At 68.8% G+C, this 48223-nt stretch carries 42 protein-coding genes, 16 pseudogenes and 1 riboswitch; of the genes and pseudogenes, 31 read left to right on the forward strand and 27 right to left on the reverse strand.

Translation table 11 applies throughout. From position 1 onward, the window contains the following. Positions 1-707 (reverse strand): alpha/beta fold hydrolase (locus tag ABZ016_RS39175; protein ID WP_356921537.1); only part of this gene is annotated, 707 nt, incomplete at its 3' end. A 104-nt stretch (positions 708-811) separates the two neighbouring features. On the opposite strand from ABZ016_RS39175, the gene ABZ016_RS39180 reads away from it, so the two are divergent. Together ABZ016_RS39180 and ABZ016_RS39185 are read left to right on the forward strand one after the other, a co-directional pair. Next, entirely contained in the window at positions 812-1291 is a 480-nt protein-coding gene (locus ABZ016_RS39180) for a CGNR zinc finger domain-containing protein (protein WP_356921538.1), read from the forward strand. A 154-nt stretch (positions 1292-1445) separates the two neighbouring features. Then, positions 1446-2819 carry a site-specific integrase gene (locus tag ABZ016_RS39185; protein WP_356921539.1) on the forward strand — a complete coding sequence of 458 codons (1374 nt, stop codon included), beginning with the start codon at positions 1446-1448 and terminating at the stop codon, positions 2817-2819. A 24-nt stretch (positions 2820-2843) separates the two neighbouring features. Here the strand turns inward: ABZ016_RS39185 and ABZ016_RS39190 are convergent. Both ABZ016_RS39190 and ABZ016_RS39195 read right to left on the reverse strand, forming a co-directional pair. Then, a pseudogene (locus ABZ016_RS39190) lies at positions 2844-2945 on the reverse strand (phosphotyrosine protein phosphatase); the annotation flags it as partial. Between the two features lie 112 nt (positions 2946-3057). Then, positions 3058-3684 carry a LysE family translocator gene (locus ABZ016_RS39195; RefSeq protein ID WP_356921540.1) on the reverse strand — a complete coding sequence of 209 codons (627 nt, stop codon included), beginning with the start codon at positions 3682-3684 and terminating at the stop codon, positions 3058-3060. Positions 3685-4080: 396 nt separating this feature from the next. Between ABZ016_RS39195 and ABZ016_RS39200 the strand changes: the two genes are divergently transcribed. After that, on the forward strand, positions 4081-4914 hold the full coding sequence (locus tag ABZ016_RS39200; RefSeq protein WP_356921541.1) for an NAD(P)-dependent oxidoreductase: 834 nt from the start codon (positions 4081-4083) through the stop codon (positions 4912-4914). Positions 4915-4957: 43 nt separating this feature from the next. After that, positions 4958-5895, forward strand: a pseudogene (gene add / locus ABZ016_RS39205) (adenosine deaminase). Positions 5896-6356: 461 nt separating this feature from the next. Here the strand turns inward: add and ABZ016_RS39210 are convergent. Then, positions 6357-7195 (reverse strand): annotated as a pseudogene (locus ABZ016_RS39210) (bifunctional 5,10-methylenetetrahydrofolate dehydrogenase/5,10-methenyltetrahydrofolate cyclohydrolase). A gap of 49 nt (positions 7196-7244) precedes the next feature. Next, a riboswitch (ZMP/ZTP riboswitch) is annotated at positions 7245-7330 on the reverse strand. Between the two features lie 210 nt (positions 7331-7540). Further along, a pseudogene (locus ABZ016_RS39215) lies at positions 7541-7711 on the reverse strand (transposase); the annotation flags it as partial. Between the two features lie 154 nt (positions 7712-7865). Between ABZ016_RS39215 and ABZ016_RS39220 the strand changes: the two are divergent. The 3 genes and pseudogenes from ABZ016_RS39220 to ABZ016_RS39230 form a co-directional block, all read left to right on the forward strand. After that, positions 7866-8043: pseudogene (locus ABZ016_RS39220) on the forward strand (glyoxalase/bleomycin resistance/dioxygenase family protein); the annotation flags it as partial. A 3-nt stretch (positions 8044-8046) separates the two neighbouring features. Further along, a complete protein-coding gene (locus ABZ016_RS39225) occupies positions 8047-8310 on the forward strand; it encodes a hypothetical protein (RefSeq protein WP_356921542.1) in 264 nt (87 codons plus the stop codon). A 368-nt stretch (positions 8311-8678) separates the two neighbouring features. Beyond that, positions 8679-8870: pseudogene (locus ABZ016_RS39230) on the forward strand (transposase); the annotation flags it as partial. A gap of 28 nt (positions 8871-8898) precedes the next feature. On the opposite strand, the pseudogene ABZ016_RS39235 reads toward ABZ016_RS39230, so the two are convergent. Continuing rightward, positions 8899-9366 (reverse strand): annotated as a pseudogene (locus ABZ016_RS39235) (DUF6233 domain-containing protein); the annotation flags it as partial. Between the two features lie 378 nt (positions 9367-9744). Between ABZ016_RS39235 and ABZ016_RS39240 the strand changes: the two are divergent. Further along, positions 9745-10725, forward strand: a complete 981-nt coding sequence (locus ABZ016_RS39240; protein WP_356921579.1) for a zinc-binding dehydrogenase — start codon at positions 9745-9747, stop codon at positions 10723-10725. Positions 10726-10793: 68 nt separating this feature from the next. After that, entirely contained in the window at positions 10794-11225 is a 432-nt protein-coding gene (locus tag ABZ016_RS39245; protein WP_356921543.1) for a nuclear transport factor 2 family protein, read from the forward strand. A 125-nt stretch (positions 11226-11350) separates the two neighbouring features. Here the strand turns inward: ABZ016_RS39245 and ABZ016_RS39250 are convergent, their stop codons facing one another. Beyond that, positions 11351-12181, reverse strand: a complete 831-nt coding sequence (locus ABZ016_RS39250; protein ID WP_356921544.1) for an AraC family transcriptional regulator — start codon at positions 12179-12181, stop codon at positions 11351-11353. A 229-nt stretch (positions 12182-12410) separates the two neighbouring features. On the opposite strand from ABZ016_RS39250, the gene ABZ016_RS39255 reads away from it, so the two are divergent. From ABZ016_RS39255 to ABZ016_RS39265, 3 genes and pseudogenes are all read left to right on the forward strand, one after another. Beyond that, entirely contained in the window at positions 12411-12818 is a 408-nt protein-coding gene (locus tag ABZ016_RS39255) for an MmcQ/YjbR family DNA-binding protein (RefSeq protein WP_356921545.1), read from the forward strand. An 82-nt stretch (positions 12819-12900) separates the two neighbouring features. Continuing rightward, positions 12901-12945 (forward strand): annotated as a pseudogene (locus ABZ016_RS39260) (hypothetical protein); the annotation flags it as partial. A gap of 1425 nt (positions 12946-14370) precedes the next feature. After that, a protein-coding gene (locus tag ABZ016_RS39265; protein WP_356921580.1) for an IS5 family transposase occupies positions 14371-15170 on the forward strand; the annotation gives its coding sequence in 2 pieces (ribosomal slippage) (positions 14371-14706 and positions 14709-15170; 798 coding nt in all). 95 nt (positions 15171-15265) lie between these two features. Here the strand turns inward: ABZ016_RS39265 and ABZ016_RS39270 are convergent. The 8 genes and pseudogenes from ABZ016_RS39270 to ABZ016_RS39305 form a co-directional block, all read right to left on the reverse strand. Continuing rightward, complete coding sequence (locus ABZ016_RS39270; RefSeq protein WP_356921546.1) at positions 15266-16210, reverse strand: hypothetical protein; 945 nt, start codon at positions 16208-16210, stop codon at positions 15266-15268. A 173-nt stretch (positions 16211-16383) separates the two neighbouring features. After that, on the reverse strand, positions 16384-16860 hold the full coding sequence (locus tag ABZ016_RS39275; protein WP_356921547.1) for a DUF2000 domain-containing protein: 477 nt from the start codon (positions 16858-16860) through the stop codon (positions 16384-16386). A gap of 308 nt (positions 16861-17168) precedes the next feature. Beyond that, the gene (locus ABZ016_RS39280) at positions 17169-18524 is read right to left on the reverse strand and encodes a pentapeptide repeat-containing protein (RefSeq protein ID WP_356921548.1); all 1356 of its coding nucleotides are present in this window, start codon (positions 18522-18524) and stop codon (positions 17169-17171) included. Between the two features lie 250 nt (positions 18525-18774). Further along, positions 18775-19119, reverse strand: coding sequence for a hypothetical protein (locus tag ABZ016_RS39285; RefSeq protein ID WP_356921549.1), 345 nt, complete (start codon positions 19117-19119; stop codon positions 18775-18777). Between the two features lie 64 nt (positions 19120-19183). Further along, complete coding sequence (locus tag ABZ016_RS39290; protein WP_356921550.1) at positions 19184-19801, reverse strand: HAD-IA family hydrolase; 618 nt, start codon at positions 19799-19801, stop codon at positions 19184-19186. A 194-nt stretch (positions 19802-19995) separates the two neighbouring features. After that, entirely contained in the window at positions 19996-21648 is a 1653-nt protein-coding gene (abc-f, locus tag ABZ016_RS39295) for a ribosomal protection-like ABC-F family protein (RefSeq protein WP_356921551.1), read from the reverse strand. Between the two features lie 178 nt (positions 21649-21826). Further along, positions 21827-22009 (reverse strand): annotated as a pseudogene (locus ABZ016_RS39300) (TetR/AcrR family transcriptional regulator); the annotation flags it as partial. 295 nt (positions 22010-22304) lie between these two features. After that, positions 22305-22862, reverse strand: coding sequence for a TetR family transcriptional regulator (locus tag ABZ016_RS39305; RefSeq protein WP_356921552.1), 558 nt, complete (start codon positions 22860-22862; stop codon positions 22305-22307). Between the two features lie 51 nt (positions 22863-22913). Here ABZ016_RS39305 and ABZ016_RS39310 point away from each other — a divergent pair, with 51 nt between their 5' ends. Both ABZ016_RS39310 and ABZ016_RS39315 read left to right on the forward strand, forming a co-directional pair. Then, positions 22914-23993 carry an FAD-dependent monooxygenase gene (locus tag ABZ016_RS39310; RefSeq protein WP_356921553.1) on the forward strand — a complete coding sequence of 360 codons (1080 nt, stop codon included), beginning with the start codon at positions 22914-22916 and terminating at the stop codon, positions 23991-23993. Between the two features lie 446 nt (positions 23994-24439). Further along, positions 24440-24589, forward strand: a pseudogene (locus ABZ016_RS39315) (short-chain dehydrogenase); the annotation flags it as partial. An 821-nt stretch (positions 24590-25410) separates the two neighbouring features. On the opposite strand, the gene ABZ016_RS39320 reads toward ABZ016_RS39315, so the two are convergent. From ABZ016_RS39320 to ABZ016_RS39335, 4 genes and pseudogenes are all read right to left on the reverse strand, one after another. Continuing rightward, a complete protein-coding gene (locus ABZ016_RS39320) occupies positions 25411-25647 on the reverse strand; it encodes a hypothetical protein (protein WP_356921554.1) in 237 nt (78 codons plus the stop codon). A 531-nt stretch (positions 25648-26178) separates the two neighbouring features. Then, the gene (locus ABZ016_RS39325; RefSeq protein WP_356921555.1) at positions 26179-26577 is read right to left on the reverse strand and encodes a type IV toxin-antitoxin system AbiEi family antitoxin domain-containing protein; all 399 of its coding nucleotides are present in this window, start codon (positions 26575-26577) and stop codon (positions 26179-26181) included. Then, positions 26574-27429, reverse strand: a pseudogene (locus tag ABZ016_RS39330) (IS5 family transposase). The gene ABZ016_RS39325 and the pseudogene ABZ016_RS39330 overlap by 4 nt, the downstream one beginning before the upstream one ends. 161 nt (positions 27430-27590) lie before the next feature. Beyond that, positions 27591-28565 carry an AraC family transcriptional regulator gene (locus ABZ016_RS39335; protein ID WP_356921556.1) on the reverse strand — a complete coding sequence of 325 codons (975 nt, stop codon included), beginning with the start codon at positions 28563-28565 and terminating at the stop codon, positions 27591-27593. A 104-nt stretch (positions 28566-28669) separates the two neighbouring features. Between ABZ016_RS39335 and ABZ016_RS39340 the strand changes: the two genes are divergently transcribed. The 4 genes from ABZ016_RS39340 (at position 28670) to ABZ016_RS39355 (ending at position 31472) form a co-directional block, all read left to right on the forward strand. Beyond that, on the forward strand, positions 28670-29350 hold the full coding sequence (locus ABZ016_RS39340; RefSeq protein WP_356921557.1) for an NAD(P)H oxidoreductase: 681 nt from the start codon (positions 28670-28672) through the stop codon (positions 29348-29350). A 188-nt stretch (positions 29351-29538) separates the two neighbouring features. Further along, entirely contained in the window at positions 29539-30135 is a 597-nt protein-coding gene (locus ABZ016_RS39345) for a maleylpyruvate isomerase N-terminal domain-containing protein (RefSeq protein WP_356921558.1), read from the forward strand. Positions 30136-30173: 38 nt separating this feature from the next. After that, a complete protein-coding gene (locus tag ABZ016_RS39350) occupies positions 30174-30347 on the forward strand; it encodes a hypothetical protein (RefSeq protein WP_356921559.1) in 174 nt (57 codons plus the stop codon). 45 nt (positions 30348-30392) lie between these two features. Continuing rightward, entirely contained in the window at positions 30393-31472 is a 1080-nt protein-coding gene (locus tag ABZ016_RS39355) for a glutamate dehydrogenase (RefSeq protein ID WP_356921560.1), read from the forward strand. 203 nt (positions 31473-31675) lie between these two features. Here the strand turns inward: ABZ016_RS39355 and ABZ016_RS39360 are convergent, their stop codons facing one another. Next, positions 31676-31906, reverse strand: a complete 231-nt coding sequence (locus ABZ016_RS39360) for a hypothetical protein (protein WP_356921562.1) — start codon at positions 31904-31906, stop codon at positions 31676-31678. 67 nt (positions 31907-31973) lie between these two features. Beyond that, positions 31974-32855, reverse strand: coding sequence for an endonuclease domain-containing protein (locus ABZ016_RS39365; protein WP_356921563.1), 882 nt, complete (start codon positions 32853-32855; stop codon positions 31974-31976). A gap of 717 nt (positions 32856-33572) precedes the next feature. Here ABZ016_RS39365 and ABZ016_RS39370 point away from each other — a divergent pair. The 3 genes from ABZ016_RS39370 to ABZ016_RS39380 all read left to right on the forward strand — a co-directional run bounded on the left by ABZ016_RS39370 (position 33573) and on the right by ABZ016_RS39380 (position 36424). Next, complete coding sequence (locus ABZ016_RS39370) at positions 33573-33800, forward strand: hypothetical protein (protein WP_356921564.1); 228 nt, start codon at positions 33573-33575, stop codon at positions 33798-33800. A gap of 551 nt (positions 33801-34351) precedes the next feature. Beyond that, positions 34352-35410 carry an alpha/beta hydrolase gene (locus ABZ016_RS39375; RefSeq protein ID WP_356921565.1) on the forward strand — a complete coding sequence of 353 codons (1059 nt, stop codon included), beginning with the start codon at positions 34352-34354 and terminating at the stop codon, positions 35408-35410. A 108-nt stretch (positions 35411-35518) separates the two neighbouring features. Further along, positions 35519-36424 carry a helix-turn-helix transcriptional regulator gene (locus tag ABZ016_RS39380; RefSeq protein WP_356921566.1) on the forward strand — a complete coding sequence of 302 codons (906 nt, stop codon included), beginning with the start codon at positions 35519-35521 and terminating at the stop codon, positions 36422-36424. A 67-nt stretch (positions 36425-36491) separates the two neighbouring features. On the opposite strand, the gene ABZ016_RS39385 is transcribed toward ABZ016_RS39380, so the two are convergent. After that, a complete protein-coding gene (locus ABZ016_RS39385) occupies positions 36492-36950 on the reverse strand; it encodes a hypothetical protein (protein WP_356921567.1) in 459 nt (152 codons plus the stop codon). Positions 36951-37066: 116 nt separating this feature from the next. On the opposite strand from ABZ016_RS39385, the pseudogene ABZ016_RS39390 reads away from it, so the two are divergent. The 3 genes and pseudogenes from ABZ016_RS39390 to ABZ016_RS39400 all read left to right on the forward strand — a co-directional run. After that, positions 37067-37156 (forward strand): annotated as a pseudogene (locus tag ABZ016_RS39390) (N-acetyltransferase); the annotation flags it as partial. A 72-nt stretch (positions 37157-37228) separates the two neighbouring features. Further along, positions 37229-37564: a metalloregulator ArsR/SmtB family transcription factor gene (locus ABZ016_RS39395; RefSeq protein WP_356921568.1), complete on the forward strand. Its 336-nt coding sequence runs from the start codon at positions 37229-37231 to the stop codon at positions 37562-37564. Beyond that, positions 37555-38274, forward strand: a complete 720-nt coding sequence (locus ABZ016_RS39400; RefSeq protein WP_356921569.1) for a cation transporter — start codon at positions 37555-37557, stop codon at positions 38272-38274. Before ABZ016_RS39395 ends, ABZ016_RS39400 begins: the two co-directional genes overlap by 10 nt. 66 nt (positions 38275-38340) lie before the next feature. On the opposite strand, the pseudogene ABZ016_RS39405 reads toward ABZ016_RS39400, so the two are convergent. Further along, a pseudogene (locus ABZ016_RS39405) lies at positions 38341-39115 on the reverse strand (FAD-dependent oxidoreductase). Next, positions 39022-39941, reverse strand: a pseudogene (locus tag ABZ016_RS39410) (arsenical-resistance protein); the annotation flags it as partial. The pseudogenes ABZ016_RS39405 and ABZ016_RS39410, both read right to left, overlap by 94 nt. Positions 39942-39957: 16 nt before the next feature. Between ABZ016_RS39410 and ABZ016_RS39415 the strand changes: the two are divergent. Both ABZ016_RS39415 and ABZ016_RS39420 read left to right on the forward strand, forming a co-directional pair. Beyond that, positions 39958-40287 (forward strand): annotated as a pseudogene (locus tag ABZ016_RS39415) (transposase); the annotation flags it as partial. After that, complete coding sequence (locus tag ABZ016_RS39420) at positions 40284-40802, forward strand: GNAT family N-acetyltransferase (RefSeq protein ID WP_356921571.1); 519 nt, start codon at positions 40284-40286, stop codon at positions 40800-40802. The pseudogene ABZ016_RS39415 and the gene ABZ016_RS39420, both read left to right, overlap by 4 nt. Positions 40803-42032: 1230 nt before the next feature. Here ABZ016_RS39420 and ABZ016_RS39425 read toward each other — a convergent pair. Together ABZ016_RS39425 and ABZ016_RS39430 are read right to left on the reverse strand one after the other, a co-directional pair. Beyond that, positions 42033-42739: pseudogene (locus ABZ016_RS39425) on the reverse strand (transposase). 87 nt (positions 42740-42826) lie between these two features. Then, the gene (locus ABZ016_RS39430) at positions 42827-44311 is read right to left on the reverse strand and encodes an alpha/beta hydrolase (RefSeq protein WP_356921572.1); all 1485 of its coding nucleotides are present in this window, start codon (positions 44309-44311) and stop codon (positions 42827-42829) included. 333 nt (positions 44312-44644) lie between these two features. On the opposite strand from ABZ016_RS39430, the gene ABZ016_RS39435 reads away from it, so the two are divergent. Together ABZ016_RS39435 and ABZ016_RS39440 are read left to right on the forward strand one after the other, a co-directional pair. Further along, positions 44645-44908 (forward strand): hypothetical protein, encoded by a 264-nt coding sequence (locus ABZ016_RS39435; protein ID WP_356921573.1) that lies wholly within the window; start codon positions 44645-44647, stop codon positions 44906-44908. Further along, entirely contained in the window at positions 44863-45174 is a 312-nt protein-coding gene (locus ABZ016_RS39440) for a hypothetical protein (protein ID WP_356921574.1), read from the forward strand. Before ABZ016_RS39435 ends, ABZ016_RS39440 begins: the two co-directional genes overlap by 46 nt. Positions 45175-45222: 48 nt before the next feature. Here the strand turns inward: ABZ016_RS39440 and ABZ016_RS39445 are convergent, their stop codons facing one another. Continuing rightward, on the reverse strand, positions 45223-45747 hold the full coding sequence (locus ABZ016_RS39445; RefSeq protein WP_356921575.1) for a hypothetical protein: 525 nt from the start codon (positions 45745-45747) through the stop codon (positions 45223-45225). Between the two features lie 588 nt (positions 45748-46335). On the opposite strand from ABZ016_RS39445, the gene ABZ016_RS39450 reads away from it, so the two are divergent. The 3 genes from ABZ016_RS39450 to ABZ016_RS39460 form a co-directional block, all read left to right on the forward strand. Then, entirely contained in the window at positions 46336-46860 is a 525-nt protein-coding gene (locus tag ABZ016_RS39450) for a hypothetical protein (RefSeq protein WP_356921576.1), read from the forward strand. Positions 46861-46944: 84 nt separating this feature from the next. Then, positions 46945-47793 carry a DUF4097 family beta strand repeat-containing protein gene (locus tag ABZ016_RS39455; RefSeq protein ID WP_356921577.1) on the forward strand — a complete coding sequence of 283 codons (849 nt, stop codon included), beginning with the start codon at positions 46945-46947 and terminating at the stop codon, positions 47791-47793. A gap of 77 nt (positions 47794-47870) precedes the next feature. Next, positions 47871-48223, forward strand: a 353-nt coding sequence (locus tag ABZ016_RS39460) for an ATP-binding cassette domain-containing protein (protein ID WP_356921578.1), incomplete at its 3' end; no start/stop codon positions are given.

Genomic DNA, 48223 nt, shown 5'->3' on the forward strand with positions numbered 1-48223 from the left:
CGGCCCCACACGGCGAGCACCGGGACCTCGCTGGTGCGCAGGAACTCGTGCAGCAGCGGGTAGAGCGGGCGGTTGTTCTGGTAGTCGCGGAACAGTGCGAGCTGGACATCGTCGTTGCCCTCGCGGGAGACGAGGGCGAAGTCGTGCTCCCAGGTGTCCGGGCTGACCAGGCTCGGGTCGGGCACGCCGTGCACGTACTGCCAGCGGATGGCGTCCATGCTCAGGGCGGCGCGGACGGCGGGTTCGGTGTCGGGGCCGGGATTCGCCCCGTAGGCCCAGACGTCGGTCCAGAACGACTCGACGAAACCGTCCTCGTAGCCGTTGCCGTTCTGAGTGACCAGGGCGGAGATCCGCTCGGGGTGCTTGAGCGCGAGGCGCCATCCGATGGGGGCGCCGTAGTCCTGGACGTAGAGGGCGTAGCGGTCCAGGCCCAGTTGGTCGAGCAGTGAGGAGGTGAGTTCGGCGAGGGCGTCGAAGGTGTAGGTGAACTCCCCCACCAGAGGGGCGCCGGAGTGGCCGAAGCCGAGGTGGTCCGGCGCGATGACGTGGTACTTGTCGGCCAGTAGCGGGATGAGTTCGCGGAACATGAACGAGCTGGTCGGGTAGCCGTGCAGCAGGACGATCGCGGGGGCGTCGGCGTGGCCGGCTTCGCGGTAGAAGATCTCATGGCCGTCGACGGTGGCGGTCCGGTGGTGCACCGAGGTCATATCTAACCCCTTCAAATCTTTGATCCGGTTAGGTTCCCGTCATGCAAGCACGGGATGAGCTAACCTGTCAAATGGCTCAATCGGGTTAGAGAGGGTGATGTCCGATGGACACGCTGCTGGACCTGCTCAACAGCAGGCCACTGGTCAACGGCGAGGAACAGGACGCGCTCGGCGACCCGGTCGGGGGTAAGCGCTGGGCACGGGAGCACGGCGGCGAAGGCAGCCTCGCGGAACTGGCGCTGCTGCGCGAGGCACGGGACGCCCTACAGAACGTAGTGCGCGGAGAAAGCCCGCCCGCTGCGCTGAGCTCGCTGCTCGAAGGAGTCCACCAGATCCCGGAGTTCACTTCCGACGGTCTTCAGTGGACAGTCAAGACGCCCCCGCACGCCCGGCTGGCTGTCGAGGTGGTCCTCGCCTGGGCCGCCACCGAGAAGCAACTGCCCGGCCGGCTACGGCCCTGCGCCAACGACAAGTGCCAACTGTTCCTGCTCGACCGCAGCCGCGCCAACCGCGCCCGCTGGTGCTCCATGGCTGTCTGCGGCAACCGCGAAAAAGCACGCCGCCACTACGAACGCACCCGCTGACGCCCTCCCCCAGCTGTGCTGCAAAGCCGAAGTGAGACGGTTCTCCAGACACTTAAATGTGTCTCACCTAAGGCTGCCGTAGCTTCGTGAGCAGTGGCCCCGTTAGAGGCGATGTCGGGTTCTTCGGAGCCGTGTTGCGACCTTCGGAGCTGCGGTGGAGTTGTTCTTCACGGACAAGCGCAAGGTCTGGAAAGTCGGCGAGGTAGCTGGCCTTGGGCGTGCCGAACTGTCTGATCTGTTCGAGCGGCGTCGGGTTCCTGCGGGTACACCGATCCTGCTGGATGAGGCGATGCGGCCGGTGGAGCCGGTGTCCTCGTGGTTCCGATCGCTGGCCCTTGATCGCAAGGACCCCAAGACAATGCGGTCGTATGCCAACTCGGTGCTGATGCTGATCAACTTTCTGCTGGCACGTGGGGCTGACCTGCGATCCGCCACAGAGGCGGACATCAAGGAGTTCCGCCTGTGGCGTCAGGAGGAGGCGAAGGAGACGGTTCAGGGGGTGTCCTGGGACCGGGACGCCGCCGCCATCGGCAGTCTCTACTCCTTCCTCAAGGGCATCGGCTTCGTGGACGCCCGGCCCTGGCGGTCGACCGGTCGAGGCCTGTCGCTGAGGAACGGGACACGCCGTGACCTGCAGGTCCGGCACATGGAGCTGGACCAGTACCTCTACTGCCGGGACGTGGGCTTCGGCGGTCTCGCCCCGGACGCGAGCCTGGATGAGAAGTTCCGCGGCTGGCTGCCACACCGCAATCGGGCGGCTTGCGAACTTGCCCTGATGACCGGTATGCGGATTCAGGAGTGGTCCACACTGCTGCTGCCCGAGCTCGGTCTGCTGGCCGGCCGACGTCCACCGACCACGAACGTCGACCTCGCCGAGTGCGCGAAATACAGCAGCCCGCGTTCTGTCTATGTCCCGGCGGACGCGATGGAACTGCTGGACCCCTACCTGCTGATCGAACGGCCGGAGATCGTGGCGACGGCACAGCGCACGCTACGGAGACGGGCCCGCGACCTGTTCGTCGTCCAGCGAATCGAAGCGGACGGGAGGCGGGCCCGCGGAGTGCTCGATGGGCAGACGATCACTCGGGTGATCAAGGGCATGCCTCCCGGGCTGCGGCGCCTGGCGGTGCTGGAGACCGGTGACGGGCTGGAGCCCCTGGCCCTGTTCGTCGGCCCGGGCGGGTTGATGCTCACCCCCTCCGGCTGGGATCGCGTCCGCTGGCGGGCCTGGGACCGGATGAAGACCTGCGCCGACCCCGCGGCGGCCCCGATGCTGCCTTCTCGCTGCTGGGTCTATCAGCAGAGCCCAGCGAGTCAGCGCGATCAGCAGCAGACTGAGGAGATCGCTCTTCTTCGCCGCCGGCTGAAGAAGAACTGTCACGAGCGACAGCGGCTTCAGGATCAGGTTGACGCCGCGGCCACCGTCATCGTGGCCTTGCTCGCCGAGAACAGCGCTCTTCGTGAGCAGGCCACCAACCGATCGGCCGTCGTGGTCCCGCTTACCCGGCCCCCTGTCACCGAGGAGTGAGCCGGGTCGGAAGGTCTCCTGCGGTCAGGCTTTGCTGGGCAGGAGCTCGGTCAGCAGGCCCCGGATCCTGTGCTCGATGTCGTCCCGGATCGGTCGGACGGCGTTGACGCCTTGTCCGGCCGGGTCTTGATCACTTACGGACCAGCGTCCAGGGCGGCTCCGACGTCGTGATCACACCAGCCGCGCCGAGATCATGTCATCGTGACCGACAGCTACAGGGCAGACAAGATGAGCCGGCTCAGCTTGCCGTCGCTGTTCGAACCCCCAAGGCGACCAGCACGGCTCCTGCAAGGCGACTCATCCCACGCCGGAATCGTGGTGTGTCGATTGCCGTGCGCGCGGCAGCGATCACGGATGTCCAGAACAGCAGCCATACCAGCACGACGGCTATATGCGCGATCGCGAGTGTGGCGATCTGTGGCGCGACGGGGCGGCTGGAGGTCAGGAACTGCGGCACCAGGGTGAGATAGACCGACGCAGCCTTCGGGTTGAGGACGTTGGACCAGAGCCCCTGACCGAAACCCCCGAGTCGAGCCCACGGCAGACGCCATCGCCTGCGTGTCGTTGGTTCTACGCCTCGACGTGCTGAACGCCACGTGGTGACGCCCAGCCAGATGAGATAGATGCCACCCAAGAGCTGCACCGTCGTCAGCGCCCGGGCAGACGACATGACAAGGGCAGACAGGCCAACCGCGGCAAACGTCGCGTGGACCAAGAGCCCGCACGCCGAGCCGAGTGCGGCGCGCACACCATCGAACCGCGAACCGGCGATCACCTGCTGCGTGACCAGCGTGAAGCTCGTACCGGGAATCAATGTCAGGGGTGTGATCGCAGCCACGAAGCCGAGTACCAGATGCCACTGCACGTAACGAGCCTACGCAACGGGCATGCGCCAAACCCCCGGTTTCCCCACCCAGTTCGAGGCGAGCCAGATCGGGGGACCAACCATGCGCCGCATCAACAAGGAGATCATTTGCAGGACGCCCCTTAGGCAGGACTGGTGAGTGCCTCGGGGATTTTGGCGAAGGTCTCCTCGGCAAGGCTCACCAGACCGCCCTGGCCGCCCCGGCCGCCCTGTGACGTCCAGTGCCGGGATGCCGTGTGCCAGACGGCCACGAAGATCTCGACGCGGTAGCTTGCTCCGTCACATGCGGTGGTGTTCCGTAGGGGCTACGCGAAGCGGACTTTTGGGCCCGCGTGGGGAGGGGATCGGTACGTGCGCACGGAGGGATGGCGACAAAACCCCGCCGGGGTGGTTGTGGTGACGGGGAGTTCGGGCCGGGTCGGCTCAGCCTTGGCCGCGGCACTCGGCGCGGCCGGCTGGACGGTTTGTGGTGTGGACCGGGTGCCCGGGCGTTGGACGAGTGTCATCGGAGATCTGCGGGAGCGGTCCGTGCGGCTGGCCGCGGTACCGTCGGCCGATGTTCTGGTCCATGCCGCCGCGCTGCACGCCCCGCACGTCGGACGCCTGGCGGATGAAGAGTTCCGCTCGGTGAACGTCGACGCGACCGCGGACCTGCTCGACGACGCTGTCCGCCTCGGCGTTCAGCGGGTCCTCTACATCAGCAGTACGAGTGTCTACGGGCACGCGCTGGTGCCCACCGACGGTGCGGTCTGGGTGGACGAGCGGCTCACACCGCGTCCCCGGGACATCTACGACGAGACCAAACTGGCCGCCGAGGGCCTGGTCGCCGCCTGCGCCGCATCCTCGGTCACGCTACGCATAGCGCGATGCTTTCCGGAGCCGCTGCCGGTGCTGGCCCGCCACCTGCTGCACCGGGCGGTCGACGTGGCCGACGTGGCGGCGGCGGGGCTCCTGGCCGTCTCGCAGCCCACCGTGACCGGTACGTTCAACATCTCCGGGCCGCACCCGTTCCACCGGGACGACTGCTTTGCCCTGCACAGTGCTGCGAGTGCGGTGCTCGCCGACCGGGCACCCGACGTCGTCGCGGCATTTCGAGACCGGGGGTGGCCGGTACCCGATCGCCTGGATCGGGTGTACGACTCGACTGCCGCGGCGAACGCTTTCGGATACCGCCCTGTCCACGGAGTCCGGCAACTCCTGCGCGAAAGCGAGGGCCAAGCGCATGAGTGAGCCGACGGCCGCCCCGCCGGGCGCGCGGCCCGTGACGCCGAAAATGGAACTCCACGTGCACCTGGAGGGCACGGTCGAACCGGCGACGCTGCTCGCCCTGGCACGGCGCAATGGCCTGCGGCTCCCGGCCGAGACGGTCGCGGACCTCCGCAAGATGTACCGTTTCACGACTCTCGACGCGTTCATCAACACCTGGATTCTGACGACGAACTGCCTGCGTACGGCCGAGGACTTCCGGCAGATCACCGTCGAGTACATCGGCCGGGTCGCGGCGCTCGGGGCTGCCTATGTCGAGGCCGTCTTCTCGCCCGCGGAGCGGGCTCAAAGGGGAGTGGACTGGCATGAGCTGTTCGCCGGGTACTGCGAGGGGCGGCGGAGGCCGAGGACCGCTTCGGCGTGACGGTGCGGCTCACCCCCGACCTGTACCGGGGTGTCGAGGTGACGCTGGCCGAGGAATGCGCACGGATCGCGGTTCGGTACGCACAGCGCGGCGTTGTGGGCTTGGGCATCGGCGGGAAGCCGTCGGCGATGCCGCTGGCCGCGTACGACCGGGCGTTGCGAATCGCTGCGGATGGGGGACTTGCGTTCTTGCCGCATGCCGGCGAGAAGGACGACGCGGAGTCGGTGCGCGAGGTCATGCCGTACGGGCCCCGGCACGGGATCGGCGCCTGGCGCGAACCTGACCTGCTGGCCGAGATCATCGAGCGGGACATCGTGCTCGACGTGTGCCCGACATCGAACCTGCGCACCGGTGCCGTGCCGACGCTCGCGTCCCATCCGCTGGCACGCCTGGTGGCCGCCGGCGTGCGGTGCACCATCGGTACCGACGACCCGGCCGTGTTCGGCACCGACCTGCGGCGCGAATACGACGCGGCTGCCGCACTCGGGCTGCAGGCCGCCGACGCCTGGCAATCCGGACTGATCGGTGCCGCGTGCGCGGAGCCGGTACGTGACCGGCTGGCCGGCCTGATGAGGGGGTGAGCAGCGCCGGGCAACCGCTGCTTGGTACGCCAGCGGGGCGCGGGGCCGGCCCGGTCGGCCTGCGCGGGCATTTTTCCGATGCCGCACTGCTGTCCCCCCCCCAGAGCGCAGCGGTCGGCACGCCGAGAGTTTCCCACTCATGACCGGCCACTTCACAACGATGCCAAGGTGCCGGAACCGCGGCGTGTCGATCGCGGAGCACGCGGCGGCGACCACAACGGAACTGCGCTCCGAGGGTGAGACAGAGGGGCGCCGCCTTCTGGTGCGAGGACGTGGGACCACAGCCCTGGCCAAAGCCCCAGAGCCGGCCTGCGGCGAACGCCACCGCCCCCGCCGTGGCTCGCGACTCTCACCGGCGGCGAGCCGTCACCGCAACAACGGCCGCCCCCTCGGCAGGCGGTCGGCCACCGTGAGCGAGAACCTGCCTGCCACGGCATCACGGGGTCGCTCTGGTGGGGAGGTCAGTGGTGCCGAAACCCCAGCTGGGCGGCGGCTGCGTCCACGGTCTGCGCGAGCAGGACGGCGATGGTCATCGGCCCAACGCCCCCGGGCACGGGAGTGATCAACCGGGCACGGGCGACAGCGGTGTCGAAGTCCACGTCACCGACGTTGCCGGGGTTGTAGCCGGCGTCGATCACCACGGCACCGGGCTTGATGTGCTCGCCCCGGATCATCCGGGGCCGCCCGACAGCCGCCACCACCACGTCCGCTTCCCGCACCATCGCCGGCAGGTCCGCCGTACGGGAGTGGCAGTACGTCACCGTCGCGTCCTTGGCGAGCAGCAGCATCCCCACCGGTTTGCCGAGGATCGGGCTGCGTCCCACCACGACGGCGTGCTTGCCGGCCAGGTCGACGTCGTAGGCCTCCAGCAGCCGTATGATCCCGCCCGGTGTGCAGGACACGAAGCCCGGCAGTCCGAAGCTCATCGCGGCGAAAGAACGCATCGTGACCCCGTCGACGTCCTTCTCCGGGGCGATGGCCTCGAATGCCGCTCGCTCGTCGATGTGCGGGCGCAGGGATGCTGGAGCAGGATGCCGTGCACGTCCGGATCGCCGGACAGGTCGGCGAGGGTGGCGATCAATTCGGCGGTCGTGGTGGTGGCGGGCAGACCGATGTGCCGGGAGCGGATGCCCGCCTTCGCGCACCGCGACCGCTTCATGCGGACATACGTGACCGACGCGGGGTCTTCGCCCACCAGTACCGTCGCCAGACAGGGACTGGTCCCCGTGCGCCCTGAAATCTCCGACGCCTTGGCAGCGGCCTCCTCGACCAAGCGTTTGGCGAGGCCACTGCCGTCCATGAGCTGAGCCGTTTGAGTCGGCGACACGCTTGCCCTCCAGGCGTGGTTGACCACTCGCCCAGGCGCACGGCATCGACGTCTCGTCAGACCGCTCCCCGGTGGTGCTCCACCTAAGCGCCAGTCACGGCCCACGCTGCACTGTAATGGAATCAGCGTGTTCGATGGGGAGCAATGGCGCGAAGGGCTTCGTCCGGTCTTGGATCCCCTTAGCTACGCCCGGATACGGGAGCGGTCGTCCATCGCTCGGCCGAAAGCCAGGGCGTTCGCGACCGACGCGCAGCTTCGCCGGGAGCACCTCGCGCAGCCAAGGCCAACCCCGGCTTCGGGCCACTCGGCCAGACGTCACCAGCACGTCATACCCGCGCCGAAGCTGAGCTCCTGCGGCAGATGCTCTCAGGGAACCCCGGTGTGCAGCACGAACAGGATGCCCTGGAACACCAGCCAACCTGGTTGCCGCTTGCGACCAGGGTGCTGCCTGCGCCGCTCCACCTTCGGCAACAGTGGCTCGACCACCATCCATAGCTCGTCATTGGCTTCCACGGCCCCGAACGAGTCACTTCGCACTGCCAAAGCACCGGTCCGGAGTGGTCCAACCACCTCAGAGACCTGCCGTTGAAGTAACCGTTGGTGAGGCGGAGCGGCCCAAAGCATCCGCCAAACCCACGGTTACCGGGTGTGGGTCCACGGCCCCGGCGAGGAGCCCTGGGAGGTCTACGACGTCAAGGCTGACGCCGCAGATGGGCAACAGTCCCGCTCAGGAAGGCGACGCCTGCTGCAGCAGCGAAGTGGCCGCGGCTAGGGCTTCAGAGACCGTCCAGTCTTCGGAGGGTTGCGCCTGCGACAGCTGATCTGTGTCTCATGAGACATACCGGAGTCTGGAGAACGACGGGTTCCGGGCTCTGGTGTCCGCCGACGCCGGGCAGGCTCCCCTGCGCCCCAGGCACGGCTCCGAGATGGCCCCGGGCTTCCCAGAGCTCGTGACTGCCGCCGGACAGTTGCCGGACGCGACCGCGCTGGACGGCGTGCTGGTGGTGTGGGAGCACGATCGGCTCGCCTGCGAGCGACTGCAGAACCGACTGCAGCAGCCGCTGCACCGGCGCGGCCCGGGTCGCTGACGAGGCACCGGCCCACTTCGTCGCCTTCCATCTCCCCAGGCCTTCCGGCACGGACACGACGAACTGGGCCCTGTTCCCCCCGAAGCTGCCGCGAAGTGACGAGTAACTCAGCGTGTTGTCAGGGCCTCGGTCTCTGTGCGGGGTTCGGGTCCTTCGCCACCAGCGAGGGCGGCGAAGTCGGCGTGCGCCTGCCCGACGGCTTCGGGGTACGCTCACCCTTCGCCGGAGCACGATGCCAAGCATGTCGTCGGTGATGACCGGCGGCCGGGTACCGTACTTGCCCTTGCAGGCCGCGGTGTCGAGCCCCTCCAGCGTCGACTCGCGGATGTTCTCCCTCCTGGTCTCCGCCATCGCCGCGACTCTCTTTGATCTGGGCCGACGGCGGTTACCGCGGCCATCTCCAGGACTGGGCTGCCCAGCACCTCGGACTCGTTGTTGACGTCGTCCGCCGCAGCGACGACGTCAGCGGTTTTGAGGTCTTGCCCCGCCGTTGGGTCGTGGAAAGATCCTTTGCCTGGTTCCTGCGCAGCCGGCGCCTGGTCCGGGACTACGAACGGCGCACCCCTTGAGTACGGGGTCCAGTTCGGTCGCCGCGCTGCACAGAGAACACAGCCGGGTACCGGGGTGCTCCGCCGCGTCCAGCGTCTTGTCCAGGGCCAGCACCGGCGCCCCGGCGGGTGCTTCCTCGCAGTCGACGGCATGGATGACGCCCCGGCCGGGACTGCGGCCGCCGTCCAACTTCTGCAGGACCCATCCCGACGGCCGACGCTCTCCGAGGATCTGCTGCGCCGTCGACGGCGGCGGCAGCCGGGTCGTGGGGACGTCGTCGTACGAGACGCCGAGCACCGGCTTCACGTGGTCGGGGGCTTGCACCCACACCGCGTACCAGGCGGGCTCCACACGCCCGGAAGACGTGTTCTGCCAGGCAGGGACGGCCACCTTGTACAGCCAGGAGCCTGGGACCTGCTGGCGCTCCTGGAAACGGCCAGTGACCTCCTGTTTTCTAGGGCGGGTGAGGCTGTGGTGTGACGTGGCACGCACCGCACCGCACAGCACAGGTGACAGGCCCGCGTCCCCTCCCTCGCCGTCCGACGGCCCGACCAGGACGCCTCGGGCCCATCCCTCCTGGTCGTACCACTCCAAGCCACCGCTTCCGTCCTAGTAGAAGGGGAGCGGGGCGGGCTCAAGGCTTCCCCCGCCGGGATGAGGCCCGGTGAAGCCCGCGATCGCCGAGCTCCACCGAGTGTCCCCCGCTGACCATCAGATGTCCGCAACCGACTGAGCGATTCGCCGGATGTCGGCAGAGGATCGAGAGGTGCCGCGGCGACCGCCGCGCCGCCGGCCCCAGCGTGGCGGCCCTGCGGGGTCGTACCTGATAAGCGAGGAACTGGCATGGACAAGCGTGCAGCGTCCGCAGGCGCCGCCTCTGCGACGATGCGAGCGGTCGTCGTCACTGAGCCCGGCGGCCTGGATGCCTTGCGGGTCATCACGGTGCCGATGCCCGAGCGGCAGCCCGGATGGGTGCGCATCAAGGTGAAGGCGTTCGGCGTCAACGAGTCCGAGGTCACCACCCGCAAGGGCGAGTCGGACCCGGAGGTCACCTACCCGCGGATTCCCGGCATCGAGGGCGTCGGTGTGGTCGACCGGGCCGACGAGGACAGCGGGCTGCGCCCGGGGCAGCAAGTGGCGACCATGATGGGCGGCATGGGCCGGTCCTTCGACGGCTCGTACGCGCAGTACGTGACCGTCCCCGCGGGACAGGTCATCCCGTTCGAGACCGGCCTCCCGTGGGAAGTGGCCGGCGCGCTGCCGGAGATGTTCCAGACCGCCTACGGCTCCCTCGCCGCGGGCCTGGGTCTGCGGGCGGGGCAGACGCTGCTGATCCGCGGCGGCACCTCCACGGTCGGGCTGAGCGCGGCCACGATCGCGAAGGACCTCGGAGCCACCGTGCTGTCCACCACCCGCAGTTCGGACCGGGCGGGGGAACTGCGGGCTGTGGGGGTCGACCATCCTCTGGTCGACAACGGCACCATCGCCGACCAGGTGCGCGAGCTGATGCCGGACGGCGTCGACGCCGTACTGGAACTGGTGGGCTGCTCGGTCCTCGCCGACACCTTCCGCACCGTCCGCCGCCACGGCACCGTCTGCTTCACCGGAGCCCTGGCGGGCCAGTGGACGATCCCCGACTTCACCCCGTTCATGATCCCGGGCGGGGTGCGGCTGACCAGCTACGCGGGCGAGGCCACCGACCTGCCCGAGCAGGTGTTCCAGCAGCAGCTGCAGGCCATCGCTGACGGGCGGCTCAAGGCCCCGATCGCGAAGGTCCACCACGGCCTGGAGCAGGTGCGCGATGCCCAGGCCGACGTCGAGGCCGGCACGACGCCGGGCAAGCACGTCGTGCTGCTCGACGACTGAGAAACCACATCATTCCGCGCCGGTCAGCTCAGAGCCGGCCCGCCGCGGCATGCACGAAAGGAAGCGCCATGGGCGTCAACAAGGAAGAAATCAGCACGACCATCATCGAGCTGGAGAAGTCGTTCAACGAGCGGTGGAGCGTCGGCGACAACCGCGGCTACCTCGACGCGTTCGCCGAGGAGCTCAGCTATTTCGACCCGATCCTCGAGAACATCCTGGTCGGCCGGGACAAGGTCATCGCATGGATCGACTCCATCTACTCCAACCCGCACATCGTCCGCAACGAGTACCTCAACCCGCAGGTTCACGTCAGCGACAGCGGTGACCTCGCCGTCCTGGGGTACAACCTGAACACCTTCGTTCTCGACGAGAACGGCGAGGAGAAGCAGCTGCGCGCCTGGAACGCCTCCCACGGCTACAAGCTCATCGACGGCCAGTGGCGGATCGTGCACTCCAACTGGGCGTTCTCCGAGACCGTGACGGAGAAGATCGCTTCCTGACCGGGAGGCTCCGAAGCAAACACCCTCATCGGAGGCGACCGATGAGTGAGGGTGTCACTGAGACGGCCTGCTGTGGCCCGAGGGCCGTGGCTGCCGCGGAGATGGGGGCTTGTGCCGCCCACGCCTCATATCCCGGTCCTGGCTTCGCGGGCCGTGAAGGCGGCCGGGGTGAGACCGGTGTGGTGACGGAAGAAGCGGCCGAAGTTCGCGGGATCGGTGAAGCCGAGATGGACGGCCACAGCCCGGGCGTCCCACCCGGCGCCTGTCAGCAGGCGCCGGGCTTCGAGCAGGCGCCGCTCGTCGATGACCTCACGCACCCCTTTGCCGGTGGCGTCCCGGGCCGCGCGGCTGAGAGTGCGGACCGAACAGCCGAGCAGTTCGGCATAGTCCGCGGCCCGGTGCAGTTCCCGGAAGTGCAGCTCCAAGGCGTCGACGAAGCGTGCGTACGTGTCCCTGCGGCCTGTGCCGCCCGCTGGCGCGCCGGTGGAGGTGACATCCGGGGAGTTGGCCAGGCGCAGCAGCAGTGATTCGAGCAGGCTGCGCCGCAGGGCGTGGTGGACGTCGAGCCGGCGGCGGCCCAGTGCACGGTGCTCGTCCAGGAGCTGGAGCGCTGTCTGCCGCAGCCAGGCCGCGTCGTCGGGGTGCGGGCTGAGCACGGCGGGGGCCTCGTGCGCGGTGAGCGGGGCCAGCAGGCGGGCGGCGTCGGACGTCAGCACGTCCGGCTCGAACAGGATGAACAGGCCGCGGGCGGCACCCGGCGGATGCCAGCACTGTGCGTGCCCGGGACGCACCCACAGCCACTGGCCGCAGGCAACGGTCCGCGTGACGTGGTCGACATCGTGGAGCAGCTCCCCCTCGGTCACCAGGATCAGGTAGTGGAAAGTGGCACGGCCCGGACGGGGCGGATTCCACGGCCAGTCGTCGTGCTGGGCGAAGAAGTCCTCGACGGTATTCACCTCAAGGCCGTACGGAGTACCGACCGGGGGCTGGAAACCGTACAGGGGAACCGCGGCCTGTCCGCTGCGTCCGGCATGTGAAGAACGCCTGGGGTGTCGCTTGCCGACCATCACGTGTCCGCAGCTTACGCCCGTTTCGCCCGCGTCAGGGAAAAGGATGGGGCGTGCTGTCAGCGTCCCCTTGGTCGACGCCTCCGCCCGCCACCACCGCCCGAGAAGGGAAACACTCATGAATGGATCGACCCTGCAGTCGTTCGCCGCCGAGTGCGCGGAGGAACTTCCCGGAGCGCAGTTGGAGCATCCCTTCGGCCCGGACTGGGAGGTCTTCAAGGTACGAGGCAAGGTGTTCATGCTGATGACCGAGGTCCCCGGGCGCCGCGTCGTGATCCTCAAGGCGGATCCTGACGAGGCCCACGCTCTCCGGGAAAGCAACAGCCATATCACCCCCGGCTACCACATGAACAAGAAGCACTGGATCACGCTGGAGGGCGGGGCAGGCGTCGACAAGGAGCTCGTCAGGGAACTCGTCACCGACTCCTACCTGCTCGTCGTCGCCCGCCTGCCCAAGGCCGAGCAGCCCGTCGACCCCCGCACCTACGGCACCAGCACGCGGGCGGCCGGTGAGCGCGGCCGGTGACCGCATCCAGGACACCGCACGCGAGGCCGCCCTCGCCCTCCCCGACGTCAGCCACGGCCGCCCCTTCACCCCGGGACTCGACGTGTACAAGGTCGCGGACAAGGTGTTCCTGATCGTCACCGACGACCCGGACGAACAGATCATCACGGTCAAGTGCGAGCCCGAGCACGCGCGGGCGCTGGAGCGCGGAACCGTTACCAGGGCGCAAGCCCGGCTGCCAAAGCGCTGTTGGAAGCGGCGATGGACGTGCGCCGCCTCGGCGTTGGCCTCCATCTCCCGCAGGGCTTCGTTACCGACGCCACCCCCGACTACCTCAGCCAGAACGACTACGACCAGCTCACCCGACAATTGGGCCGAAACAGCATTCGCCCAACTCGCCGAACCGGTCCACGGCAAACAAGCCCCCCTGCGCCGCACCACCCCCGGCCCCCACGACGTCCGCCCACCCCCTACTCAGCTGCGGCCCCGCCCCCCTCTGCCAGCGGGGCCGGTATTCCGGCTCGCCGACTACCTCGAACAGTCCGCCGAGCCCGGCTGGCTCGCCCCTGCCGGGGTCCGCCGGGGGTTCCGGAACCTCAGCCCGCACCTCGCCTGCCCGGCCCGTGCACCCAAACCCTCACGACCGGGGCCCGGATGACCGCCCGGCCTGAATCTCGAGCGACCCGTCTCGGCTGGCGGCCGCTTGGCACGATTGCCAGCCCCGTAGCAGGCCAGCCTCAGACACTTGCAGGCGTCCCGGGCACACTCTGGCCCGGCAGCCACCACGCCCGGCGGCTGCGCGATGTCGTCCACCCACTGGTGCAACGTCAGGTCGTCCTGGTGCTCGTCCGGATGGCCGCGATCGCGTGCAGAACTGGCGCCCCTCGGACGGCACGGCATACATGGACGGGCATCGGTTCTGACCCCAGTAGCGCACGCGCAGCTCGTCGTCGTAGATCGTGCCCGGCTCCACGGTCCGCTCCGCGGCCTCCAGTATGGCGACGAGGTCCGGCACGCTCGTCTTGGTGTGTCTCTGGGCTGCGGTTGATTCCCACGGTCCTGCGCGATGGCTCGCTTGGTTGTCCTGGCTCTGTATTTGCTGGAGTTTCTCGCTCGTGCTGACGGTCGGGATCTCCAAGGTCCTGGGGGAGTACTTCATGGCGGCGCAGGGACGAGCTGCAATAGAAGTGGACAGGATTCTTGCGCGCCATCGCTCGCGTCAGGCGCGGCACTGGCCCCCCTGGCATGGAGCCCCCGGCGAGGAACCACCCTCCCCCGAACCTCCAGGAGGACCCGACGCTGCGCCGCAGTAGCGCCGCCACCGCGATCCGAACCGCCGCGGTGGCCGCCCTCGTCACCCCCCCCCCCCCGGCCGCTCGGTGCCCCAGTCCCCCTGCAGCCGCCCCGCACCGCGTCAGCCAGCACCCGGTCATGCGCGCGGGCCACGTACCCGGGCAGTATCCGCCTCGCAGGAGTGTCCGTGTCGGAGCCTGGTGCGGCCCCGCCGAGCCCGGCGGGATGAACCTTTAGAAGTCATCTCAATTGGCTCGGTAGGCTGTCGGCTGTGGTGGGGATCGTTGAACGGCTGGTGCCGGACGAGTTGTGGGAGCTGTTCCAGAGGGTGGTGCCTGAGGCGCCGACGCGACCTCAAGGTGGCGGGCGACGTCGGCACGGAGACCGCGAGGTTCTGGCCTCGATCGTGTTCGTCGCCACGTCGGGCTGCACGTGGCAGCAGCTGCGCGCAGCATCTTTCGGACCGTCCGGGGCAACGGCTCACCGCCGGTTCACCGAGTGGACAAAGGTACGGGTGTGGGCCAAGCTCCACCGCCTGGTCCTCGACGAACTCGGCTCCCGCAGCGACCTGGACTGGTCTCGTTGCGCGATCGACTCGGTGAACATGCGGGCCCTGAAAAGGGAGAGCTGACAGGTCCGAATCCTGTCGACCGGGGCAAGTACGGCTCAAAGATCCACCTGATCACCGAGCGGACCGGTCTGCCCCTGTCCGTCGGAATCTCAGGCGCAAATCTCCACGACAGCCAGGCCCTGGTCCCGCTCGTGAAAGGCATTCCTCCGGTCCGCTCACGCCGAGGCCCTCGTCGGCGCAAGCCCGTTAAGCTCCACGCCGACAAGGGCTACGACTACGCTCACCTGCGGCGACGGTTATCCAAGCAAGGCATCCGGCACCGCATCGCCCGCAAGGGCGTCGAGACCTCACAGCGGCTCGGACGCCACCGCTGGACCATCGAACGCACCATGGCCTGGCTCACTGGCTGCCGCCGACTCCACCGACGCTACGAACGCAAAGCCGACCACTTCCTGGCCTTCACCAGCATCGCCTGCACCCTGATCTGCTACCGCAGACTCACACATTGAGACGGCCTGTTAAAAGCGCGGTGGGGCAGTTGCGGGCGTGTGCTGCCGATACCTGTCTGCCACGACGACTGCGAGGCGGGTTCTGTGCGTCGGCTTCAGGTGCCTGTGGTCGCGGTGGTTGCTGTACTTCGCTGCTGTACAGCCACCCGGCAGCCCGTTACCTCTTGCCTGGACAGCCAGGCGTACCACGGGGTCACGGCGATCAAGCAGCAGATCAGCGTGAGCAACGTGGCGTTGAATCCGCCGTGGAAGGCGGTCTCGGCGAGGTACGTGGCGCCGGGCAGGGTGGTTAGCAGCACCATGGCCACCATCGGATCTGCGCGCTGCAGACCCGCCTGCAGCAGGAACAGCGGGATAGCCACCGCCAGTACGCCCAGCAGGAACAGGGTGGGTAGCTCAGCCACCCACCGCCGACCGGGGCCGCCAGCCGCCACCAGGAGTGCCCCGCCGCACAGGTAGGTGAGGTGGAAGCGGTGGGCGGTTACGTACACGGGGTCGATGCCGCGCCGCCCCAACTCTGCTGAGATCAGAGCCAGTACAGCGGCCCCGGTGCCGGCGCCGACCACTAGCGCGAGCCCGAAGGCCGTCCCGGCCGAGGGCTGGATCCCGCCGGTGCTGGTGAAGCTCCAGGCGATGCCGAGGCCGAGCAGGAGCAACACGGCGGCGGCCGCCCACTCCTGCCTGGTGACGCGCCGCCCGTACCCGGCCAACCCGAGCAAGGCCAGGACGGCCGGCCCGATTGCCGTCTCGATCCCGGTGGCGAGCGCGGAGGGTACCCAGCTCAATGATGCGTAGAAGCCGAGAAAGGTGACCGCTGTAACCACGTTCATCAGCGCGAGCAACCCTGTGGCCTTCGGTGAGCCGGCGGCCGGTCCGCGCCGCGCCCGGCGCACCAGCAGCGCGGCGTTGAACAGCACGGCCGCGGCGCCGAATCCTGTACAGGAAAGGGTCAGGCTCGCTGTGGCGTCCAGCCGCCCGGAGATGTAGCCGAACACTCCGGCTTGCAGCAATACCGACGCCACGATGCGCAATATCGGCACGACTTACCTTCCCATCCATACGTTCCAGCAGGAGACGCCCGGGTCCAGCCAGCCTGCTGAGGCTGCCCGGCACGATGGCGGCGGCTCCTTGCCGGAGAGGCTTGTCCAGGCAGCAGCGATGCCACCTCGCCCAGCGCGAGCACTGGGCGAGGTGATCGTGCACTGCCCGGACGTCAGTGCAGCAGGGAGAACTTCTTGGTCAGTGGATCCAGCACATCGCGCTGCCCGAAGACGGCGACTCCGTAGTAGTCGAGGGCCTGCTCCGGCGTGGTCTTCATCCGGTCGAGCTGTTCTGCGTAGGTGTCCCCGGTCATCTCTGCGGTGAAGTCGGTGTACAGCAGCCCTGCAGCGTCGGCCTGGTCGCGCAGCCGCCGGACCCAGGCCGGGCGCCCTTCGAGGACAACGAGGGAGAGCCCGGAAATGGGGGCGTGGCTGCCGGAATCAGCGTCCGAGAACGCAAGGAACGACATCTTGCGCAGCAGCTCCGGCTGTTCGGTGGCTGCCTTGGCGGCCAGCCCCAGGCACAGGTGCGACGCCGCGTTCGCCGCCACTCCGGGCGGAAGCTTCGCCTTGAGGGCGACGACGAACTTATGGCGGCTGTCGACCTCAGTCGCGTCGACACAGGCGGGACTCACAGTGGGGACGGTCATGGGTGCCTCTTTCAAGATCTCAAAGGGAGTCGCTGAGGGGATCCCCGGGCGGTGGTCCTAGAGACTGGCGCAGACCGCCACACCAGTCTTGTACGATCTTGCGCCCTGATCGGCTACCGCAACTTCACCAATTGAGATGGCCTGTTAGATCATGCGGATCCCACTCTCCGATCGGACGCCCGGGCCCGACCGTTGTGAGCGCGCCCGCTTCCTCGGCCGCGGTCCGCTGTAACTCCAGCACTCCTGCACCGGAAGTTTCAGTGCTGTTTCCGACAGCGGCGGTTCTTCCGGCCTGCTAGTTAGCTGAACTACACCCGCTCGCCGTGGGGTTGGGGTTCTTCAACGAGGGTGCCGCCACCGTCAGGGGTGGGTTGGACGCTCCAGCCCAAAGGCCAGGAATAGGGCACGGGACCGTCCTCGGGCGTCAGAGAGGTCACCCGCGCTCCGCTTAGTGTGAAATCGTTCGTGCACGTCTCGGAGGTGAATGCGGCACCTCCTGTGAAGGTCGCTTCGACGAAACCGGCGCTGTGATGGAAGTTCGCACCAAAGAACCATGCGGTTCCGGTAAAGACAGCTCCTGCGAATTCGGCGCGGTGGATGAAAGTCGTGCTCCCGAACCCTGCTGTCTCACCGGTGAATCTAGCGTCAACGAACAAGGCATACCCTTCAAACGTCGCGCGGCCAAATTCCGCAACGCGGAAGGACGCGCTCTCAAACGAGGCATCGCCCGCGAAGGTAGCGTCAGTAAAGTATCCCTCCGCGATCTGGCACTGCCTAAAGTCGAAGTTGATGAGGGTAGCGTGAGTTAGGTCAATACGGATGCCATGCCAAAGGCGCTCGTCAGGGGGCGTGTCCTCGCGCTGCTCCGGGGAACGTGTGTCACGAAGATGAGCGGCGAGAATGCTCTGGGCGGTTAGGCGCACCTGGAGTTCCTGTCGCCGACGGTCGTTCGCTTTCCCCCAGAGGAGTTGCCGGCTTCTCTCCTCGGCACGGGACAGTGCCCGCAGCCGGTGCTCACTACTTGGTCGGGGATCCGTGGGTAGGTTGTAAGGCATGCGCAAGTAGGCGCAGATGACGTCCACGATGGTTTGGCGGTGGTCTGGAGCGGCTTGGCCAAGCCGCTCCAGAGCGTATAGCCCGCCAAGGCGGACGGGTGCCTGGGCATTGCCGAGCTGTTCGACGGCCTTGGTGTATAGCTCGGTGATGCGGCGTTCGGTGGCGTCGTATTCGGTCTGCGCGGTAGCCGTCTCGTGGTGCTGCTGCCGTCGGAAGGCCAGCATCACTGTGACCGCGGCACCAACGCCGGCACCGGCAGCCAGCGCGGTGCGCACGACGTCGTTCCGCTGCCGCGTGTCGGCGGACTGCGGCATCAACACGGTCGTGGTGATCCAGACCGCAGCCAGTACCGCAACGAACGCCAGTGCCATCCACCACGACCGGATCGGAGGGACAGAGTGCCGGTTCTGTGGCGGCCGCGCGCGCCGGTACAGACTGCTGGCTGTTGCACCACAGGCTGCGGAAGCAATCGTGAGCACAAGCGGTGCGACCGGGATACGAGCGGCCAGGGAAAACAGTCGGCTCCAGGAGAAGGCCACGACCAGAAGAGCTGCCGACGCCCCGGCCAACCCATACGCCAGGACCCGTCTTCCTTGAATCTGAACCATGCCAGCGGTCCTCCTTGACACCCGGCTGCTTCAGCCTCGGAGTACACGGTCATCCTCGTCGTCCGTCACGGGTACCGATGACGCGCCGTCGTCTGTTCTCCATCACCCAACAAGGTCATGCCATCCCGGCCACACAGCGGAAGAGCCCCGCCACTGGCGGGCGGCGGGGTTGGCTGCTCCGCAGGACACGAGATCTACACGGAAGGAGATCCTCGCGCTCGATCTCGGCCCTGGCGTGCTCGGTTCGGGTTCACGTGCTGCGCAGTCGGGTGACCGTCACCACGGCGTGCCGGGTCGTCCCGGCCAGGACCTCAACCACCAGTCCGGGAGCGGCAGAGGTGTAGGGCTCCGCGACCCTGGTGCGTGCGCTTCGCGGCGGGCCGCTGGCGGCGAAGTGCACCGCGACCTGGGCAGAGAGCGGGGCCTTCAGCGCCTGGGTGAGCGCGATACGCCCATTGGGGAGGCGGACCGCAAGGGCCCGCGGTCGCGTGGTTGACCCGGAGTAGCCGACGACCTCGGCCTCCACGGTCTCGGCATGCCGGACCTTCTTCCAGATCCGGCCCGCCTTGTAGACGGAGGAGACGCGCTTGGCCACGACCCCTTCGATCCCCTGCTCCGGGAGTTCCCGAGCCCACAGGACGCCGAACGGTGGTGATCCCTCAATCCAGAAGCGACGCAACCGTGTCGCGTAGTTGCTCTATGCGTTGGTAGTGCAGGCCTGTCATGCCTGCCGCCTGGGCTGCGGCGACATGACCGGCGGTGTCGTCGACGAACAGACAGCGCTTCAGATCGGCTCCGACTCGCTGGGCGGCTATTTCGAAGACCCGCAGGTTCGGCTTGGCCACTCCGATGCGGGCGGTATTGATCACCGCCTCGAACGTGTCGCCCAGTCCTACTGCGGCAAGATACTTCTCCAGCCGGGTCGTTGCGCTGGAGACCAGGACCACTGGCACCTTGGTGCGGAGTGCGACGAGGAGATCCACCACATCGCTGTCGACCCGGCCAGTGAGTGCGTTCCACGCCTCGACCAGATCTCGCGCCCGCTCAGGTGATCCGCAGGCCGGTGTCAGAGCCTCTGCTACTTCGCACCGCCACTGCTCGTCGCTCACACGCCCGGTTACGGCTGCATGCAGAAGCTCGTCGTTAAACGCCGCCCCTGCCAGCGTGCCCTCGGCCAGGCCCCACGCCCGGTCCAGCGAGGTCATCCCGTCGGGATCCCACAAGTGCACGACCCCATCGAAGTCGCACAGCACTGCGTCAAACGGCCGCGTCTCCATGAAAGGTGATCAAGCCATCTGGCTAATCACCCGCCAACGCCGCTGGCGAGCGGTTGCACTGAGCCGGGTCCGGGGCCCAGGTGGTGGGTACCACCCACCATGCCGGTCCCCCGACCTGCCCAGGTCACGGCGGCCTGTTCGGCCTTGGCCCGGGACTGGGCCAGGCGGTAGGGGCGAGGGCGGGCCGGACCGGGTCAGCGCCTGCGGCCGGCGTGCAGTTCCAGCTGCTCGGCTTCGAAGCGCGGACGGAAGTCGCGATCGTGCGAGACCGCGACCACCGCCCCTGGGTACGCCGCGAGAGCCGCCTGAAGGTCCTCGACCAGGTCGAGCGCCATGTGGTTGGTCGGCTCGTCGAGGACGAGGAGGTCGGCGGGCCGGGTCACCAGGATCGCGATCTGCAGCCGCCGCTGCTGTCCCACGGACAGGGCGGCGACCGGGACGTGCAGGTCCTGTTCGCGGAACAGACCGAGGGACAGGAGCTGTTCGGCGTGCTCGTCCGGCAGTCCGGGCCGCTCGGCGGCGAATGCGGCGAGCAGCGGCAGCCGCGTGGCATGCGCGGGCAGTTCCTGGGCGAGGTAGCCGATCCGGGCGGGGCGGCGTACCGTGCCCGCGTCCGGCTGAAGCTCGCCCGCCAGGACGCGAAGCAGCGTCGTCTTGCCCGCGCCGTTCTCTCCCGTGACAAGGAGGCGTCCTCCGGGCTCGATCGTCAGGAGCCCGTCCAGGTGCAGCCGTTCCCCGACCCGTACGTTGTCGAGCTCGGCGAGTGTGCCCTGGACCGGGCCGCCGACTGCCGACGGCAGCGCCGTCGTGAACCGGAGCGGTACCGGCGGTTCCGCCACCGGGTTGCGCCGCAGCCGGTCCAGGCGCTCCCGCACCGAGCGCACTTGCCCGCCGAGCTTCGCCTCGCTGGAGCGGCGGTGCTTGCCGAAGCCCTGCTTCGGGTCGCGGCCGGTGGTGGCCAGCCGCCTGCCGGTGGCCTCCAGCAGCTCCTCCGTCCGGGCCACCTCCTCGACCCAGTTCGCGTACCGCTCCTCCGCTCCGCGCCGGGCGGCGGCCTTCGCGGCGCGGTAGCCCGCCCAGCCGTCGCCGTACCGGCGCACGGTGCGCTCGTCCCGATCGACCTCGAGGATCGTGGTGGCGACGCGCTCCAGGAAGCCGCGGTCGTGGGTGACCGCGACGACGGTGCCGCGGTGTGCGCGCAGGTGTTCCTCCAGCCAGCACACGGCCGCCGCGTCGAGGTGGTTCGTCGGTTCGTCCAGGAGCAGCAGTTCGGGGGCGGCGGCCAGGCAGCAGGCGAGCGCGAGGCGCGACTGCTCGCCGCCGGACAGCGAGCCGAGCAGGCGCTGCCGGGTCATCCGGGCCAGCCCGAGCCCGTGCATGGCGGCATCCACACGGGCGTCCGCCTCGTATCCGCCGCGTTCCTCGTAAGCAATCAACAGCTCGCCGTACGCGGCAAGTTCCTCGGTCGACGCGTCGGCGAGGGTCTCCTCGGCGGCACGTAGCCTTCGCTCCATATCGCGCAGTTCGGTCAGGGCGAGGTCGACGACGTCCTGCACGGTGCAGTCCGCATCGAGGTCGAGGGTCTGGGCGAGATGGCCAGTTCCGCCGGGAAAGCGGACGGTGACCTCCCCGGCGTCCGGCGTCTCGGCCGTGGCGAGCAGCCGCAGCAAGGTGGACTTGCCCGAACCGTTCTCACCAATGATGGCGGCCTTCTCGCCCGGCCGCACGGTGAAGGAGACCTGGTCGAGGATGGTCCGGGTGCCATACGACTTGGTGACGGACTTGACAGACAGCTGCGCCACCGCGGAGACGGTGGTGAGCAGGGAGGTATGAGCGCGCTCGCGCATAGGACTTTCCCTGGGCATACGAAGGGTCTACGGGCAGCAGAAACGGCGGCAGGGGCCGTGCCCGGACTCAGACGAAGAAGAGGAAAGCCATGGCTCCATCATAACAAGACGAACCGTCTCGCTCCAGTTCGTGCGGGACACGAAGTCCGTGGTCCGCAGCACCCTGCCCGTCCGGGGCCATCTTGCGGATGGCGGTGGTCTGCGGTCGGGCGCTTGCCCGGTCGGCGAACATCTGATGCCCGGCCCCGACGACGGTGGAGGCGAGTGTGTCGGTGTCGGCGTCGCCGACCAGGCGCCCCAACTCCCGCTCGGCGGTGAGGTAGGCGACGATCATGGCGGTGCCTTGCGCGGCCAGTTTGGGCCGATGAGGTCTGCGACCCGGGCGAGGAACTGCCCGAGCTGCCCTCTGGCCGGGCAGGCAAGAAGGGGCGAAACGCAGCCAGCGGGCCTCTCAGTGGAAGCCCAGCAGCGCCGTGGCCACGGCCAGGATGACAAGTTCCGCGTCGGTCAGCCTCGGCGGCCGGCCACGCCACCGCAGGGCCTCAAGCGGTCGTCGACATGCACGTACTGTGGACCAAGAGGGCATTGAACTCGGTCGTCACACACCGGGTGTCGAGCCCCCGCAATCCGTAAAGCTCGCAATCGGAACTACTCTTCTAGCGCTGAAGCAGTGCCCCGAGTACCAGGCGGATGCCTGGCTCCGGGTCGAAGTCATCCCGGGGCAGGACCACCTGATGGAAGATCATGCCGTCGAGGTGGTCGAAGAGGACGCGGCAATGTGCGTGCGGGGCGGGTGAGCCCAGGGTTGCCAGCCACTGTGAGACCCAGTTGATCAGAGCTTCCTGCGCACGGCCCAAGGGGTCGCGGACGGCCGGGCGGGCGAGACCTTCGAGGATCAGGGCGTAACGGGCGGTGGTGCGGGGGCGGGCCGGCCCCAGGGCGTGGCGGACCATGTGGGTCAGGGCATCGATGAATGTCTCGGGGTCGTGTTCCGCCGGCTCGCCCGCGACGTGTTCCCAGTCTCGGCGGTCCAGTGACTCGAGGTGGGCGACGACACCGCTCACCAGCGCGTCGCGGCTGCGGAAGTGATTGGACGTCGTGCCGACGGGGACACCGGCGGCCGTGTCGACCGCCTGGTAGGTGAGGCGCCGCAGGCCACCCTTGGCCAGTACCTCGATGGCCGCGTCCAGTACTTCGTCTCGTCTGCTGAGCATGCAGCAACTATAAATATAGTGCCACCACTACAAACATAGTAGCGTGGCAGCATGCCCAAGAAAGCGATCATCGTCGGCGGCGGCATAGGCGGTCTCGCCGCCGCCGTTCACCTCCAGGCCAGTGATTGGGACGTCGAAGTCCGCGAACGTGCTCCCGCGCCGCCCGGCACCGGCACCTCCCTCGGCCTGTGGCCCGGCGCGCTGCGGGCGCTCGACCAGCTGGGGGTCGGGCGGACGGCGCGGGAGCAGGCACGGCCCGCGGCCCGGGGCAACTTCCTGCGCGCCGACGGCCGTCTCATCGGGAACGTGGACTTCGCGGGCCTGCGTCGGCGTACAGGCGACACGGTGCACGTGATCGCGCGGCCGGCCTTGCTGACGACGCTCACCGCCGCGCTCGACGGGGGCGCCCTGCGCTACGGCCACCACGTCACCGACGTGCGGGCTCTGACGGACTGCTGTGACGTCGTCATCGCCGCGGACGGTCTGCGCAGCCGCGCTCGCTCGGTTCTCTTCGGCGAAGCGTACCGGCCCCGCTATTCGGGAGTGACCGCGTGGCACGGCACCGTGGACCTCGATACCGAGGCCATCAGCGAGACGTGGGGGCAGCGAGCGCGCTTCGGTGTCACCCCGCGTGCGGGCGGCCACAGCAACTGGTTCGCCTGCGCTCCCGCACCAGAGCGCATCCCCGCACCCGGCGGCGATCTCGCGGCGCTGCACAGGCACTTCGGGTCGTGGCACCCGGGTGTGCGCCAGGTGCTCGACCGAGTGGCGGAGGGCGGCGGCTCGGGCATCTCCCGCAACGACCTGTACGACCTGGCCGGGCCGCTCCCCAGTTATGCGAGCGGACGCATCGCACTGATCGGTGACGCCGCTCACGCGATGACGCCCGACCTCGGCCGCGGGGCCTGCGAGGCGCTGATAGACGGCGTCACCCTGGCCCGTGAACTCACAGCCCGGACCCGTGTCGAGGACGCCCTCAACGCCTACGACGCGGCCCGCCGCCGCCCCACCCAGCGACTGGCCCGCGCCGCCCGACTGATGAATCGCGCGGTACACACCAGCCGCCCCCTCGCCCCGGTGCGAAACGCAGCGATGCGCTGCTTCCTGGCGGTCAGCCGACCGCCAGCCTGACACAGAGAGCAGGGCCCCGGGCCTGCGGTCGAGGGGAGTCGGGGCCGTGCTTACGACTTGGCGAGGCAGTCTTCCTCGCGACCGGTGATGCCGCCGAAGAGTTCGCCGTTGCCGCCCACCGCGGCATCACCCTCTGGTCACCTGCTCTGGACAGCCGGTCGGCGATGCCCTGCTTTCACCGCGTTCACGGACTTGGCCTCCGCAGCATGGCGGCGGAAGGCCCAGGGCTTTGTCGAGTGTCATGACGGCTCGCGGCATGAGTGACTCAGGCCTCTACGCCACCACCGGGCCTTGCGGCTCGCCGGACCCGGACAGAGTCGAGGGCAATGAGTCCTGCTCCGATGGGGCGAGGAGCCTGCTCGCCCCTGAATTGACACACAGTGACGCACTCCGTCGACGTTATGGCTGGATCCTGTGCTCTCGGACATCGGCTCCGCGCGGCGGCAACCGACACCGACATGATCCACGATGCCGACCAGTACCCGGCCCTGCGGGATCTGCCCGCCCACATGCCCCCTCCTCTCGGGCGCATCCGCCCCACCGAGGCCGTCGCCGCCCGTCTGGCCCGCGCCGTGGAGCAGCGGCGCACCGCCGTCTGCTGCGCAGGCGTCCCGCCTCGCTGGCTCATCGCACGGTCTTTCGTGAGGAAGCCGGCCGGGTGGCAGCGGCCGGCGGCGGGGCGAGGCTACGTACTGCGCATCCGCTGCGACGCCGAAGCCGCCGGGCGCCGCGTCATGATCGGAACCCAACTGCACGGCCACACCCAGTGGTTCGGCCTTGACGAATGCCATCTGAAGCCGTGGGGGCTGTCCACGCCCGCGGTCGAAGAGGTCCGCCGTCTGCGCAGCAGCAGCTCCGGGGCCTCTTTCCCGCACCGCGCCGCGCCGGCCCGCTCCGATGCCGCGGTGCGGCCGGTGGCCCCGCCCCAGGCGGCGGACGACCGCCACGCTGTGTTCGCGGCGCTGCGCAAGGCCGTCGAGTGTGAGCACACCACCAGCGACCTGCGCCACTGCCTCACCCAGGCAGAGGCCACCGCCCGCGGCGGCGCGAGCGCCGAGGAGAACGAGCTGCTGCGCCACGCCGCCGATCTGCTGCTGGCCAGGGAACGCGGGGTGGGCGTCAGCGCCCCGCCCTCCCCCGCGCCGCGGGGGCATCTCCCGTACCGCGCGTACAGGAAGAAGCCGCGCGGGGCAGGCGGCCGAGGCGGTCGCCGACCTCCTGGACACGCTCGATCGACGCCGCAAGTCACCTGCGTCCCGGCGAGCAGCAGCGCCTGGTGGCCCAACTGAAGGACAAGGCCGAGGAGGCCGGGTTCTGGCTGACCCGTCAGCAGCGCAGATGGATCAGCGCCTGGGACAAGCGCACCCAGCCAGCGCCCGCAGCGCCCAAGACCAAACCGACGACGCGGATCTCCGTCTTACCGGCGGCCGCCGTGGAGGCCCCCGCGCGCCCAGCGGCAGTTGAGCGACGCACGCGCGGCGACGCACACCGCCCGCCCGCCGCAACCGCTGTCCCCGCCGACGTCGACGCCGTGGCGGACGCCGCACGCGACGTGCTCGAGCACACCGCCCGGCTCGGCGCGACCATCAGCTGGAACGGGCTGTGCGAGCAGGTCAAAGGACTGGCTGAGCTGACCGAAGTCCAGCAGCGCCAAGCCCTGAGGACCGCGTCCCGCTTCCGCTCCGCCCATCCCCTAGCAGCCCTGATCACCACCGGCGACGGGACGCCACACCCGCACTCCCGGCCCCTGGCAGGACAAGGCGACGGGCCGACCGTCCAGGCGGCCTGGCAAAAGGCCGTGGCCGACACCCACGAACCTCCCTCCTACCGGCCCGGTCTCCTGCGCGCCGGCAGACTTGGGTATGGGGCGGGTGAACGCCTGCTGCACAGCTCGCTCGAGGCCGTCTCCGACGATGCCCATGCGGGGCTCTCCTTTCATGTGGCGCAGGAGACCGCCGTGCGGGTGCTACGGATGGCCGGCTTGGACGTGCTGAAACGGTATCGCCGATTCGATGCCCCGTGGACGGTGGGGTGTATGTGGTGCACCGTCACGTTCTGCGCCCGGCTGTCCGATGTCGTTCTGGCGCGGGCCACGTGTTGGGTACTCCTGGCGAACCCGTCCGGTCTGTCTAGTGCTGTGACCGCATACGTTCGCCGGGTTGGTGGACCGGTGATCAAGAGGGCGTTAAGTCCGTTTCTGATATTGGCCGTGTCCGGGTTGTTCGAGGAGCCCTTGGCGGACGAGTCGGCCCAGGCGGGAGCGGGTGACGTTGATCGAGGGCTCATCGGTGGGCAGGCCAAGGTGTTCGTGCAGATCGCGGACGCGGATCACCTTTCCGGGGTACTCGTTGAAGGCGGTCACGATGCGCTGGTGGACGGTGGTGCTCTGCGCGGGGGCCGGTTCGTGGTCGGGTGGGGCGAGGCCGTCGATGACCTTGCGGGTGGCGGCCAGTTCGGCCAGGCGGGCCTCGGTCTCGGCCAGGGCGGTGGTGAACTGCTCGATCTGTTCGCGCTGGTTGTCGGCGCGGGCGGCGGTCTCGTCGTGCTCGGCCTGCAGCAGCCGCAGGAGTTCGCAGACGTTCACGCGGCCAGCTCCACGTTGTCCCGCCAGGCGGGGCTCGGGACGGTGAGGCGCCGGAGCATACCGGCGGTAGCGGCCCAGTAGACGCGGGAGGCGGCGTTGTCGGGCCGGTGGTCGTAGTCGCGGGCCAGGCGCCGGTGCAGCATGAGGGTGCTGTTGACCTGCTCGACCACCCACCGCTTCGGCTGAGGGACGAAGCCCTTGCCCTCGTCGGCGGGGTTGCGCCGGACCACCTCGACGGCGATGTCGTTCACGGCCCCGTGGATGATTACGGCGTCCTTGAACCCCTGGTCGACCAAGACCTTCTCCAGGCGCAGCCTGCACCGCTCCACCGCCTGGTCCAGCAGGGCGATGCCGGCCTCGTTGTCGTGCGCGGAGGCGGGCAGGACCACCACGCCGATGATCAGGCCCAAAGCGTCCACGGCGAGCCCGCGCTTCCTGCCGGGCGTCTTCTTGTTCGCGTCCAGTCCCGTCGTCGTCTTCGGCACCCCGGCCGCCACGCGGACGGACTGCGTGTCGATGATCACCGGGGACGGGTCCTCTAATCGTCTGGCCCGCTCCCTCACCTGGCAGCGCAGGATCTCCTGGATCCGCTGGTCAGGGCCGTCCTGGCGCCACAGGGTGAAGTAGTAGAACACCGCAGACCAGGCCGGGAGGTCGTGCGGCAGGAGCCGCCACTGACAGCCCGTCCGGTTCTGGTCGAGCAGCGCGTTCACGACCTCGCGCAGGTCGCAGGAGCCCGGGTCCCCGGTCGTCGACCGCGCCACCCGCTCCTGCTTCCACGCGGTGACCAGCGGCTCGAATCAACGACCTCTGCTCCTCGGACAAGTCAGTTGCGTACGGCATCCGTTCCATGCCCGCGACCCCATCATGCACACGACATGACGTGAGGACGGAACTGTCCCATCACCCACGAACGGGCGACACCAGACCATCCCGAACGGGACTTAAAGCTCTCTCAGTATGAATATGCCGATCAGTTGGGCCGCACGACGACCAGTACCACGAACGAGCGATCATGAACCGAGTGGGGCGGGACGTAGCGCCCTTTCAGGGGCTGTTGCGGCGCGGAAGGCGCTGGGGCTCACGCCCCGGTGGCGTTTGAAGGCGGCGCTGAAGCCGAAGGCATCGGCGTAGCCGACAGACTTGGCGATCAGAGCGATGGAGGAGTCGGTGTCGGACAGGAGTGCCTCGGCTTCGTCCATACGGCATTCGGTGAGGTAGGTCAGCGGTGGGCGACCCATCACCTCGGTGAAGCGTTTGGCGAACAGCGCTCGGGAGACACCGGATTCGGTGGCGAGCGCCTCTACCGTCCATCCCTTGGAGGGCCGGGCGTGGAAGGCTTCGAGGGCGGGGGCGAGGACCGGGTCGGCCAGGCCGCGGTACCAGTCGGGGGCTTCCGAGCCCGCCCGGTCGAACCAGGTGCGCAGCGTACACACCAGGGCCCAGTCCAGCAGTCGGTCCATCAGAGCCTGGGAGCCGGCCGAGCGCAGGGCGGCGTCGGCGGCGGCCGTCTCCAGCCAGGCGCAGACCTCTGTGTCCTCGTTGATCACGAGTACGGGCGGCAACGCGCGGAGCAGTCGTTCATGGCGATGGCCCGAGGCGCGGTAGGCGCCCACGATCAGCGCGGTTGCTCCGTCCGGTTCGTTGCCCCAGCGGATGCCGCCGAGGTCTTGGGCAGTGCATTCGGCATCGGCTGCGAAGCACGCGATTTCGTACTCGATGTGTGGGCGGTCGAGGGTGGCCGGCTGGTCCACGAGGTGAAATGTGTCGGGGCTGCGCACGATGGCCGTGTCGCCGACGCCGACCGCTTGTTCGGCACCGTCGGGCAGCAGCAGGACGCCACCGCCCCGCAACACGCTGACCATCGTGAGCGGGGCGCCGTCGGCGAAGCGGATGCTCCAGGGCGCTTCCAGCACGGCGTGGCTGACGACCGAGCCCTCGGCCCGGATGCCACTGAGCAGCGCACTCAAAGGATCCACGGATGCCATCGTAGACGAACTCCTATGCAGCGGAGCGTTTCTCCCATGGATCATCTAATCGATCACGGGTGTACTGGACTGGTCGAACTGACCGAGACCAGCCAGGAGAAACCGTGTCGCACCGCAGCAGCGCTGCCAGGACCGCCCTTGTGGTCATCGCACACCATCGGGCCGATTCCCTCACCGCGCACACCGCCCGCCGTACCGCCGCGCGACTCGAGATCGCCGGATACCGCGTCGACCTGCTCGACCTGCACGCCGAAGGGTTCGACCCGCGGATGAACGTGGCGGACCAGCCGGACTGGGGCAACCGGGAGAAGCCGTACTCGGACGAAGTCCAGGCCCATATGCAGCGTGTTCTCGACGCCGATGTCGTCGTCGCTGCGTTCCCCGTGTACTGGCAGAGCGTGCCCGCCCTCCTCAAGGGCTGGATCGATCGCGTGTGGAACTACGGATTCGCCTACGGCCGCAGCAAGCCCCGCCTAGCGGGCAAGCGCATGCTGTGGCTGGGCCTGGCCGGCGCCACCTCCGACGACCCCATCACAGAGGGAATGCAGACCATGCTGGAGACCAACCTGAGCGAGGGCATCGCCTATTACTGCGGATTCTCCTACTCCTCCGTCGCCCTGCTTCCCGACGCCGAGGAGCGCCCACAGCGCATTGATGCCGAGGGCAATCTGCTGGTCGGCGACGCGGTTGCGGGAGCCGAGCGCGAGGCGCAGTATGCCGAGTTCGACCGCCGCGCGCGGAAGGCCGTGGAAGGGTTCCTTACGGCGGAACTGGTGGCGGCCTGAGGACGGGCGCAGGCTCCCGCGCTGCCAGGTGCCACTCAGACCCAACCTGATCGACACGACGGCCCGCATCGACGAAGCGGCGATGCGGGCCGGACGGGGCTCTCTACCAGAAACGGACTTAACGACCTCTAATAGGAGGGGTGGCTCCTTCCGGTCGCGGTACTGTCCTGCCATGCCCTGATCAGCCGATGTTGGCCTCTCCCAGCCCCCCCGTCACCGCGGATGACCTTGACCTTGCCGTGCAGCTTGCTGTGGCAGTCCTTCGCGAGGCGCCCCCAGCTGCTTGGGAAGGCAAGGCCGGTTCGCTGGAATGGGACTGCTGGGAAACCGTCGAGCACCTCAGCGACGACCTCTTCGCCTACGCTGCGCAACTGGGTCCCAAAACACCGTCCCTGGACGGCGAGGTGCCCTTCGTATGGGAGAGCCGACGGCCCGGCGGCCCAGCGAACGCCATTCACGCGAACCGCAAGGCGGGGCCCGCCGGCCTACTGCAGGTCCTAGAAGCGAGCGGCGCGCTGCTGGTCGCCATGGTGCGCACGACGCCTCCGCAGACTCGCGCTCACCACGTCTTCGGCGTCTCGGACCCCGAGGGCTTCGCGGCGATGGGGATCGTGGAGACCCTGGTGCACACGCACGACCTGGCACAAGGACTCGATCTCGCATGGAGCCCGCCTGCCGGTATGGGTCCAGTGGCGACCGCTGACCGCTCGCACGGCCGGTCGGCGCTCACCGGCCCCCTGTGCGTTCAGTGCGCCGCGCCGACCGGGACGAGAGAGAACAGCTGACTCGGTTGGTCGGCAGCCCGCGACTGGACGAGGAAGGCGTGGAACGTGTCCGCCGGATCCTCGAACGGACCGGGGCCCGCGACACCGTCGAACGCATGATCGTCGACCACTGCGGGGACGCTCTCGCCGCCCTCGACCGCGCCGGCTTCCCACCCCAGGTCGCGTCCGTCCTGCGCCGTATCGCCACCCACACAGTCCACCGCACCACGTGAGCGGATGCACGGTGTTTTCGCCGGCCCCGACGAACAGGAGGAGCGGTGAGTAGCCTCGCGCTCGACACACTGCCGTTCTACTGCCCGATCCCGCCCGCCATCCATCCGGACGTCGACACCGTCGAACGCCGCGCCCATGCCTGGATCGACGAGTCCGGGCTGTGCCCGACGGCGGTGGCCCGCGCCTGGACCATCGGCACCAAGAGTGCCGAGTTCTACGCCCGCTTCGCACCCGCCGCCGATCCCGATCGCCTATGGATCACCGCCTGCTGGGTCTGCTGGGGTTTCGCTTTCGACGACGCGCGCTGCGACGAGGGACCGTTGGCCGCGGATCCGGCCGGCTTCGCCGCGCCGGCCGGGACCGTGCAGCGCGCCCTGGAGGTCCCCGGCCCCCTGCACGCCGACGATCCGTACGTCGCCGCACTGCACGACCTCGGCGAACGCTTCCGCGCCTGCGCGGGCCCGGTGCAGAACCGGCGCTTCCATCAGGCCCACCGCGCGTGGCTCACCGGCGTCCAGTGGCAGATCGGCAACCGGGCCGCCCGCCGGATGCCCGATCTTGACGACTACCTGAGCATGCGCCTGCACTCGGCCGGCGGCGAACCCACCTATGCCATGCTGGAGATCGCCAACGGCATCGACGTACCGGCCGCCGAGATGGACTCCCCCGCCGTGTGCGCGCTGACCGAGATGGCGATCCTGGTCGCCGCCCTCGACAACGACCGCCACTCCCACGCCAAGGAAGCCGACCGCGACCAGACCGACCAGAACATCATCTCCGTCCTCACGGCACAGGACGTCCTCTCGCCCCGGCAAGCTCTCCGCGAGGCCGTCGCGCTGCGCGACAGCGTGCTGGACAGGTTCCTCGCCCTGCGTGCCGATGTCACCCGCACTGCCAGCGCCGAGTTGCGCCGCTACCTCGACGACCTCGGCCACGGCATCCGCGGCAACATCGAATGGGGTCTGCGCTTCCCGCGCTACCACAGCCCCCGCCACGCCCTCCGCGGCCCCCGCAGCGTCACGGCCCCCGAGGACCTCCCCTTCACGAACCGGCCGCTGACCGGCGGCCGTGACCCGCAACGCCTGCCCACCATCTCCTGGTGGTGGCAGGATCTCGCACCCTGACAGCCACACATGCCGTCCAGCCTCGCAGCCGCCATTGACGACGAGGAGCTTGCCCAGGCGGCTCATGGCAAGCCCCCGCGCCGCCACAAGACTTGGCGCGGCCAGCTGCGCCAGCGTCCGAGCCAGCCGCCGCGTTCGAAGCCTGCGCCGCCTCTTCCTGGCGCACCTGCTCCAGACGCTGGCGCTTGGCCTGTTCCGCCCGCTTACAGCCCTTGTGGGGTGAGGTTGGCTGCTGGGTCGTCCATCGCGGCGTAGCCGTCGTCTAGCAGACCCCAGGCCTTGCATGCGTATAGGAGCTGGAAGACCTGGTGTCCGTTGAGGCCGTGCAGTTCGCAGAAAGGCGTGATGGTCACATAGTTCGTCGCCTCTGCGGCGGTCTGTTCGTGGAACCACTCCACAAGAGGCTCGTGTAGGGCAGCGAAGTCAATGGCCATGGACGTGCTAGCTCATCTGGTACAGAACTTCTGAGCGTAGAACCCTGGCCCGGACATTGACCCGCGCTCAGCTCACCTCGGGGCGCGGCGCGTAGGCGGTCCTTCGAAGGGGTCGAATCCGAGCAGCTCGATCTTGCGGCGGCGGGTGGACTCCCGTGTCCGCCACTCGTCGCTGACCGGGTAGATCAGGCCGAGCCCGGCCGCGGGCGGTGCGTTCTGGTAGTCGGCTCTCGGGCAGTCGGCGACGTGGGGGCACTCCTCCAGGACGCGGTTGCACAGGCCGCACAGGCAGGCCCCTGACCAGGCCGGTTTCGTGGTCGTGGTCGACCACGGCGCCGGGGTAAAGGCCGCACAGGTGGCAGTCGGGGCCGCGCAGGTCGACGAGCGCAGCACGCATACGCCGCACCGAGGCCGTACGGGCTCGTGGCGGCGGCCAGCAGTGCAGCAGTTCGTAAGGTCCTGCAATACAGCGTTCCCGCTTGGGCACCAGGCCGGGATCGATCCCCGGGCCAGCCCGAGTCACAGTCCAGGTGGCCTCCACCCCGCCCCAGACGACGTCAGCGTCTACCCGGCCGCCTTTCCGCTCCCGCGGCCCGTCACCGGCCTCGATCCATTCGCAGTGCTTCCGGTGCGACCAGGCACCGGCGCCTGCGTCCTTGCCGCACAGCAGCTCGTCGCGGGCGAGATGGTGACGGCCGTCGCTACCGGTGAAGGCAGGGGTCGTGCCTGACAGGTTGAAGAAAAGGCGAGGCAGACGGCAGGGGCCGGACGCGGCATCGATGACCAGTTGCTCGACGTAGGGCAGCCCGTGGTGGGCCCAGCGCCACAGGAGCTTGGCTCGGCGGTACGGCGTCAGATCATCCAGGGTGGGCACGGAGGGATGGTGGCGCACGGCACTGACATCACCTCCGCGACGACCGTGCCGGGCGGATGAGACGGGCCGACCCATACCCTGGCGGTGGAGTCCACCTTTCAGGTGGGTCTTTGGTTGGCCGGTGCCCTTGCCACCCGCATTGCGCGGATTGGGCGCCGGCCGCTTCTATCGGCTTCCCACGCCCTCGCTGGCGCCGAGCAGGTCTGCGGCTACCAGTGAACGACGCCGAGAGCCCCGGTCCAGCCCCTCAACCACGGCCGGGTGATCTTCCCCCAGCGGCCGTGACGACCCGCTGCGGTCCCGGGGTTCCATGACCATGAAACAGGCACTCACTCTCGTTGCCGCCCTGGCCGTTCTCACCGGCGCCGCGGCCACGCCACAAGCTTCTGCCGCACCCCCTCACCACAAGCCACCGCTCCAGACCGCCAAGCCGTGCACCACCACGTGGGAGGTAACGGGGCGGAAGGTGGCCGTAAGAAGACTGGCATGGAACGACGGCCCTGTCGCGACGACCACCAGCCCGGTACACCACTACCTGCACCGCGGACACCGGGTGACCTCCTGCAACGTCGCGATTGCCCGAACCAAGAGCGGGCCGGCCTACCGCAAATGCGGCAAAAGCGGGAACCTCTGGCGCATCGTGCCGGGCGGTCAGGTACCCCAGACCTGCCTGAAGCGGGTCCGGTAGGGCGGAACAGCAGTCGGTGCTGAAGGCTGCCGAGTGACCGTGTCCTTCCCGGCCGGCGGTCTGGCAGTGCGCAGCGTGGAAGGCATCCGTGCATGACGTGGCCCTTGTCTGAGCCGATGCTCACGGTGGCCGTGGACAGCCCTGCCCCGCCCGCTGGGCACGCGGCGGAGCCGAAGTGGGACGGCTACCGCGCGCAGCTCGCCGTGCATGCCGGCGGGCGGGTGCTGCTGCGCTCCCGCCAGGGCACGGACATGACCGGCTCGTTCCCCGAGACCCGGGCCGCCGCCCTGGGGCAGCTGCCCGCGGACACCGGCCTGGACGGGGTTATGTGACCTGTAGACGTGTCTCAGCTCGTTGGTGTCTCACACTCCCCGGACTGGCATCGTCCAACCGCATCGCCCGCGGCAGGGCAGGAACGGACGCACGGTGGTGTAGCGGTTGGCCAGCTGGCGGCGCATCTCGGTGTCGGCCTCGCCGTCGCCCCGGCACCCGTTCGTCCCGCAGCCGCGCGGCAGAAGTGGCGGGGTTCTGTCTGTGGACTCCAGTCGCGGGCTTTGATCGGAACGTCCTGGAGGTGTGGCGAGGCGGGGCGCGCGGCAGTGCGATGGGTCGCTGACCTGCGTATTGCTGCCTAGGAAAATTCTTTCCCATTGTCGGTTTCGGCGGCAAGGCAGACCCTTGGGGTGTCGCTGCGCGCCGCGGCATCGTTCGCCGGAGGCGACACCCGACCGGGAAGCACAAGGTCAACAACGTTCTCTGGAACCGTGATCTCCATTGTGACTTCACGTAGGGCTGGCGCGCGGGAACGGATGCCTTGCAGGCATCAGGAACGACCAGAGAATGCGCATCTCCAAGGAAGACGTAAGGCAGGTAAGGACGCCCCATGACCGTTCCTCCCACGTCCCGTCGCCCCCGGTCCCGCGTCACGCGGCGCGGCCTGATCGGCGCCGCAGGCGCATTAGCGGCAGGCGCTGCGTTCACCCCCGCCGCGACGGCGGCCACCAAGCCAAAGCCCATCAACGCCGACACCTCGAAGGCAGACACAACCGTGCAGCGCAAAATCAATTTTGATCGTGATGGTCTGACCCTGGTGGGTGACCTGTTCACTCCCGACGGCTTCAACGAAAACGGTCACTACCAGGCGGTCATCGTTCAGGGCTCGCTCAGCTCGGTGAAGGAGATGATGTCCAGCACCTATGCGCGGAAGTTTGCTGAGCAGGGCTTTGTCGCGCTGGCCTTCGACTACGCCCACTACGGCGAGAGCGCCGGCGCGCCGCGTCAGTTCGAGTCTCCAGCCGAGAAGCTGAGCGATCTCCAGGCCGCCGTCACGTACCTGAGCGAGCAGCCGTACGTGGATGCCGTCGGCATGGTCGGCGTGTGCACCTCGGCCAGCAACGGCACCTACCTTGCCGCAGAGGACCCGCGCGTGAAGGGCTTCGCGACGGTCGCGGCCTTCCTGGCCGATGAGGACACGTTCAAGCTCACCTACGGCGAGGACGGGATTACCCGGCGTCTCGCGGACGCCGACGCCGCCCGTCACAAGTTCGAGCGCACGGGCAAGGCGACGATCATCCCGGTGTACAGCGAAACCGACCGGAAGGCCGCCAACTACAGCCCGAGGCCCGGCAATTACGACTACTACACCAACCCGGCACGCGGAGGTGTCCCCCAGTACAAGAACGAGTTCGATGTCTCGTCCTGGGACACGTGGTTCTCCCTCGACCCGCTCAGCCAGGCCCCGAAGGTCACGACACCGACGATGGTGGTGCACTCCGACGGCTCAGCGTTCCCGGCCAAGGCGAAGGCACTCTACGAGAGCGTCCAGGGCGAGAAGGAGCTCGTGTGGGCCGACGGAACCCACTACGACTACTACGACTCGCCCGCACAGATCGACAACGCCGTCGCGAACGTGACGCGGTTCTTCCGCGCCCACCTGGTCTAGGCCCTCGCCGCCAGCCCCACCCGTACTTCGCTCCGGCAGAGTCGCGTCCGCCCCCCCCTCTTGACCCGGGCGCGGTTCTGCACAGGGGCGACAATGAGAGATGTGAGCGTGAGCGCGAAGAACCCGCACCTGGAGGAGCTGGGCCAGTTCCTGAAGGCCCGCCGCAGCGAGCTCAGCCCGGCCGCGCTCGGTCTGCCCCCGGGAGACCCTGGATCGCGGCGTGTGAGCGGCCTGCGCCGGGAAGAAGTCGCCGCGCACGCCTCGATCAGCCAGGACTACTACAGCCGCATCGAACAGGGCCGTCTCGCACCCTCCCCACCGGTACTCGACGCCCTCGCTCACACACTGCGCCTCACACCGGTCGAGCGCACCTACGTCGAAGGGCTCGCCCGACAGGCCGACCGACGCACCTCACCCAGACGCCGGCCAACGCCGGTGCGACCGCAGATCCAGCGCCTCCTGGACCAGCTGACCCTCACGCCTGCGTTCGTGGTGGGGAAATACCTCGACTACCTCGCCTGGAACCCCCTCGCCGCGGCGCTGCTCATCGACATCGACAAGATGGCCCCACACGAGCGCAACTACGTCCGGATGCTATTCGCCGACCCGCGCATGAAGGACTTCTACGACGACTGGGAGGGCATGGCCCGTACCGGTGTCGCCCTCCTGCGCATGCAGGCCGTCGACAACCCCAAGGACCCACGGCTCGTGAACCTCGTCGGCGAACTCTCGGTCGGCTATCCCCTCTTCCGGCAATGGTGGGCAAGCCGCCACGTCGCCAGCCAGAACTTCGGCAGCAAGACCATCCACCACCCCGACCTCGGCGAGTTCACCTTCGACTGGGACAGCTTCTACTGGAGCGGAGACCCCGACCAGCACCTCACCGTCTGGTCACCCGCCCCCGGCTCCCCCAGCGAGGAGAAACTCCGGATCCTCAGCTCATGGATCGAACCATCCGCCACCACCGAAACATCACCACCAGACGAAACGGATCATGACAGGACTGCCACATAGTGGTTGCGGTGTCTGACGAGCCGCCGACAGGCGGTTTCGCCGGATCAGAAGGGGCCGTTCAGTTCGCTCAGCGTGCCCATGACCTGTTCCACGAGCGGGACAGTGGGGTCGTCCCGTCGTCGCTCGTCCAGGCGTCGGTGGCAACGTCCAAGCAGGCGATCGCTGACGCCGCGACTGCCTGAGCACAAAGGCCGTTGGCGGGTTCGGAGCCACCGCCGAGACGGCGGGAGATCTCCGGCACGGCCAGGATCGGATCTTCTGCCCCAACGGAACGACTCCGCCGTTCGGTCTGGGCAAGCTCCTCCTGCTCAAAGACCGCCTCGGCGACATCCGGCAGGCGGTCGTCGGAGCAGGCTTTCAGGCTGGCTGCCAGGCGCTCGTGCCTGGTGTTGCCCTCGCTGGACGAGGGAAGGCCCAGGCGCTCGCACAGCGCCGGCAGTTCCTTCTCGGTATAGCGCCGGTACAGCGTGAGGAGCACGCCGTCGATCAGGCTCCGCAACCGCGCCATGTCCATCTGTTCCCCCACCCCATGATGATGAGCGACGCCCGGACACGATTCCACCCTGCCAGTTCACCTTGCCCAGCAGCCAAATTGGCAGTGCGCACCGCGCCTCTACCTTGATTTGCATGTCACACGAAGCGATACACGGCACGCGGGAGCGGATCGGACGCCACCTCGGCATCTGGCGCGACGTCGTCCTCGTCGAGCGTCGCAGCCCGGTCATCACGTAGACCGGCGGCACGCGCACCCAGCCCGAACAGTTCACGGTTTCCTGAATTCAGGAATCCATGTACTGTCGTGCGGTGCTGACTGTTGCCTCCGACATCGACGTGCTGGCCCGCTTCGGGCGGGCCCTTGCCGATCCGATCCGCTGCCGCCTCCTGCTCGCCCTGCGCGAAGCCCCGGCCTACCCCTCCGACCTGGCCGAAGCGCTGGGAATTTCCCGCACCCGGCTGTCGAACCACCTTGCGTGCCTGCGGGACTGCGGTCTGGTCGTCACCGTGCCGGACGGCCGCCGTACCCGTTACGAACTGGCAGACGAACGCCTCGGTCACGCGCTGGACGACCTGCGCAGCGCCGTGGTGGCCGTCGAATCCGATCGCACGTGCGCCGACGCAGAGGACAAGGGATGCTGCTGATGACCGCGATATCCCTGGGGCCCTCCCCGGCCCGCCGTGATGCGCTCACCCGCCGGATACGGCTGCTGGTTGCCGCGACCATCATCTACAACGTCATCGAGGCCGTCATCGCCCTGACCGCCGGCACCCTGGCCTCCTCGACTGCACTGCTCGGTTTCGGCCTCGACTCCGTGATCGAGGTCTCCTCCGCTGCCGCGGTCGCCTGGCAGTTCTCCGCCTCCGAGCACCACGTCCGCGAGGCACGGGAGAAGACGACACTGCGGATCATCGCGGTGTCGTTCTTCGCGCTCGCCGCTTACGTCTGCGTCGACGCGATCCGGGCCCTCACCGGCACGGGCGAGGCCGAACGCTCCGTCCCCGGCATCGTGTTGGCCGCCCTGTCCCTTGCGGTCATGCCGTTCCTGTCTGCCGCCCAGCGCAAGGCCGGACGCGAACTCGGCTCCGCCTCGGCGGTCGCCGACTCCAAGCAGACACTGCTGTGCACCTACCTGTCCGCCGTGCTCCTGGTCGGCCTGGTCCTCAACGCGACCCTCGGCTGGTCCTGGGCCGACCCCATTGCCGCCCTGGTCATCGCAGCCATCGCGGTGAAGGAGGGCCGCGAGGCATGGCAGGGCAAGGGCTGCTGCGCGGCCCCCGCCATGGCAGTACCCGATGCGAGCAGCCAGGCGGATCCTTGCGGATGCCGCCCGGGATGCGAGTGCTGCAGCTGATCCGCAGAGCCACAAAGAGCCCGCCCCTAGCGGCCGGCCGCCATCCCATAGGGATCAGTGGTCTGCTCAGAGCAGTGTGGTGATGTGGCGGACCGCGTCCCGGGCCGGGCGGCCCACACCGATCAGGGTGGCGGAGGCGGTCCGGTCCAGTCGCCGTAGCCGGGCAGGTGCAGCCGCGGCTCGCCCAGGGTGCGGGTGCCGTCGGTGGGGATGCGGCCGCGGGGGCCGCGCAGGTTCAGCGGGGCGAGGTGGGACAGGGCCGGACGGAAGCCGGTGCACCAGATCACCGCATCGACGTAGCTCAGATCTGGGCGCCGGAGTGCCCGCCGCCGACCACGATCACGTGTTGACCGATGAAGTCGGCCGGCGAGCGGTAGTTCACCATGTGCAGCTGCTGTCCGCTGAAGAGGCTGCGGCCGGTGACGGCGGGAAGGAAGGGCCGCGACCAGCTGCCGGTGGCGCTGATGACCGTTCGGGCCCGCCAGGTGCCGCAGTCGGCCTCGACCAGGAGCCGGCCTGCGTCGCGGCGCACGGCGTCCACACGCGTGCCGTGCTGGACGGGCAGGTCGTAGCGCTTCTCGTAGTCGGTGAGGTAGTCCACCACGTGCCCGGCATCCGGGTATGTCTCGCCCGGTTGGGCGGGCATGAGCCGGCCGGGCAGGGAGGAGTGTTCGGCCGGGGAGAACAGGTGCAGCGAGTCCCACATGTGCTGCCAGGACCCGCCCGGCGCCGGATCGGCGTCCAGGATCATGAAGTCGAGGCCGCGTCGGCGCAGGTGGTAGCCGGCGGCGAGCCCTGCCTGGCCGCCGCCGACGACCACCACATCCGTCTGCTGCGCCACGGGGCCGTCGTCACCGCGTCGGCGGCGAACTTGGCTCGCCATGCGAGCGCGACGTAGACCAGGCCGATCAGCACCGGGACCTCGATGAGCGGGCCGACGACGTTGGACAGCGCCTGGCCGGAGGTGACGCCGGAGGTGGCGATGGCGACCGCGATGGCCGGCTCGAAGTTGTTGCCCGCGGCGGTGAAGGCGAGGGTCGCGGTGTGGTCTTGCCCTGCAGGGCGAAGAGGATGACGATCGTGAACAGCAGCCCGTACAGCGCCCACGGGCCGATCTTCGTCAGGATCGTCGCCTCGTAGCCGGTACGGCCCAGCCTCTGCTCGTCGATGCGGCGGGTCAGGAAGCCAGCCAGCAGCGGAATGCCGAGGAAGATGATGACGTTCAGCGCGATGTGCCCCACGGACACGTCCAGGCCCTGGCCGTCGCCGAGGTTCATCCAGCGCGGCAGCAGGTCGAGGTAGAACCAACCGAGCAGGCCGAACGCGAGGAACTGGAACACCGAGTTGAGCGCGACCAGGACGGCGGCGGCCTCGCGGTCGCCGCAGGCGAGGTCGTTCCAGATGATGACCATGGCGATGCAGCGCGCCAGGCCCACAATGATCAGGCCGGTGCGGTACTCGGGCAGGTCCGGCAGGAAGATCCACGCGAGGGCGAACATCACCGCCGGGCCGACGATCCAGTTGATGACCAGCGAGGAGACCATCAACTTCTTGTCGCCGGTCACGCGGTCGAGCCGGTCGTAGCGGACCTCGGCCGGGACCGGGTACATAATGACCAGCAGGCCGAGCGCGATCGGCAGGGAGATCCCGCCGACCTCGATCTTCGACGAGTTCACCCGGACCTACGAGGCGAAATGGCCGAAAGCGGTGAAGAAGATCACCGAAGAGACCGAGGAACTGCTGGCCTTCTACGACTTCTCCGCCCAGCACTGGATCCATCTCAGAGCAACAAACCCGATCGAATCCACTCTCGGTTCGGTGAAGCTCCGGACCAAGGTCACCCGGGGCGCGGGCAGCCCGGCCGCGGCCCTGGCGATGGTGTTCAAGCTCGTGGAGTCCGCGCAGGAGCGTTGGCGGGCGGTCACCGCACCCCAACTCGTCGCCTCCGTCCGCGCCGGCGCAGTGTTCAAGAACGGCGGCCTCGCCGAGCGCCCCGAGGCGGCTGCGGCGTGAGCATCATGAGGGCCCGGACCATCAGCACCCCCCGGCTGGACCTGCTGCCGCTGCACGTCGAGCACGCCGAGGAGATGGCCGCGGTACTGTCCGATCCCGCCCTGCACACCTTCATCGGCGGCACCCCGGACACTGCCCAGGTCCTGCGGTCGCGCTACCAGCGCATGACCGCAGGCTCCCCCGACCCAGCCGTGGCCTGGCTGAACTGGGTGATCCGGCTGCGTGACGAGTCCTGCCTGACGGGCACCGTCCAGGCGACGATCAGCCCCGGCGTCCGCGGCGCCGTCGCGGAGATCGCCTGGGTGGTGGGAACCCCATGGCAGGGAAGAGGCATCGCCACCGAAGCGGCCCAAGGGCTCGCCGACTGGCTCAGCCAGCCCCCGGTGCACGCCATCATCGCGCACGTCCACCCTGAACACCGAGCCTCCGCTGCCGTCGCCGCAGCAGCCGGGCTCACGCCCACCGACGAATGGCATGACGGCGAGATCCAATGGCACCGGAGCGTCAGGCCGTAACCTCAGCGATCTACAGATCTTGACAATTGCTCGATCAAGGGCCCCGGAGCTGACGGAACTCCCCCATCGCGGCCAACGCCTGAGGCGCTCCGTCCCACGCCGATCCGTACTCGCCGTCGGGTATATGCCACTGGTAGACGAGCTGCTCGGCCACATCGGCGACATCGTCAGGGTCGGCGAAGGTGCGTTGGGACGGAGAGACGAGGCTACAAGGCGGACGTCGCGGATGCTGATGCCCCGGGCGCCGGTACGGCGCGGCCCACCAGATCAGCAGCATGTAGTGCTCTCGTGACGGTCCGTCTGGCGGTGCGGCCGCAGCGCGACGTCGGCCCGGACGGTGCCGGGCGGGCTGCCTCGGTCGGCCAGGGCCAAGTCCACGGCCCTACCTATGCCCAGTGCGGCAGCCCGTATTAACAGAGCTGGTGCCCGCCGGGCGGATCAAGCAGCACGAGCCCTACCACTACACAGCTGGACGGCTGCGGGGCTACTGCTGGCGGCTCGGGCGGACGTGACGATCTGACTTACCGCTCGTCAGGATGACGGTGTTCCCGCCTCCCGGGCGCGCCACAGCTCGGGCTCGCTCCGAAGCGAGACGACCTGTTCGTGCTCTTCGTCAAGGAGCCGCCGTGCGCCCTGCCCTACATCCTGGCCGCCGTCCTTCTCGCAGCACTGCCCACCGCGATCGCTCCCGCCGCGCAGGCCGCGCCGGCCGCCGACACCCTGCCGCTGACCGAAGCGGTAGCCCCGCTCCCCATCGCCGCGGGTAGACCGCACCGGCTACGACCGCGAGCAGTCCTTTCGGCGGCTGGATCGATACGGAACACGACGGCTGCAACACCCGCATGGAGGCCCCCCTCGAGGAAGCGGTGGAGCCGCCGGTGGTGACCGGCCGAGGCACCCTGACCGGGGGCCGCTGGTACTCCTGATACGACGACACCCTCATCGACGGCCCCCGCGGCATCGACATCGACCACCTCGTCCCGCTGGCTGAAGCACGGGACTCCAGAGCCTCCGCCTGGACCCGGCAGCGCCGCGTCACCTACACCAACTACCTCGACGGCCCACGCCACCTCGAAGCCGTCAGCGCCCGCTCCAACCGGCAGAAAGCCGACCAGGGCCCCACCACCTGGCTCGCGCCCGACAACCCCATTGAGCGCTGCCACTACCTGGCCACACCCCTGACCCCGGCCGACCGGCGGTTCCCGCACTACGGCGCGTATGGGGTCGTGATCAATGGGTGGTTCGGGTGAGGTCCTGAATCAGATCATCGAGGCGCGCAGGTGAGGTCCGGCGAGATAGCTGTCCGGGGTCTTGTCGTACCGTGTGGCGATGCCTCGCCCGGCTTTCAGCTTGTTGATCAGGCGCTCGACGGTGTTCCGCTCCTTGTACAGGTCCGCGTCGTAACTGACGGGCCGACCGCCCGCCGGAGCCTTTCTTCTTCCGGTTGGCGATCTGGTCCTTCTTCTCCGGAGTTACTGTCTTGATGCGGCGTTTTCGCAGGTGGGTGCGTTTCCATGGGATGAGTGTGCTTTGTCCCCAGCGACTGCGTCCGGGCGGGTGCGGGGACAGCCGACGGGCCCGCGTACCTGCACCTTCCTCAGGACGGAGATGAACTGCGGGCTGTCCGCGGCCTGGCACGCGGTCAGGACGCATCCCGGCCGCGTTGTGGTGGGCCCGGGCCGGTCGTGGAATCGATGCCCACCAGGGACAGGTCCACCTCACCCCGCTTCGCGGCATCCGTGATCAGGCACTCCAGCAGGGCCTCAAGGAGGCCGGTAACACGCCACTGCCGGAAGTGGTTGTGGACGGTCGACCATTCGCCGCATCTCCCGCCACTGTTCGCCGGTCTTGAACCGCCAGATCATGCCCTCGAACTGCTGCCGCAGCCGCTCGGGGTACGGGCCGTACTGGCCTATTGGCAGGAAAGGCGCTATCAACTTTCACTGGGCTCGATGAGTTGTTTGCGCGTCACGATCGGCTGCCCACCGGATCCGCCTTCCAGGCGGATCCGGTTCGGCAAGCTGTCAGGACGGCACCGCGGGGCAGCTGGTGCCCCGTGAGGGGACTGCCAGGTCGGTGAGATAGCTGTCCACGGTGTCCTGCATACACGGGCCGCTGGTGACGCTGCCGTGGCCGTGGCCTTCGTAGGTGAGGAGGACTCCGCTGCGGCCGAGCTGCCGGGCCACCGAGACCGCCCACGGGTAGCCGGTGGCGGGGTCGTGCAGCGCGTTGGACACCAGGATCGGCGGGGCACCGTGTGCGTCCAGGCGGTGCTGCGGGTTGGCGGTCGGCGCGCCCAGACACGCCGCTGCCATGTGGACCGGCAGCAGGTAAGGCAGGTCAGGCGCGGTCCTGTTCATCATGGCGACGAGCGAGGCGTACTCCTTATAGTCACGCACTGGCAGGCGCCAGTCCGAGCAGAAGACCGGGGTGGCCGAAGGCAGCGGCGCTATCGAGGTGGACGACGCGGGCAGCGGCTTGCTCGCGTCCATCCCCGCGATCGCCGTGGCCAGACCCGCGTAGTCGGCCACGTAGAACTTCTTGAACGCAATCTTGTTGACCAGGTCCGAAGACGACAGCGAGGTGCCCGGCTTCGCCGGGTCCTCCAGCTCGCCGCGCCCGGCACGGGCCAACAGACCCTGCCAGACGGCGCGAACGTCGCGGCCCCGTAGCGCGCAGTCCTTGGCGCCCTCACACCACTTCACGAACTCCTGGAATGAATCCTGTGCCGTGGCCGCTTCGGATTGCAGGAAGTCACGGGTGGTCGGGACGCTGTGGTCCATGACGCTCTCCAGCACCATCGCGCGCACGCGGCGCGGGTAGGTCTCGGCGTATTGCGCGCCGAGCAGTGTGCCGTACGAGCTACCGTGGAAGGTCAGTTTCCGCTCGCCGAGGGCGGCCCGGAGGGCGTCCACGTCCCGAACCGTCTGGGCGGTGTCGAGGTGGTCGAACACGGGGCCGGTACGGGCCCTGCAATCGGTACGGAGCCGCCTGTTGTAGGCCAAGGTCGCCTCGAAATCCGCCTGGCTCTTCATCTCTGGTGACGGCCGCTCGCCAAGCAAGTCGCCGGAGCAGGCCACCGGGTTGCTACCGCCCACGCCGCGCGGGTCGAAGCTGACGATGTCGAACCTGCGGCGGACCTCGGGGCTGAATCGGCTGATTCGGCCCACCACCGTCTCCACCCCCGAGTCGCCCGGCCCGCCGGGGCCGAAGACCATCGAGCCGACGCGCGCGCCGGGGTCGGCGGCCTGGCGGCGGGCCACGGCCAGGTCGAGCCTCGGCCCGTCCGGGTGGGCCCAGTCGACCGGCACCGAAAGAGTGGCGCACTCGGCTCCCGGCTTCGCCGAGTCGTCACACGGTTCCCACCGCAGGGTCCCTGTGGCAGACGGCGACGCGTAGACCGCGGGAGCGGCCGGGAGGCCGGCAATGGCGGCCAAGGCGGCTCCCACGGCCATGGTCGTGCCCCGCGCGGCGATGCGCCGCAGTGCGGATCTGCCCCTTAACGGCATGAATCCTCCTCGTAAAGAGAGCGGTTGTGCCAGGCGTGCGGTCCCGTCCGGTCACCGCCGTCACGTTAGGTGCACTGTCGACCATGCGGTGCCCCTGTCAGGGTCTTTTCCGGGTCGGGTCGGGGACCGCTCAGGGGCGACCGGGCCCAGGGTAAGAACGGTCAGAGGAAGGGCTTTGTCGCTGCCTCGGTCGGCCCGTCAATCAGGACGCAGACCTTCACAGGGAGGGAAACACCGTCAAGTGACTGATCGCCAAGCTCAAGGCCCCCCGCATGCGCAATACGACAAGACGCCCGCTCCGGAGCCCGGATCGCCCACCAAGGGCTGCTCCCGATGCTCCGCACCCTCGCCCCCCGGATCCGCATCGACCCCGGCCGGCGGACACTGCGGCTCGACCGCCCGCACGACCACGACATCACCATCACCCACGAGCACCCAGTGACGTTCACGTCAACCGACCGTCAGAACCTCGTCCTGGACGAGGCCGGGATCGAGGACCCGGTCGTCTTCGAGCAGCAGGCCGGCACTTCCAGCCTGTGCACATCTCCGAGATGTTCCACCTGGTACGCGGCACCGGGCACATCCTCGGATCCGTAGCGACTCCGGGTCACCTCCGCGATCCGGCGGGCGAGGTCGCCGATGTGGGGATCGTCGGCGGCGAGGTCGTGCGCGGCAAGAGCTGGTGGATCAGCATCGTCTGGTGCCTGCGCCTGGCGGCGCTTGGCTACCGCTGGTCGAATGCGGTGTTCAATCGCGACCTGAAGCAGCTGAATGCGCCGGAGACCACGGGCGGGGTCGTTGGGGTGCGACGTCGCGTCTGTTACCTTTCGCGCGACGGCCCGCCGCGTTCCGGGCGGAGGTGACGGGCTCAGCCGCCGACGGCCCGCGCGGCACGCCGCCCGGTGGATCAGTCAGGCGGCGTAACTGAGCACCGCGGGGCCTGCCGGGGCCGCAGTGGGGGCCACGGTCGCGTGCACGGGAAGCGGGGTGTGAACGGTGGGCGCGGGCTGCGCGCGGTTCCGCGTGAAGACGACGAGGCGCAGCACCGTGAACCGCGCGACACCGGCGAGTGCGGAGGCGGACAGGTAGACCAGCTGCTCCAGCACCGCACCGGGCGCAGCCACCATCTGCTGCAGGACAAGCATCGCCACGCAGGTCACTGCGTATGCGGCCGCTGCGGACCCGGCCGATTGCGCATGCTGGCGCCAGGTCGCGCGCCCGCCGGCGCCGAAGGTGAAGCGGGCGTGCAGCTCGGTGGCGAGGAGCGTGGAGACCACGGTGATCAGGGCGTTGGCCAAAGCCCAGGGAATCCAGGAGGCGAGGGCCGCCACGGCGAAGCTGGAGGTGATCCCCACCCCACCGCCTAAGAGCACGAAGCGGGCGAAGGCGGTGAAGGCGGCGGGCGCCGCCTGCTCCTGGCTCTGTGCTGTCTCCATAATCCGCCCCTTTTGATGGCTCACTCCGCGAAAACGCGGACCCCTCGGCCGGCGTGACCGAGAACTTCACTACCAATGGCGCCACTATGGCACATCGATGGTGCCACATCGAGCCCAAATGGCGCCAAGGGATGGACGTCAGTCACGAAAAACGCATGCCAGAGAATCACCACGGCTGTGATGCGCGCCCTAGGCGAGGTAGGGCTTTCCGGACTAAAGGGCCACATGGAAGCCGGGTGTAAGCGATGTCGAGGCCACGTTCGCCGCGCCGAAGCACTACTGCCTGGCAGTGACGGTTCCCCACGGCGGCGCGTTGCCGCGCCCCGACGCCGGGGCCGAAGGCGACGGCGTCGTAGCCCGCCCATCTCGCGACATCCGCATGGCGCCACATAGGCCACGGTGGCGTCGGGCGGCGCACCTTGGTGCCATTCCGCGCTCCCAGAAGCGCGTGAGCGTGCCTGGCGCCGCACTGACACGGGGCACCCTACACACGTTTTTCGCAGCTCAGGGTGATCGCCCTCAAGTCCGCGCCGCGCGAGGGGCCACTCGGCCTTGCATGTGGCGCCATCGCGATGCCATGATGGCGCCATGGACCTCACCCCGTATGTCGACAACCTCCGCCGCGAACTGGCGGTGGCCGCCGAAGCCGGCGGCGACGAAGCCCGAGAGCTGGCCGAGAGGCTCATCGCGCCCCTGGAGTCGGCGACCCGCCTGACTATGCTCAATGTGCTCTCCGCCGCCATGGACGAGATCACCCGCGAACTCGCCCCCGGTTCGGTCGACGTACGGCTGCGCGGGCTCGACCCCGACTTCGTGGTGACACCGCCACCCACCGACGGCGGCGCCCCCGCGGAGCCGACCGCGCCCGTCGAACCTCTCAGGACCACGGCCTCGGCCCCGGCCGACGGCGACGAGGGCGGCACTGCCCGCGTCAACCTACGCCTGCCGACCTACCTCAAGGCCCGTGCCGAGGAGGCCGCGAGCCGCGAGGGCCTGTCGGTCAACGCGTGGTTGGTGCGCGCCGTATCGGCCGTGGTCGACGGCAGCACCCGGCCGCGCACGACGGAGAAGACCCAGACAGTCGGACAGAGCTTCACAGGCTGGGTGCGCTAGCCCCGCCTTCCCATCAGCACCACTTCACCCACACCACGTCCCACCAGCGGGGACGGCTCATGGACTCAAGAGGACGGGACAGCCATGCCTTCTTTCGACACTCCCGAAACGATCTCGGTCACGGCGCGCGTGGAGGCCGGTTCCATCCAGCTCACCGCGGGCGACCGCCGCGACACGGTCGTCGATGTGCGGCCCCGCGACCCGAAGAAGGACCTGGACGTACGGGCGGCCGAGCAGACCGAGGTCACCTACGCGGGCGGCGTACTGACGATCAGGACACCCAAGGGCAATCTGCTCGGGCTCGGCCGCACCGGCACGGTCGACGTGACGGTCGAACTGCCCGCGGGCTCGCGTATCGACATGACCGGCGCCTGGGCCCAAGTGCTCGGCGAGGGCCGGCTCGGCGAGGTCAGTGTGAAGACCTCGTCCGGCGACGTCCGTTTCGACACGACGGGTCCACTGAAGCTGACCGCGTCGCACGGCTCGATCACCGTGGACCGGGTCGAGGGCGGGGCCGAGATCACCACCAGCTCCGGCAGTCTGCGCGTCGGCCTCGTCGACGGCCCCGCCGTCCTGAAGAACTCACACGGCACAACGACCGTTGGCGCCGTCATCGGCGAGTTGCGGGTGAGCGGCGCCAACGGCGACATCGAGATCCGGCGCGCCGAGGACTCGGTCACCGCCACCACCGCCCACGGAACCCTGCGGGTGGGTGAAGTGACCCGCGGCAGCGTCCAGTTGGAGACCAACTACGGCGCCATCGACGTCGGCGTCCGCGAGGGCACGGCCGCCTGGCTCGACGTCAGCTCGGGCTCCGGCCAGGTGCGCAACACGCTGACCGCGTCCGAGAGCCCGGAGCAGACCGAGGACACGGTCAAGGTCCGTGCCCGCACCAAGTACGGCAACATCGACATCCGCCGCGCCAGGGCCTGAGCACCACATCGTCAACCGGCCCCTTCTCCCACTCATTTGTCAGCCTTCGATCGGAGGGCCCCATGCCTTCATCTGTCATGCCCACGTCCAGGCGGGGGGACGGTCCGCAGTCGTCGACCGCCGTCTCCACCGTCGGTCTGCACAAGTCGTACGGCGACAAGACCGTCCTGGACGGAATCGATCTGCATATCCCTGCCGGGTCCGTGTTCGCGCTGCTCGGGCCCAACGGCGCCGGCAAGACCACGGCCGTGAAGATCCTGTCCACGCTCATCACCGCCGACGGCGGACAGGCCCAAGTCGCGGGCCACGACCTCGCCACCTCCCCGGACGGGGTGCGCGCCGCGATCGGCGTCACCGGACAGTTCTCCGCCGTCGACGGCCTGATCACCGGCGAGGAGAACATGCTCCTCATGGCGGACCTGCACCACCT

Source organism: Streptomyces sp. NPDC006372 (genome assembly GCF_040612515.1).
In the GTDB taxonomy this organism is placed as follows: domain Bacteria; phylum Actinomycetota; class Actinomycetes; order Streptomycetales; family Streptomycetaceae; genus Streptomyces.

What these genes read in the sequence shown, in the direction of transcription:
- ABZ016_RS39430 (WP_356921572.1), bottom strand. Translation starts at nt 44,311, where the DNA reads ATGCCGTTAAGGGGCAGATCCGCACTGCGGCGCATCGCCGCGCGGGGC.
- ABZ016_RS39345 (WP_356921558.1), top strand. Translation starts at nt 29,539, where the DNA reads ATGTTGGCCTCTCCCAGCCCCCCCGTCACCGCGGATGACCTTGACCTT.
- ABZ016_RS39335 (WP_356921556.1), bottom strand. Translation starts at nt 28,565, where the DNA reads ATGGCATCCGTGGATCCTTTGAGTGCGCTGCTCAGTGGCATCCGGGCC.
- abc-f (WP_356921551.1), bottom strand. Translation starts at nt 21,648, where the DNA reads ATGCGCGAGCGCGCTCATACCTCCCTGCTCACCACCGTCTCCGCGGTG.
- ABZ016_RS39245 (WP_356921543.1), top strand. Translation starts at nt 10,794, where the DNA reads ATGGGCGTCAACAAGGAAGAAATCAGCACGACCATCATCGAGCTGGAG.
- ABZ016_RS39455 (WP_356921577.1), top strand. Translation starts at nt 46,945, where the DNA reads ATGCCTTCTTTCGACACTCCCGAAACGATCTCGGTCACGGCGCGCGTG.
- ABZ016_RS39365 (WP_356921563.1), bottom strand. Translation starts at nt 32,855, where the DNA reads ATGGGTCGGCCCGTCTCATCCGCCCGGCACGGTCGTCGCGGAGGTGAT.
- ABZ016_RS39180 (WP_356921538.1), top strand. Translation starts at nt 812, where the DNA reads ATGGACACGCTGCTGGACCTGCTCAACAGCAGGCCACTGGTCAACGGC.
- ABZ016_RS39240 (WP_356921579.1), top strand. Translation starts at nt 9,745, where the DNA reads ATGCGAGCGGTCGTCGTCACTGAGCCCGGCGGCCTGGATGCCTTGCGG.
- ABZ016_RS39310 (WP_356921553.1), top strand. Translation starts at nt 22,914, where the DNA reads ATGCCCAAGAAAGCGATCATCGTCGGCGGCGGCATAGGCGGTCTCGCC.
- ABZ016_RS39275 (WP_356921547.1), bottom strand. Translation starts at nt 16,860, where the DNA reads ATGACCGTCCCCACTGTGAGTCCCGCCTGTGTCGACGCGACTGAGGTC.
- ABZ016_RS39450 (WP_356921576.1), top strand. Translation starts at nt 46,336, where the DNA reads ATGGACCTCACCCCGTATGTCGACAACCTCCGCCGCGAACTGGCGGTG.
- ABZ016_RS39435 (WP_356921573.1), top strand. Translation starts at nt 44,645, where the DNA reads ATGCTCCGCACCCTCGCCCCCCGGATCCGCATCGACCCCGGCCGGCGG.
- ABZ016_RS39290 (WP_356921550.1), bottom strand. Translation starts at nt 19,801, where the DNA reads ATGGAGACGCGGCCGTTTGACGCAGTGCTGTGCGACTTCGATGGGGTC.
- ABZ016_RS39445 (WP_356921575.1), bottom strand. Translation starts at nt 45,747, where the DNA reads ATGGAGACAGCACAGAGCCAGGAGCAGGCGGCGCCCGCCGCCTTCACC.
- ABZ016_RS39280 (WP_356921548.1), bottom strand. Translation starts at nt 18,524, where the DNA reads ATGGTTCAGATTCAAGGAAGACGGGTCCTGGCGTATGGGTTGGCCGGG.
- ABZ016_RS39440 (WP_356921574.1), top strand. Translation starts at nt 44,863, where the DNA reads ATGTTCCACCTGGTACGCGGCACCGGGCACATCCTCGGATCCGTAGCG.
- ABZ016_RS39255 (WP_356921545.1), top strand. Translation starts at nt 12,411, where the DNA reads ATGAATGGATCGACCCTGCAGTCGTTCGCCGCCGAGTGCGCGGAGGAA.
- ABZ016_RS39400 (WP_356921569.1), top strand. Translation starts at nt 37,555, where the DNA reads ATGCTGCTGATGACCGCGATATCCCTGGGGCCCTCCCCGGCCCGCCGT.
- ABZ016_RS39375 (WP_356921565.1), top strand. Translation starts at nt 34,352, where the DNA reads ATGACCGTTCCTCCCACGTCCCGTCGCCCCCGGTCCCGCGTCACGCGG.
- ABZ016_RS39305 (WP_356921552.1), bottom strand. Translation starts at nt 22,862, where the DNA reads ATGCTCAGCAGACGAGACGAAGTACTGGACGCGGCCATCGAGGTACTG.
- ABZ016_RS39360 (WP_356921562.1), bottom strand. Translation starts at nt 31,906, where the DNA reads ATGGCCATTGACTTCGCTGCCCTACACGAGCCTCTTGTGGAGTGGTTC.